This window comes from Paraliobacillus zengyii (assembly GCF_003268595.1).
Classification (GTDB): domain Bacteria; phylum Bacillota; class Bacilli; order Bacillales; family Amphibacillaceae; genus Paraliobacillus_A; species Paraliobacillus_A zengyii.
Window position 1 is genome coordinate 1 of the sequence record NZ_CP029797.1, and the last position, 57,671, is coordinate 57,671.

Annotated in this window: 49 protein-coding genes, 2 tRNA genes, 3 rRNA genes, 1 other RNA gene and 1 other annotated feature (1 of these 56 running past the window's edge); of the genes, 46 read left to right on the plus strand and 9 right to left on the minus strand. The window is 36.4% G+C overall.

What is annotated here, in order from left to right:
* Window positions 1-298: 298 nt before the first annotated feature.
* The 8 genes from dnaA to DM447_RS00040 all read left to right on the plus strand — a co-directional run bounded on the left by dnaA (window position 299) and on the right by DM447_RS00040 (window position 10,682).
* Window positions 299-1,651 carry a chromosomal replication initiator protein DnaA gene (gene dnaA / locus DM447_RS00005; protein ID WP_112179020.1) on the plus strand — a complete coding sequence of 451 codons (1,353 nt, stop codon included), beginning with the start codon at window positions 299-301 and terminating at the stop codon, window positions 1,649-1,651.
* A 195-nt stretch (window positions 1,652-1,846) separates the two neighbouring features.
* Window positions 1,847-2,989 carry a DNA polymerase III subunit beta gene (dnaN, locus tag DM447_RS00010; RefSeq protein ID WP_112179022.1) on the plus strand — a complete coding sequence of 381 codons (1,143 nt, stop codon included), beginning with the start codon at window positions 1,847-1,849 and terminating at the stop codon, window positions 2,987-2,989.
* A 192-nt stretch (window positions 2,990-3,181) separates the two neighbouring features.
* Window positions 3,182-3,412 carry a S4 domain-containing protein YaaA gene (gene yaaA, locus DM447_RS00015; RefSeq protein ID WP_112179023.1) on the plus strand — a complete coding sequence of 77 codons (231 nt, stop codon included), beginning with the start codon at window positions 3,182-3,184 and terminating at the stop codon, window positions 3,410-3,412.
* A 36-nt stretch (window positions 3,413-3,448) separates the two neighbouring features.
* Window positions 3,449-4,561: a DNA replication/repair protein RecF gene (recF, locus tag DM447_RS00020; protein WP_112179025.1), complete on the plus strand. Its 1,113-nt coding sequence runs from the start codon at window positions 3,449-3,451 to the stop codon at window positions 4,559-4,561.
* A gap of 16 nt (window positions 4,562-4,577) precedes the next feature.
* A complete protein-coding gene (gene remB, locus DM447_RS00025; protein WP_112179026.1) occupies window positions 4,578-4,862 on the plus strand; it encodes an extracellular matrix regulator RemB in 285 nt (94 codons plus the stop codon).
* A 100-nt stretch (window positions 4,863-4,962) separates the two neighbouring features.
* Window positions 4,963-6,882, plus strand: coding sequence for a DNA topoisomerase (ATP-hydrolyzing) subunit B (gene gyrB, locus DM447_RS00030; RefSeq protein ID WP_112179028.1), 1,920 nt, complete (start codon window positions 4,963-4,965; stop codon window positions 6,880-6,882).
* 73 nt (window positions 6,883-6,955) lie between these two features.
* A complete protein-coding gene (gyrA, locus tag DM447_RS00035; RefSeq protein WP_112179030.1) occupies window positions 6,956-9,529 on the plus strand; it encodes a DNA gyrase subunit A in 2,574 nt (857 codons plus the stop codon).
* 58 nt (window positions 9,530-9,587) lie between these two features.
* Entirely contained in the window at window positions 9,588-10,682 is a 1,095-nt protein-coding gene (locus DM447_RS00040) for an HD-GYP domain-containing protein (RefSeq protein WP_241964594.1), read from the plus strand.
* 61 nt (window positions 10,683-10,743) lie between these two features.
* Here the strand turns inward: DM447_RS00040 and DM447_RS00045 are convergent, their stop codons facing one another.
* Window positions 10,744-11,730, minus strand: coding sequence for a YaaC family protein (locus DM447_RS00045; protein ID WP_157967322.1), 987 nt, complete (start codon window positions 11,728-11,730; stop codon window positions 10,744-10,746).
* A 217-nt stretch (window positions 11,731-11,947) separates the two neighbouring features.
* Here DM447_RS00045 and guaB point away from each other — a divergent pair, with 217 nt between their 5' ends.
* The 12 genes from guaB (at window position 11,948) to proC (ending at window position 25,292) form a co-directional block, all read left to right on the plus strand.
* A complete protein-coding gene (gene guaB, locus DM447_RS00050; protein WP_112179036.1) occupies window positions 11,948-13,417 on the plus strand; it encodes an IMP dehydrogenase in 1,470 nt (489 codons plus the stop codon).
* A gap of 170 nt (window positions 13,418-13,587) precedes the next feature.
* Window positions 13,588-14,925, plus strand: a complete 1,338-nt coding sequence (locus DM447_RS00055; protein WP_112179037.1) for a D-alanyl-D-alanine carboxypeptidase family protein — start codon at window positions 13,588-13,590, stop codon at window positions 14,923-14,925.
* Window positions 14,926-15,080: 155 nt separating this feature from the next.
* The gene (pdxS, locus tag DM447_RS00060; RefSeq protein ID WP_112179039.1) at window positions 15,081-15,965 is read left to right on the plus strand and encodes a pyridoxal 5'-phosphate synthase lyase subunit PdxS; all 885 of its coding nucleotides are present in this window, start codon (window positions 15,081-15,083) and stop codon (window positions 15,963-15,965) included.
* 24 nt (window positions 15,966-15,989) lie between these two features.
* A complete protein-coding gene (gene pdxT, locus DM447_RS00065; protein ID WP_112182599.1) occupies window positions 15,990-16,580 on the plus strand; it encodes a pyridoxal 5'-phosphate synthase glutaminase subunit PdxT in 591 nt (196 codons plus the stop codon).
* A gap of 40 nt (window positions 16,581-16,620) precedes the next feature.
* Window positions 16,621-16,844 (plus strand) — a binding site (T-box leader).
* Between the two features lie 63 nt (window positions 16,845-16,907).
* On the plus strand, window positions 16,908-18,182 hold the full coding sequence (gene serS / locus DM447_RS00070) for a serine--tRNA ligase (RefSeq protein WP_112179041.1): 1,275 nt from the start codon (window positions 16,908-16,910) through the stop codon (window positions 18,180-18,182).
* 101 nt (window positions 18,183-18,283) lie between these two features.
* Window positions 18,284-18,376, plus strand: a tRNA-Ser gene (locus tag DM447_RS00075).
* 343 nt (window positions 18,377-18,719) lie between these two features.
* The gene (locus tag DM447_RS00080) at window positions 18,720-19,823 is read left to right on the plus strand and encodes an ABC transporter ATP-binding protein (protein WP_112179043.1); all 1,104 of its coding nucleotides are present in this window, start codon (window positions 18,720-18,722) and stop codon (window positions 19,821-19,823) included.
* Window positions 19,789-20,682, plus strand: coding sequence for a carbohydrate ABC transporter permease (locus tag DM447_RS00085; RefSeq protein ID WP_112179045.1), 894 nt, complete (start codon window positions 19,789-19,791; stop codon window positions 20,680-20,682). The genes DM447_RS00080 and DM447_RS00085 overlap by 35 nt, the downstream gene beginning before the upstream one ends.
* A 14-nt stretch (window positions 20,683-20,696) precedes the next feature.
* Window positions 20,697-21,521, plus strand: coding sequence for a carbohydrate ABC transporter permease (locus tag DM447_RS00090; RefSeq protein WP_112179047.1), 825 nt, complete (start codon window positions 20,697-20,699; stop codon window positions 21,519-21,521).
* A 107-nt stretch (window positions 21,522-21,628) separates the two neighbouring features.
* Window positions 21,629-22,945 carry an ABC transporter substrate-binding protein gene (locus tag DM447_RS00095; protein ID WP_112179049.1) on the plus strand — a complete coding sequence of 439 codons (1,317 nt, stop codon included), beginning with the start codon at window positions 21,629-21,631 and terminating at the stop codon, window positions 22,943-22,945.
* A gap of 67 nt (window positions 22,946-23,012) precedes the next feature.
* Window positions 23,013-24,380, plus strand: a complete 1,368-nt coding sequence (locus tag DM447_RS00100; protein ID WP_112179051.1) for an MBL fold metallo-hydrolase — start codon at window positions 23,013-23,015, stop codon at window positions 24,378-24,380.
* Between the two features lie 93 nt (window positions 24,381-24,473).
* Entirely contained in the window at window positions 24,474-25,292 is an 819-nt protein-coding gene (proC, locus tag DM447_RS00105) for a pyrroline-5-carboxylate reductase (RefSeq protein WP_112179053.1), read from the plus strand.
* A 30-nt stretch (window positions 25,293-25,322) separates the two neighbouring features.
* On the opposite strand, the gene DM447_RS00110 is transcribed toward proC, so the two are convergent.
* Complete coding sequence (locus DM447_RS00110) at window positions 25,323-26,003, minus strand: deoxynucleoside kinase (RefSeq protein WP_112179055.1); 681 nt, start codon at window positions 26,001-26,003, stop codon at window positions 25,323-25,325.
* The gene (locus tag DM447_RS00115) at window positions 26,000-26,641 is read right to left on the minus strand and encodes a deoxynucleoside kinase (protein ID WP_112179057.1); all 642 of its coding nucleotides are present in this window, start codon (window positions 26,639-26,641) and stop codon (window positions 26,000-26,002) included. Before DM447_RS00115 ends, DM447_RS00110 begins: the two co-directional genes overlap by 4 nt.
* Before the next feature lie 323 nt (window positions 26,642-26,964).
* On the opposite strand from DM447_RS00115, the gene mnmH reads away from it, so the two are divergent.
* Complete coding sequence (gene mnmH / locus DM447_RS00120; protein WP_112179059.1) at window positions 26,965-28,014, plus strand: tRNA 2-selenouridine(34) synthase MnmH; 1,050 nt, start codon at window positions 26,965-26,967, stop codon at window positions 28,012-28,014.
* Window positions 28,015-28,109: 95 nt separating this feature from the next.
* Window positions 28,110-28,182: transfer RNA gene (locus tag DM447_RS00125), tRNA-Arg, on the plus strand.
* 312 nt (window positions 28,183-28,494) lie between these two features.
* Here DM447_RS00125 and DM447_RS00130 read toward each other — a convergent pair.
* From DM447_RS00130 to DM447_RS00145, 4 genes are all read right to left on the minus strand, one after another.
* Window positions 28,495-29,745, minus strand: a complete 1,251-nt coding sequence (locus DM447_RS00130) for a Ger(x)C family spore germination protein (protein WP_112179061.1) — start codon at window positions 29,743-29,745, stop codon at window positions 28,495-28,497.
* Window positions 29,742-30,830 carry a GerAB/ArcD/ProY family transporter gene (locus tag DM447_RS00135; RefSeq protein ID WP_112179064.1) on the minus strand — a complete coding sequence of 363 codons (1,089 nt, stop codon included), beginning with the start codon at window positions 30,828-30,830 and terminating at the stop codon, window positions 29,742-29,744. The genes DM447_RS00130 and DM447_RS00135 overlap by 4 nt, the downstream gene beginning before the upstream one ends.
* A 19-nt stretch (window positions 30,831-30,849) precedes the next feature.
* Window positions 30,850-32,343 (minus strand): spore germination protein, encoded by a 1,494-nt coding sequence (locus tag DM447_RS00140; RefSeq protein WP_232824090.1) that lies wholly within the window; start codon window positions 32,341-32,343, stop codon window positions 30,850-30,852.
* A 116-nt stretch (window positions 32,344-32,459) separates the two neighbouring features.
* Complete coding sequence (locus DM447_RS00145) at window positions 32,460-32,993, minus strand: YceI family protein (RefSeq protein ID WP_112179066.1); 534 nt, start codon at window positions 32,991-32,993, stop codon at window positions 32,460-32,462.
* Window positions 32,994-33,208: 215 nt separating this feature from the next.
* Between DM447_RS00145 and DM447_RS00150 the strand changes: the two genes are divergently transcribed.
* Window positions 33,209-33,721 carry a type 1 glutamine amidotransferase domain-containing protein gene (locus tag DM447_RS00150; protein WP_112179067.1) on the plus strand — a complete coding sequence of 171 codons (513 nt, stop codon included), beginning with the start codon at window positions 33,209-33,211 and terminating at the stop codon, window positions 33,719-33,721.
* Between the two features lie 72 nt (window positions 33,722-33,793).
* Here DM447_RS00150 and DM447_RS00155 read toward each other — a convergent pair whose 3' ends face one another.
* Window positions 33,794-35,083: a glycoside hydrolase family 18 protein gene (locus tag DM447_RS00155; protein WP_112179069.1), complete on the minus strand. Its 1,290-nt coding sequence runs from the start codon at window positions 35,081-35,083 to the stop codon at window positions 33,794-33,796.
* 130 nt (window positions 35,084-35,213) lie between these two features.
* Here DM447_RS00155 and tadA point away from each other — a divergent pair, with 130 nt between their 5' ends.
* From tadA to rsmI, 21 genes are all read left to right on the plus strand, one after another.
* Entirely contained in the window at window positions 35,214-35,690 is a 477-nt protein-coding gene (gene tadA / locus DM447_RS00160; RefSeq protein WP_112179071.1) for a tRNA adenosine(34) deaminase TadA, read from the plus strand.
* A 99-nt stretch (window positions 35,691-35,789) separates the two neighbouring features.
* Window positions 35,790-36,054: signal recognition particle sRNA large type (ffs, locus tag DM447_RS00165), an RNA gene on the plus strand.
* Window positions 36,055-36,186: 132 nt separating this feature from the next.
* Window positions 36,187-37,893, plus strand: a complete 1,707-nt coding sequence (dnaX, locus tag DM447_RS00170) for a DNA polymerase III subunit gamma/tau (protein ID WP_112179073.1) — start codon at window positions 36,187-36,189, stop codon at window positions 37,891-37,893.
* Window positions 37,894-37,915: 22 nt separating this feature from the next.
* Window positions 37,916-38,239 (plus strand): YbaB/EbfC family nucleoid-associated protein, encoded by a 324-nt coding sequence (locus DM447_RS00175; RefSeq protein WP_112179075.1) that lies wholly within the window; start codon window positions 37,916-37,918, stop codon window positions 38,237-38,239.
* A gap of 14 nt (window positions 38,240-38,253) precedes the next feature.
* Window positions 38,254-38,850 carry a recombination mediator RecR gene (gene recR, locus DM447_RS00180; RefSeq protein ID WP_112179077.1) on the plus strand — a complete coding sequence of 199 codons (597 nt, stop codon included), beginning with the start codon at window positions 38,254-38,256 and terminating at the stop codon, window positions 38,848-38,850.
* A gap of 15 nt (window positions 38,851-38,865) precedes the next feature.
* Window positions 38,866-39,081, plus strand: a complete 216-nt coding sequence (locus DM447_RS00185) for a YaaL family protein (RefSeq protein WP_112179079.1) — start codon at window positions 38,866-38,868, stop codon at window positions 39,079-39,081.
* Window positions 39,082-39,155: 74 nt separating this feature from the next.
* Complete coding sequence (locus DM447_RS00190) at window positions 39,156-39,425, plus strand: pro-sigmaK processing inhibitor BofA family protein (RefSeq protein ID WP_112179081.1); 270 nt, start codon at window positions 39,156-39,158, stop codon at window positions 39,423-39,425.
* A 712-nt stretch (window positions 39,426-40,137) separates the two neighbouring features.
* A 16S ribosomal RNA gene (locus DM447_RS00195) occupies window positions 40,138-41,705 on the plus strand.
* 356 nt (window positions 41,706-42,061) lie between these two features.
* Window positions 42,062-45,008: ribosomal RNA gene (locus DM447_RS00200) — 23S ribosomal RNA — on the plus strand.
* 212 nt (window positions 45,009-45,220) lie between these two features.
* Window positions 45,221-45,336 (plus strand): 5S ribosomal RNA (rrf, locus tag DM447_RS00205).
* The 16S, 23S and 5S rRNA genes sit together here, the layout of an rRNA operon.
* Before the next feature lie 191 nt (window positions 45,337-45,527).
* Window positions 45,528-46,064, plus strand: coding sequence for an ATP-binding protein (locus tag DM447_RS00210; RefSeq protein WP_112179082.1), 537 nt, complete (start codon window positions 45,528-45,530; stop codon window positions 46,062-46,064).
* 193 nt (window positions 46,065-46,257) lie between these two features.
* Window positions 46,258-46,449: a sigma factor G inhibitor Gin gene (locus DM447_RS00215; RefSeq protein WP_112179084.1), complete on the plus strand. Its 192-nt coding sequence runs from the start codon at window positions 46,258-46,260 to the stop codon at window positions 46,447-46,449.
* Window positions 46,450-46,558: 109 nt separating this feature from the next.
* Window positions 46,559-47,998 (plus strand): aminotransferase class I/II-fold pyridoxal phosphate-dependent enzyme, encoded by a 1,440-nt coding sequence (locus DM447_RS00220; protein ID WP_112179086.1) that lies wholly within the window; start codon window positions 46,559-46,561, stop codon window positions 47,996-47,998.
* A 2-nt stretch (window positions 47,999-48,000) separates the two neighbouring features.
* Window positions 48,001-48,639: a dTMP kinase gene (gene tmk, locus DM447_RS00225; protein ID WP_112179088.1), complete on the plus strand. Its 639-nt coding sequence runs from the start codon at window positions 48,001-48,003 to the stop codon at window positions 48,637-48,639.
* 99 nt (window positions 48,640-48,738) lie between these two features.
* Window positions 48,739-49,068, plus strand: a complete 330-nt coding sequence (locus DM447_RS00230; protein WP_112179089.1) for a cyclic-di-AMP receptor — start codon at window positions 48,739-48,741, stop codon at window positions 49,066-49,068.
* A gap of 62 nt (window positions 49,069-49,130) precedes the next feature.
* The gene (locus DM447_RS00235) at window positions 49,131-49,571 is read left to right on the plus strand and encodes a YaaR family protein (RefSeq protein WP_112179091.1); all 441 of its coding nucleotides are present in this window, start codon (window positions 49,131-49,133) and stop codon (window positions 49,569-49,571) included.
* Window positions 49,572-49,693: 122 nt separating this feature from the next.
* Window positions 49,694-50,680 (plus strand): DNA polymerase III subunit delta', encoded by a 987-nt coding sequence (gene holB, locus DM447_RS00240; protein WP_112179093.1) that lies wholly within the window; start codon window positions 49,694-49,696, stop codon window positions 50,678-50,680.
* Between the two features lie 4 nt (window positions 50,681-50,684).
* Complete coding sequence (locus DM447_RS00245; protein ID WP_112179095.1) at window positions 50,685-51,512, plus strand: PSP1 domain-containing protein; 828 nt, start codon at window positions 50,685-50,687, stop codon at window positions 51,510-51,512.
* A gap of 15 nt (window positions 51,513-51,527) precedes the next feature.
* On the plus strand, window positions 51,528-51,872 hold the full coding sequence (gene yabA, locus DM447_RS00250) for a DNA replication initiation control protein YabA (RefSeq protein WP_112179097.1): 345 nt from the start codon (window positions 51,528-51,530) through the stop codon (window positions 51,870-51,872).
* Window positions 51,873-52,005: 133 nt separating this feature from the next.
* Window positions 52,006-52,752 carry a tRNA1(Val) (adenine(37)-N6)-methyltransferase gene (locus DM447_RS00255; RefSeq protein WP_112179099.1) on the plus strand — a complete coding sequence of 249 codons (747 nt, stop codon included), beginning with the start codon at window positions 52,006-52,008 and terminating at the stop codon, window positions 52,750-52,752.
* 80 nt (window positions 52,753-52,832) lie between these two features.
* Window positions 52,833-53,705 (plus strand): 16S rRNA (cytidine(1402)-2'-O)-methyltransferase, encoded by an 873-nt coding sequence (gene rsmI / locus DM447_RS00260; protein ID WP_112179101.1) that lies wholly within the window; start codon window positions 52,833-52,835, stop codon window positions 53,703-53,705.
* A gap of 42 nt (window positions 53,706-53,747) precedes the next feature.
* On the opposite strand, the gene DM447_RS00265 is transcribed toward rsmI, so the two are convergent.
* Window positions 53,748-54,026, minus strand: a complete 279-nt coding sequence (locus tag DM447_RS00265; protein ID WP_112179103.1) for a transition state genes transcriptional regulator AbrB — start codon at window positions 54,024-54,026, stop codon at window positions 53,748-53,750.
* Between the two features lie 406 nt (window positions 54,027-54,432).
* Between DM447_RS00265 and metG the strand changes: the two genes are divergently transcribed.
* Both metG and DM447_RS00275 read left to right on the plus strand, forming a co-directional pair.
* Window positions 54,433-56,382, plus strand: coding sequence for a methionine--tRNA ligase (gene metG, locus DM447_RS00270; RefSeq protein ID WP_112179105.1), 1,950 nt, complete (start codon window positions 54,433-54,435; stop codon window positions 56,380-56,382).
* A gap of 577 nt (window positions 56,383-56,959) precedes the next feature.
* A protein-coding gene (locus DM447_RS00275; protein ID WP_112179107.1) for a TatD family hydrolase crosses the window boundary here: on the plus strand, window positions 56,960-57,671 show its 5' portion. It continues 59 nt past the right edge of the window; only the first 712 of its 771 coding nucleotides appear in the window; its start codon is at window positions 56,960-56,962; the stop codon falls past the right edge of the window.

Genomic DNA, 57,671 nt, shown 5'->3' on the forward strand with positions numbered 1-57,671 from the left:
CATTAGCATAAATTTGTTATTATATTTGTGTTTTAATATGTGAAAAACAATCTAAGAAAATATATGTATCCACAGGTTGTGGATAACGTGTGGACATTTATTAACACACCTGTTTATGAACTTACACACAAGGGTGTGGAAAACTATTAAAAATTGTTATAGACTATATACTTAGCCATATAGGCTATCCACAGGCATACCGTTTATACATTACCTTTCGATCTTTCTTTTACAGAAACATTGCGAGAGGTTTTTTATTTCTTAATTACTATTTTTATTGAGAGGGGTGAATAGTATTATGGAAAATATTGAAGAGTTATGGTTGAGTACACTTGAATCTATTAAAGAAAAAGTAAGTAAACCAAGTTATGATACCTGGCTAAAAAACACAAGTGCTGACAGTATTACAGACGATACATTAATTGTTTCAGCTCCTAATGAATTTGCACGTGATTGGCTTGAAAGCCGCTATACAGAACTCATATCAGATGCGTTATTTGATGTAACTGGTGCAAAATTAAAAACAAAATTTATTATTCCAGAATCTGAAGGATCTATTGATGATACAGTGCAAACAAATAGGAAAATGCCACGTGTTAATCAGCAAGATAATAATGAATTTCCAAAAACGATGTTAAATGATAAATATACATTTGACACTTTTGTAATTGGCACAGGTAATCGTTTTGCGCATGCTGCATCCTTAGCTGTTGCTGAAGCACCTGCAAAAGCGTATAATCCGTTATTTATTTATGGTGGGGTTGGTCTTGGTAAAACACATCTAATGCATGCAATTGGTCATTATGTTTTAGATCATAATCCATCTGCAAAAGTTGTTTATCTATCATCTGAAAAGTTCACAAACGAATTTATAAATTCCATTCGTGATAATAAAGCAGTTAATTTTCGCAATAAATATCGCAATGTAGATGTCTTATTAATTGATGATATTCAGTTTCTAGCTGGAAAAGAACAAACACAGGAAGAATTTTTTCATACATTCAACACGTTGCATGAAGAAAGCAAACAAATTATTATTTCTAGTGACCGACCACCAAAAGAAATTCCAACGTTAGAAGATCGTCTGCGCTCAAGGTTTGAATGGGGATTAATTACAGACATTACACCACCTGATTTGGAAACAAGAATTGCTATCTTGCGTAAAAAAGCGAAAGCAGAAGGACTAGATATTCCAAATGAGGTTATGCTTTATATTGCAAATCAGATTGATACAAACATCCGAGAATTAGAGGGAGCTCTAATACGTGTTGTTGCTTATTCTTCCTTAGTTAATAAAGATGTAGATGCGTCTTTAGCAGCTGAGGCATTAAAAGATATTATCCCGAGCTCACGACCAAAAGTTGTAACAATAGCTGCAATACAAGAGATAATTAGCGAAAGATATAATATTAGATTAGATGAATTTGCTGCTAAAAAGCGAACAAAATCCGTTGCTTTTCCTAGACAAATTGCGATGTATTTATCACGTGAGTTAACAGATTTCTCTTTACCTAAAATTGGTGAAGAATTTGGTGGACGGGATCATACAACAGTTATTCATGCACACGAGAAGATTTCAAAGCTGTTAAGTACCGATGAATTATTACACCGCGATATTGAAGAAATAAAGGAGCGACTTAAAATTTTTTAAGATATCGTCGTCTATGCACATGTGGATAACGTGGATAACAGTTGCAGACTTACTAACATCCTATCCACATACACACAGGCTTGCAAATTATGTCTAAACTTGACTTATCCACATAATCACAGGCCCTACTACTATTACTACGACATTTATTAATAATAATTAATATATATAACTTCCCTTAGGAGGATTAATTTCATGCAATTTATCATTCAACGTGATTTACTAATCGAAAGTATTCAACATGTAATGAAAGCAATATCAGCAAGAGTAACCATACCAATTCTAACTGGTATAAAAATTGAAGCGACAACTGATGGTATTAAATTAACAGGTAGTGATTCAGATATATCAATAGAATCATTTATACCAAAAGAAGAAGAAGGAATAGAGAACGTAGAAATTGGTGAAAATGGAAGTATTGTAGTCCAAGCCAAATACTTTCCTGATATAATTAGAAAGTTACCTTTAAAAACAGTAGAAATTTCTACTGATGATCATTTTCAGGTAACAATTAAATCAGGAGGAGCAGAATTCCATTTAAATGGACAAGACGCTGTAGAATATCCTCAGTTACCAATCTTTAAACCTGAAAATAGTTTTGAATTAAAGAATGACTTACTAAAAAATCTAATTAAGCAAACAGTATTTGCTGTTTCAACTGTTGAAACTAGACCGATATTAACTGGAGTCAATATGAAAGTAGAAGATCACTTCTTAGATTTTGTTGCGACAGATAGTCATCGTCTTGCTTCCAGAAAAATTCCATTAGATCAAGCGAATGAAAAAGTAAACTTTAGTAATGTTATTATTCCAGGAAAAAGTTTAACAGAGCTAAATAAAATTTTAGATGACAATGAAGAAACAATTACTATAAGCGTCACAGAAAATCAAATATTATTTCAAACCAAGAATTTATACTTTTTATCACGTTTATTAGATGGGAATTATCCAGAAACAGCTAGATTAATTCCAGAACAAAGTAAAACAATTGTTTATGCAAAAACAAAAGAATTATTGCAAGCAATCGATCGCGCCTCCTTATTAGCAAAGGAAAATCGTAATAATGTTGTTAAACTTCAAACAAAAGGTAACAATGAAATTGAAATTAGTAGCAATACACCAGAAGTTGGACAAGTCACAGAAGATGTCAAAACCGAGTCAATTGAGGGTGAAGACCTTAAAATATCTTTTAGTGCTAAATATATGATTGACGCGTTAAAAACAATTGAAGAAGATCGTGTTAAAATTGAATTTACAGGTGCAATGCGTCCATTTATTATGAGACCTGTTGATAACGAATTTATATTGCAGTTAATTTTACCTGTTCGGACATATTAATTTCCAAATCATATAAAATGGGATAGATTAAGTTACCTTATTCTATCCTTTTTCCATTTTTGTACAGGTTAATTAGTAAAATTAAAAAGAAATGACTTATCCTTTATAGATTACTTTGCTTATATGAAAATATTTAGTAAAATAGAGTAACAGTATTAAAAATCTCCGATCTAGAAAGTATGGTGGTTCGATATGTCAACAGAAAGTATTTCTATTCACACAACCTATATTCCTTTAGGTCAATTTTTAAAATTAGCAGGTGTTATCGATACTGGAGGTATGGTGAAGCCATTTTTAGCAGACTATGATGTGTTTGTTAATGATGAACAGGATCAACGTCGTGGTCGTAAGTTATATCCAGGTGATCAAATTTCAATTCCTGACATTGGCGTATTTCAAATTGTCAAAGAAGAAAATGCCTAATAAATATAGCTTGAACCAATTAGGAAGGATACTACTATGCACATTAAGGACTTAACACTTTCGCACTATCGAAATTATCAAAACTTACATGTGAAGTTTGATGATAAAGTCAATGTAATTATAGGCGAGAATGCCCAAGGAAAAACCAATCTTATGGAAGCTATCTACGTTTTAGCTTTTTCAAAATCATATCGAACCCCTCGTGATAAAGAACTTATTCAATGGAATGAAAACTATGCTAAAATAGAAGGGAGCATCTTTAAACGAAATCGTACCTTCCCTTTAGAGATTCAACTTTCTTCCAAAGGAAAAAAGGCAAAATTAAATCACATTGAACAAAGACGTCTTAGTGATTATATCGGCGCTCTAAATATCGTTATGTTTGCACCAGAAGATCTAAACTTAGTTAAAGGGAGCCCGCAAATCAGAAGACGGTTTATTGATATGGAAATTGGTCAGATTAAACCTTTATATATTTATCATCTAGGTCAATATCAAAAAATATTAAAACAGCGAAATCATCTATTAAAAAACTTACAGCGTAGACAATCAAATGATCGAACATTGCTCGAGGTTTTAACAGAGCAGCTAATTGAACATGCTAGTGTTATAGTTGAGAAACGTTTTGTATTTTTACAATTGTTAAGAGAATGGGCTGCTCCAATCCATAAGGGAATAAGTAGGGATAAAGAAGAATTAGAAATTATGTATTCAGGCACAATTAATGTATCAGAACAAGAAGATAAGGAAAAAATAAGAAAACAATATGAAATAGAATTTTCAGCTCTTATAGAAAAAGAAATTGATAGAGGCAATACATTGATTGGTCCACATAGAGATGACTTATTATTTTATGTAAATGGAAAAGATGTACAAACATATGGTTCGCAAGGACAACAGCGAACCACTGCACTATCATTAAAGTTAGCTGAGATTGAACTAATTAAAAATGAAGTGGGCGAATATCCTATTCTTCTGTTAGACGATGTTTTAAGTGAATTAGATAATTATCGTCAATCGCATTTATTACATACTATTCAAGGGAAAATTCAAACCTTCGTATCAACAACAAGTGTTAGTGATATTCAGCACGAAACAATAAGTAAAGCGGAATTGTTTCATATCGAAAATGGTATAATTGTGCAATAGAAATGGGGAATTTGAAATGTTTATTCATATCGGTGGCGATAATGTTATCCGTTCTGAGGATGTTATTGCTATTATTGATCAACAATTTGTTGCTTCTTCTTCAATTAATGCTGAAATGATTGATAACCAAAGAAAAGCTAAGAATGTATTAGATCTTCAAGAAGAAACAACAAAAGCGATCGTAATAACAAAAGATTATATATATTATAGTCCCCTTTCGGTCCTAACTTTAAAGAAACGTGCAAGTATGATTTCTACTATTAGTAAATTAGAAGACTATACTAATTCTAATGAAACATAGCAATTTCAAAGGGATGAATATCATATTTTCAAGATACTTTAATTAATTAGTTAAAAAATAGTATTTTCTTAAAATAGAATTGTAGGTGAAAGAATTGACAATGGAAGATAAATTGGGAGTAGAACAAGTATATGACGAAAATCAGATTCAAGTATTAGAAGGTTTGGAAGCAGTACGTAAAAGACCGGGTATGTATATAGGTGCAACTAACGAAAGAGGTTTACATCACTTAGTATGGGAAATTGTCGATAACAGTATTGATGAGGCTTTAGCAGGCTATTGTGACCATATCCAGGTCTTTATTGAAGAAGATAATAGTATTACAGTAATGGATAACGGTCGTGGTATTCCAGTTGGTACACAGAAAAAGACAGGGCGTCCTGCTGTAGAAGTAATTATGACTGTTTTACATGCTGGTGGTAAGTTTGGTGGTGGCGGTTATAAAGTATCAGGTGGTCTTCACGGTGTTGGTGCCTCTGTTGTTAACGCGTTGTCATCGTCTTTAAAAGTATACGTACATCGTGATAAAGAAATTCATTATTTAAGCTTTAAACGTGGTGCCATTGATGATGAACTACAAGTTATTGGTCAAACAGAGGAAAGTGGAACACGTATTCACTTTGTCCCAGATCATGAAATTTTCACAGAAACAACTACGTTCAAATATGAGATTCTTTCTCAACGTTTACGTGAATTAGCCTTTCTAAATAAAGGATTAACTATCTCAATTGAGGACAAACGCGAAGAAAGTAAACGAGAAACATTCTTTTATGAAGGCGGAATTCGTTCTTATGTCGAACATTTAAACCGTGCAAGACAAGTATTACATGAACCATTCTTTGCTGAAAAAGAAGAAGCAGGTATTACCGTCGAAGTATCCTTACAGTACAATGATGGGTTTGCAAGCAATATTTATTCGTTTGCAAATAACATTCATACGTATGAAGGTGGAACGCATGAATCCGGATTTAAAACTGGACTGACACGTGTGATCAATGATTATGCAAGGAAAAACAGTTTATATAAAGAGAGTGATCCCAACCTTACTGGTGATGATGTAAGAGAGGGCTTAACTGCTATTGTTTCAATTAAACATCCAGATCCACAATTTGAAGGACAAACGAAAACAAAGTTTGGTAATAGTGAAGCGCGTGCGATTACAGATGCTGCATTTAGTGAGTTATTTTCTAAATTCCTATTTGAGAATCCGGACACAGCCAAAATTGTTGTTGAAAAAGGCTTAATGGCTTCTCGAGCAAGAATGGCAGCCAAAAAGGCACGTGAATTAACACGTCGAAAAGGTGCATTAGAAATTTCCAATCTTCCTGGAAAACTAGCCGATTGTTCAACACGTGATGCAACTAAAAGTGAATTGTATATCGTAGAGGGTGATTCTGCTGGTGGTTCAGCAAAACAAGGCCGTGACCGCCATTTCCAAGCAATCTTACCTTTAAGAGGTAAAATCTTAAACGTAGAGAAGGCACGCTTAGATAAAATTCTATCGAACAATGAGATTCGAATGATGATTACTGCATTAGGTACTGGGATTGCAGAAGATTTTGATATTTCAAAAGCAAGGTACCATAAAGTTGTAATCATGACAGATGCGGACGTTGATGGTGCACATATTCGAACGTTATTATTAACCTTCTTATATCGATTTATGCGACCGTTAATTGATTATGGTTATATTTACATTGCACAACCACCATTATATAAAGTACAGCAAGGTAAGGCTGCTTATTATGCGTACAATGATAAAGAGATGGAGCGGATTGTTAGTGAATTACCTAAACAACCGAAACCAGGTCTGCAACGTTATAAAGGGCTAGGAGAGATGAATGCAACACAGCTTTGGGAAACTACAATGGATCCAGAAAATCGAACATTACTACAAGTGAATTTAGATGATGCGATTGAAGCTGACCAAATCTTTGATATGCTAATGGGCGATAAAGTAGAACCTCGAAGAAACTTTATTGAAGAGAATGCTGTTTATGTTAAAAATCTAGATGTATAAGTATGTGTCAAGTTCACATAAAACTATAGTTTGATAATAAAGTAAGGTCGTCAGTTGGATAGGAGGCAGTCGTATGGTGGAAAATCAACGTCCACATGTACAAGAAATAAATATAGGAACAGAAATGCGCACATCGTTTTTAGACTATGCCATGAGTGTTATTGTAGCTCGTGCGCTTCCAGATGTGAGAGATGGTTTGAAACCAGTACATCGGAGAATATTATATGCTATGAATGACTTAGGAATACATTCGGATAAAGCATATAAAAAATCTGCCCGTATTGTCGGTGATGTATTAGGTAAGTATCACCCACACGGTGATTCATCAGTATATGAAGCAATGGTAAGAATGGCACAAGATTTCAGCTATCGTAATATGCTAGTTGATGGACACGGTAATTTCGGTTCTGTCGATGGTGATCCTGCAGCTGCGATGCGTTATACAGAAGCACGAATGTCTAAGATTTCAATGGAACTTCTTCGTGATATTAATAAAGACACGATAGATTACCAGGATAACTATGATGGTTCAGAGAGAGAGCCTAAAGTATTACCAGCTAGATTTCCTAACCTCTTAGTTAACGGAGCATCGGGAATCGCAGTTGGAATGGCGACTAACATTCCACCCCATCAATTAGGAGAAACGATTGATGCTGTCCTAGCTATCAGTGAAAATCCTGATATTACTATTGATGAGCTAATGGAAGGATACATCTATGGGCCTGATTTCCCTACAGGTGGTTCGATTCTAGGAAGAAGTGGGATTAGAAAAGCGTTTGAAACGGGACGTGGTTCTATTACCATTCGATCTAAAGTGTTAATTGAAGAGCGTGACAATGGTAAAGCAACAATCATTGTCAATGAATTACCGTATCAAGTGAACAAAGCAAGATTAATTGAGAAAATTGCAGAACTTGCGCGTGATAAGAAGATTGAGGGAATTACTGATTTAAGGGATGAATCAGACCGTAATGGCATGCGTATTGTAATTGAGTTACGTCGTGACGCGAATCCTAATGTGTTACTAAATAACCTATACAAACAAACCTCCTTACAAACATCTTTTGGTATTAACATGTTGGCATTAGTTGACGGACAGCCGAAAGTGCTTAATTTAAAACAGTCATTATCTCACTATCTAGAACATCAAAAAGAAATAATTAAACGTAGAACAGCTTATGAGCTACGTAAAGCGGAAGCACGTGCTCATATTTTAGAAGGATTGCGAATTGCCTTAGATCATATAGATGAGATTATTGCATTGATTCGTGGGTCTAACACAGCAGATATTGCTCGTACTGGTTTAATAGAAAATTATCAGTTGTCTGAGAAACAAGCACAAGCAATTTTAGATATGCGTCTACAACGTTTGACTGGTTTAGAACGTGAAAAGATAGAAGATGAGTATAAACAATTAGTAGAACTAATTAGTGAATTAAAAGCAGTTTTAGCTGATGAAGCAAAAGTATTAGAAATAATTCGTGAAGAGCTAACTGAAATTAAAGAGCGTTTTAACGATAAACGACGAACTGAAATTATAGCTGGTGGTATTAATTTCTTTGAGGATGAGGATCTAATTCCAGAAGAAAATATTGTTATTACGGTAACAAATAAAGGTTATATTAAACGGTTACCAGCTTCAACATATCGTACACAGCGTAGAGGTGGTCGTGGTGTTCAAGGAATGGATACAAATGAAGACGACTTTGTTGAACACTTAGTATCGACATCAACACATGATACTGTTTTATTCTTCTCTAACAAAGGAAAAGTATATCGAGCAAAAGGGTATGAAATTCCAGAGTACGGTAGGACAGCAAAAGGAATTCCAATTATCAATTTATTAGAAATTGATAAAGGTGAATGGATTAATGCTGTAATAACTGTACATGAGTTTGAAGCAGAATGGTATTTATTCTTTACAACGAAATACGGTATTTCTAAACGAACTACCCTTGCACAATTTGCCAACATTCGTAAAGGTGGCTTAATTGCGTTAAATTTACGTGAAGATGATGAATTAATTTCTGTTCGATTAACAGATGGTACAAAAGATATTATGATCGGCACTAGAAATGGTTCACTGATTCGCTTTGAGGAAACGCAAATTCGGACAATGGGACGAACAGCTGCTGGAGTTAAAGGTATTTCTCTTAGAGGAGATGATGAGGTCGTCTCTATGGAAATTATCGAGAATGGTTTATATGTATTAAATGTAACTGAGAATGGTTATGGAAAACAAACACCTGCTGAGGATTATCGAATCATTAATCGTGGTGGTAAAGGTGTATTCACATGTAACATTACAGAGAAAACAGGAAAAGTAGTTGCTGTAAAAGCAGTAACAGGTGACGAAGATATTATGATTATTACTGCATCAGGTGTACTTATTCGTATGCCGGTTGAAGGTATCTCTGTTACAGGTAGAAATACACAAGGTGTTCGCCTGATTCGTCTCCAAGAGGAAGAAAAAGTAGCTACTGTCGCACGCATTGATAATGTTGAAGATGAGGAAGCTATAGAAGAGCAATCTTCAAGTGAAACAGTAGAGACAGAAACACATCAAGACCCAGATGCTGTTATAACCGAAGAAAATAATCAAGATTCAACAACTGATACAGATACAAAAGAGGATACAGAAGAATAATGATTAGTGGTTCACCATGAAAAAGGTGAGCCACTTTATCAGCATATAAGGGGTGGCGATGATATTGTGGATACATCCATCACAATTAATTCCTAAGTGCATACTTACAACGGACGTAATAGGTAAAACAAATCGTCCAATTGCAACAAAGGACACGGTTATAGACGAAACACATATAGAAATATTACAACGTTTTTTAATTGACCAAGTAGAAGTCGCTACCAATTTAGAAAATGGTGTACCCTTTATTCCAAAAAAACAACAAAAGCAAGAAGTAAATGTAAAAAAAGAAACGCAAAGTGAGAAATCCCTATCGTTTATGGAGCATTATCATCAAGTTGTAGAAGCTTATAAGCTCCAGTTTAATGCATGGCAAAGTGGATCACCTATTGAAATTCATGCCGTTCGGAAGTTAATTGTTCCTTTACTAGAGCGCACGGAAGAAGTTGATTTTTATATACTAACATTATATAAAAATACTGCTAAAGATGATTACTTTTTTCACCACAGTGTTTCAACAAGCCTAATTTCTGCTGTATTAGCACAAAAGTTAGGTTTAAAAAAAGAGTGGATGCAAATTGGTATTGCTGGATTATTAGCAGATTGCGGAATGGCAAAACTGAAACGCTCTCTTTTTTATAAAGAAGGAAAATTGAGTAAGCCTGAATTTGATGAAATAATGGAACACCCAACTTATTCTTATCGCTTTGTGGAAAAAATTACTTCTTTAACTAAAGGCGTAAAACTGGCCATTTTACAGCATCATGAACGATTGGATGGCACTGGGTATCCCTTAGGTGTTAAGGAAGATAGGATACATCGCTTTGCTAAAATAGTAGCTATCTGTGATACATATCATGCGATGACCTCAGAACGAATTTATCGTACAAAACAATCTCCTTTTCGCGTTATTGAAGAAATGCAACAGGACCAATACCAAAAGTTTGACCATCAAATATTACAAGCGTTTATCGTCTGTTTGACCAATTTCTCTTCGGGAACAAAGGTTAAACTTTCTAATGAAGAGATAGCCGAAATCATATATATCGAATCAGAATACCCAACGCGCCCCATGGTTCGAATTGAGAATACGCAAAGTATTATTTCTTTAAAAGAACACAAGCAATTATATATAGAAGATATTATTATATAATTTTAAAGGGACTAATCAACAAGCTTGCTTGTTGATTAGTCCCTTTTTATATTTAAGCATTTTAATCTTCGAAATTAAAGCTGACTTTGTTATTTTCATCACGTAATGTATGTAGATAATGTCCAATGTAAAGGGGGATTTTATCACTTGTTATATCTAAAAAATGTTTAATAAAAGGATAATCTTTAGTTGAACTTCCATGTAATACATCTCCCCACCACTCTGTTTCATAGCGCGCGATCATACTTAAATTATAAAGAAGAATATAGTGGTGCATAATTTCATGACTGTAATGAGGCAATCTACTAGTTGAAGGAAAATAAATGCTATCCTCATCCATATGATATGTAAAAGGACCTTTTTCTAAAATAGAAAAGTTTTGTCTAATGCGACAGCGAATGGAACTTGAAGTTATTTCGATTGTATTTGTATCAATAAAGGAGGATAACTTGGCCAAAAATCGACCTTGTGAAAGATGATACGTATCTAATAGATTGCTGGGAAATGTAAAATGATTATCTTGTCTTGATGCTACTTTGACTAGATTTATTTGTTTCGTGTGCATAAAAAACATGGCATTCATTTCTGGAATTGTTTTTAATATAGTATCCATTTGAACTTTATCGCTTGGCCAATGGTGCACTTGAAAAAGATTAGAAGCAAAATATGGAAACAATCCTTTTTGTTGAATTTTCACTTCATCTTGTAAAAACTGATAATCACGTTTCTTTCTTTTTCTAGTTGTAAGTCCATGTGCAAGTAAGGATGTACTAGCTGGATAATCTGGTATTTTAGCTAATAAACAGGCTTTTATAAGATGTGTCATACCATAGAAGTAGAATAATGGTTGCGTTACGATAGGCGATTGTTTTCCTGTTTGATAATAAAGTAATCCATGCTTTATATAATAGAAAAATTGATAGCAATTGTCATAACTCCATTTTTGTGCATTAGTAATAGAATTTTTTTGATAACAGGCATATAAGTATTTTTGAGCTGTTTCAGCTGATTGAATATAGGTTAAAAAGAGTTCACTATTTTTTTTCAATTGGTTTGGTTCCCTTCTGATAAATTATCGCAAGAAACTTTAATTAATTTGGTATGTAAAAAGGTTGAAATTGCTTCTTGTATGTCGTAATGTAAAGAACAATAGAATATTGTTGATTACATTTATATAGCTTATTAGATCTATTTATAGTGTAACCAGTAGAGAAGTTTTCATTATGCACTTATTTTTAGTACTTATTTTATGAGGAGGTTAAGTTATGCGAGAGGACAAGTTTGCAAAAGAAGGATTAACATTTGATGATGTCTTATTAGTACCAGCGAAGTCAGAGGTATTACCGCGTGATGTTTCAATTAAGACTAAACTATCAGATAATATTCAACTCAACATTCCATTAATTAGTGCAGGAATGGATACCGTGACTGAGGCTGCAATGGCAATATCAATGGCACGCCAAGGTGGTATAGGTATTATTCATAAAAATATGTCAATTGAAGAACAAGCGGAACATGTTGATCGTGTTAAACGTTCAGAAAGTGGCGTCATTACAAATCCTTTTTCTTTATTACCAGATAATCAGGTATTTGATGCGGAACACTTAATGGGTAAATTCAGGATTTCAGGTGTACCAATTGTTAATAATGCAGAAGATCAAGTATTGGTTGGAATATTAACAAATCGTGATTTACGCTTTATTGAAGATTACTCCATTAAAATTTCAGATGTAATGACAAGCGATAATCTTGTTACAGCACCAGTAGGGACGACATTGGAAGAAGCAAGTAAAATATTACAAAAACATCGTATTGAAAAACTACCATTGATCGATGATGAAGGTGTATTGAAAGGTTTAATTACCATCAAAGATATCGAAAAGTTAATTGAATTTCCAAACTCAGCAAAGGACCGTAATGGGCGTTTATTAGCGGGTGCTGCGGTTGGTGTTACAGGAGATGCGATGACTCGTATTGATAAACTAGTCGATGCTGGAGTAGATTTGATCGTTATTGATACTGCGCACGGACATTCACAAGGTGTTCTAGATCAAGTGAAAAAAGTACGATCAAAATATCCAGATTTAGATATTATTGCAGGAAACGTTGCAACTGCTGAGGCAACACGTGCTTTAATAGAAGCTGGGGCAAATATAATAAAAGTGGGTATTGGTCCAGGTTCTATTTGTACAACCCGCGTAATTGCAGGCGTTGGTGTACCACAAATTACTGCTGTTTATGATTGTGCAATTGAAGCACGTAAACATAGCATACCTATCATTGCAGATGGTGGTATTAAATATTCTGGAGATATTGTTAAAGCATTAGCAGCTGGAGCGCATGCCGTTATGTTAGGTAGTCTTTTTGCAGGAGTAACAGAGAGTCCAGGACAAACTGAAATATTCCAAGGTCGACGATATAAGGTATACAGAGGAATGGGTTCAGTAGCTGCGATGAAGTCGGGCTCTAAAGATCGTTATTTCCAAGACACAGAAGATGCAAAAAAATTAGTACCAGAAGGCATAGAAGGACGTGTAGCATACAAAGGACCATTATCAGATACAATACATCAATTACTAGGTGGTTTGCGTTCTGGAATGGGTTACTGTGGTACAAAAGATTTAGAAGTATTTCGTAATGAAGCACAGTTTATTCGCATGACAGGTGCAGGGTTACGTGAATCACATCCACATGATGTGCAAATAACGAATGAGTCACCAAACTATTCGTTATAAATAAACGCTATAAATTAGGAATACTACATCCTAATTTATAGCGTTTTTAACTGCTAAACAATACAAGCAGAAAACGTTACTAAAATACCCTATAAAAGTATATTCCACTTTTCGACTTGGTATGCTAAAATAGCGGATATGCATATAAAAAGTGGTGGAGGTAGAAGAGATTGAAACATAGTATAAAAGCATCAGTTTATCTTATATTGGCATTTGTAATATTTATAACATCGTTTGGTATGAACCCAATTGCTGTTCATGCAGCTGAAGTAGAGGTTGAAGCAGAATCTGCTATTTTAGTTGATGCAGAAACAGGACAAATATTGTATGCCAAAAATGCTGATTTAAAGTTGCCACCAGCAAGCATGACAAAAATGATGACAGAGTATTTAGTGTTAGAAGCTATTGGAAATGGTGAAATTAGCTGGGATACAACCACACAAATTAGTGATTATCCGTACAGTATTTCTGCAGATAGTTCTATGTCAGGAATTGGTTTGACACAAGGACAGGACTATACAGTACGTCAATTATATGAAGGAATGTCAATTATTTCTGATAATGCAACAACGATTGCTTTAGCGGAATTAATTGCTGGTTCAGAAGGCGAATTTGTTCAAATGATGAATGATAAAGCAGAAGAAATGGGTCTTCCTGAATATCAATTCGTTAATTCAACAGGTTTATCGAACGTTGATTTGGGTGATAACCATCCAGAAGGTACAGATCCAAATGCTGATAATTTAATGTCTGCACGTTCTGCAGCATTATTAGCCTATTATTTGGTTAACGATTATCCAGAAGCATTGGAGTTTTCTAGTACATTGATGTCTGAATTAGATGATCAACCATTAGAAAATTTAAACTGGATGCTTCCTTGGGATAATGTAAACTTTGATCAATATGCATTTGAAGGAATTGACGGTTTAAAAACAGGATACACGACGGAAGCTGGTTACTGTTTCACTGCAACAGCGGAAGTAGACGGTCGTCGCCTTATTTCAGTTGTAATGAAAACAGATGATAAAGGTGCACGTTTTGAAGAAACGAAAAAATTAATGGAATATGGTTATAACCAGTTTGAAAAGCAAGAACTTTATCCTGCAGGTTATCAAATTGAAGATGAATCTACTTTACCTGTAGCAAAAGGAAAAGAAGATTCAGTAGAAATAGAAGCAAGTGAAACCATGATCGCAACAGTATTAAATGGTGAAGAAGAATCTTTTATGGTCCAATATCATTTGGATGAAAATAAACTCAATGAAGATGGCGAACTTGTAGCACCAATTGAAAAAGGTGAAAAAGTCGGAGAAATGGAACTTGTTTATAATGGTGGTACCGATTACGGCTATATTTTTGGTGGTGCACAAGTACAAGTTGTCGATCTTGTAGCCACGGATGCTGTAGAGAAGGCAAATTGGTTTATGCTTACACTTGGTGCTGTAGGGGATTTCTTTAGTGGAATATTCTCATCAGTTGCCGATACGGTAAAAGGATGGTTTGCTTAATATAGAATCATAAAAACCTCAACATGGCGATAGGTATGTTGAGGTTTTTTATTTTAATGGTGCTTGCACTAGGCTATGGTATTGTTATACAATGTTGAATAATAGTTTAAATTGTTAATTACTTGATTTTTAAGATAAATAGGGGGATATTTTTCATGACAAATTTAGGAACAGATCGTGTTAAAAGAGGAATGGCTGAGATGCAAAAAGGTGGCGTCATTATGGATGTTATCAATGCAGAACAAGCTAAAATAGCCGAAGAGGCAGGAGCTGTTGCGGTTATGGCTCTTGAACGTGTTCCATCGGATATCCGTGCTGCAGGTGGCGTTGCAAGAATGGCTGACTTAACAATAGTTGAAGAAGTAATGAACGCTGTGTCCATTCCAGTTATGGCAAAAGCACGTATCGGCCATATTGTTGAAGCGCGTGTTTTAGAATCAATGGGTGTCGATTACCTAGACGAAAGTGAAGTATTAACACCAGCAGATGAAGTGTATCATTTAAATAAAAAAGAATATACTGTACCATTTGTATGTGGTTGTCGTGATTTAGGTGAAGCTGCACGTCGTATTGGCGAAGGTGCATCCATGTTACGTACAAAGGGTGAGCCGGGAACTGGAAATATTGTTGAAGCAGTTCGTCATATGCGTGAAGTACAAGGACAAGTTCGTAAATTAATCAGTATGTCATATGATGAGATTATGACATTTGCTAAAGAATTAGGTGCACCTTACGAAGTATTAATTAGTATTAAAGAAAATGGACGCTTACCTGTAGTTAATTTTGCAGCGGGCGGTATCGCAACTCCAGCTGATGCGGCATTAATGATGGAGCTTGGAGCTGATGGTGTTTTTGTAGGTTCTGGTATTTTTAAATCTGATAATCCTGCAAAATTTGCAAAAGCTATTGTTGAAGCTACAACACATTATCAAGATTATAAGTTGATTGCAAAAGTTTCACAAGGCTTAGGAACTGCAATGAAAGGTATTGAAATTAGCACAATTGCACCAGAACAACGTATGCAAGAACGTGGCTGGTAAGGTTTAAAGGAGATAGATCACATGATGACTAAAATAGGTGTTTTGGGTTTACAAGGTGCCGTTCGAGAACACGTTCGGTCAATAGAATCAAGTGGTGCTGAAGCTCTTGTTGTAAAGAAAAAAGAACAATTAGAAGAAATAGATGGTCTGATTTTACCTGGTGGCGAGAGTACGACAATGCGTCGGTTAATTGATCAATATGAATTCTTAGAGCCTTTACAGCATTTTGGTAAACAGGGAAAACCAATTTTTGGAACGTGTGCAGGTTTGATTTTGTTAGCAACAGAGATTGTTGGGCAAAGTAATGGGCACCTAGAATTGATGGATATGAAAGTAGAACGTAATGCATTTGGAAGGCAAAAGGAATCGTTTGAGGCAAAATTAGAAATTAATCATGTTGCAACAGATTTTGATGCTGTCTTTATTCGAGCGCCATTTATTGTAGAAGTTGGTAAACAGGTTGAAATATTAGCAACACACAACAATGCAATTGTAGCTGCGAGAGAAGGCCATTATTTATGTAGTGCCTTTCACCCAGAGTTAACCGACGATGATCGTTTAACAGATTACTTTGTTAAAATGGTTGAACAAGCTAAAAAAGACCTTGCATCATAAATTATTTTTCGCTATGCTAAAAATAAATTCACTACTATAACTGAACACAATGAGAGGAATTAGTAACAGACCTTTCTTTCTATTAGAGAGCTGATGGTTGGTGCAAATCAGTGAAAGAGAACTGTGAATCCATCCTTGAGTTGGCATGTGAAATGTAAGTAAAACATGTCCGGCTAACATGCTTAGCCGTTATTGTAAAAGAAGCCGGAAGAGGAATCTCTCTTCAATCAGGGTGGTATCGCGGGAAAGACTCTCGTCCCTAATGTTTTATTAGGGATGGGAGTCTTTTTTGTTTGAGTTAAATTAATAATATTGGAGGATAAAATTATGTTAGATTTGAAATATTTACGTACACATTTTGATGAGGTAAAAGAGAAGTTACAACATCGTGGAGAAGATTTATCCGAATTTGATACATTTGAAGATTTAGATCAACGTAGAAGAGAATTAATTGCTGAAACAGAAGAGCTAAAAGCAAAACGAAATGATGTTTCTAAACAAATTTCTGCTTTGAAAAAAGAAAAAAAGAATGCAGATGATATGATTGTAGAAATGCGTGAGGTTGGAGAGCGTATTAAGCTAATTGATACGGAACTTAATGAAGTAGAGGAAAAGTTAGAAACGCTATTGTTATCTATACCAAATATTCCTCATGAAACAACACCTATTGGGGAAACAGAAGATGATAACGTAGAGGTTCGTAAATGGGGCGAAGTAAAGCGCACTGATTTTGAACAAAGACCACACTGGGAGCTTGGGCCAGAATTAGGCATGTTAGACTTTGAACGCGCTGGTAAAGTGACAGGAAGCCGATTTGTCTTTTACAAAGGATTAGGAGCACGTTTAGAACGTGCATTACTTAATTTTATGATGGACTTACATGCAGACGAGCATGAATATGAAGAAATGTTGCCTCCATATATTGTTAATCGGACAAGTATGACGGGGACTGGTCAATTACCGAAATTTGAAGAAGATGCCTTCAAAGTTCAAGATTGGGACTATTTTTTAGTTCCAACGGCAGAAGTACCTGTAACAAACTATTACCGTGATGATATTTTAAAAGTGGATGACCTGCCACAAAAATTTGTTGCGTTCAGTGCATCTTTCCGTTCTGAAGCAGGTTCTGCTGGTAGAGATACACGTGGTTTGATCCGTCAACACCAATTTAATAAAGTAGAACTAGTTCAATTTGTGAAACCAGAAGATTCTTATCAAGCGTTAGAAGATTTAACAGGACATGCGGAAAAGGTATTACAACTATTAAAATTACCTTATCGTGTCTTAAGTATGTGTACGGCTGACTTAGGCTTCACTGCCGCAAAGAAATATGATATCGAAGTCTGGATGCCAAGTAACGATACGTACCGTGAAATCTCTTCTTGTTCAAATTTTGAAGCATTTCAAGCTCGTCGTGCAGGTATCCGGTTCCGTCGTGAAGAAAAGGCTAAACCAGAATTTGTTCATACACTAAATGGTTCAGGCTTAGCTATTGGTAGAACAGTAGCTGCCATTATTGAAAACTACCAAAAAGCAGATGGCACAATTGAGGTTCCAGAAGTGTTACAAGCTTATATGGGTGGTAAGAAAGTTATTAATTAAAAAGCTGTCTACTAACAACAATTGTTTTTTAAAAAATAAATGTATTAAATATATTGACATGTGCTAAATAAACTGATATTATAAGTTTTGTCGTCAGTTTCGGAGGATTACCCAAGTCTGGCTGAAGGGATTGGTCTTGAAAACCAACAGGGGCTTCGCGGCTCGCGGGGGTTCGAATCCCTCATCCTCCTCCATTTTTTATTTTAATACATAAGAACAAATAGCTAAAAACGGTTTAACTTATTAAATTAAGTTAAACCGTTTTTTTGTATTTTATTATTAAGATAGATTAAATAGGACCTCCTAAAATTGGGGGTCCTATTTTTTGTATTATATCAATTGATAGCTATAAGAGAGTCTTTTAACAAAAGTAAAAAAATGAAAAATGCGTAAAATGGTCAAGATTTTAGCTTACCATGTCATTTACAAAAAGTAAATATTGTAAATGAAAAATTTACAAGTAATTTATTCTATCTTTACGATTGTTTGCTAACATAAGGCTTGTAAGAATAAGTTGGCAGATGGAGGGATAGCGTCATGGATATACATTTAGATCAATTGACAATGCAATTTGATAATATTACTGCTGTTAATCAATTAACAACTACTATAAAAGATGGTGAGCTTGTTTCCCTATTAGGTCCAAGCGGTTGCGGAAAAAGTACAACCTTAATGCTGTTATCAGGCTTATATAAACCTACTAAGGGAGATATCTATTTTGGTGAGAAAAAAGTAACTACCATTGATGCCGAAAAAAGAGAGATCGGAATGGTTTTTCAAAATTATGCATTATATCCTCATTTATCCGTATTTAAGAATATTATGTTTCCATTAAAAATGCAAAAAGTAGAAAAAAAAGAAGCGCAAAAAAGAGTAATTGAAATGGCAAAGCTTGTTCAAATTGATCATTTACTTGATCGTAAACCAGCTCAATTATCAGGCGGTCAGCAGCAGCGGGTTGCAATTGCTCGTGCGTTAGTAAAAAAACCAAAACTATTGTTATTAGATGAACCATTATCCAACTTAGATGCACGTTTACGATTAGAGATGCGTGAAGAGATTCGCCGTATTCAACAAGAAGTTGGCATTACAGCGATTTTTGTTACACATGATCAAGAGGAAGCATTAAGCATATCTGATCGAGTAATGTTAATGAGCAATGGTATTTTACAACAGGACAGTCCACCACAAGAGATGTACAGTAAACCAAGGAATGCATTTATTGCAAGTTTTTTAGGGAACCCACCTATTAATTTTATCCAATTAGAAAAACAAGATAATAATATCTATAAAATAAAAGAAACCAATCAAAGTATTACGATACCTATAGTTACTAATCAAGATAATATTAAAATTGGTTTACGACCTGAAAATTTATACGTTACTTCCTTAGATAACGCAATGATAACAGGAGAAGTTATTCATCTTGAAACAATAGGAAGAGATACACTAATACGCATTCAGGTAGGTAATAGTACTATTAGGGCTCTAGTAGACCCTAAAATTACGTTAACGGTTGGTGATAGTTGTAATCTAGCAATTGATGTTAACCATATTCATTACTTTGATAATAATACTGGAGAAAGAATAAGAGGAGGTTACGCTGATGACACTTCGACCCAACTGGAAAAGCACATGTAAAGCGATCCTTTACTTATTACCTGCATTGCTAATCTTGATTACATTCAATATTTATCCGATTATTAAATCATTTTTAATGAGTTTTTATACAGATTACGATTATTTTAATAATGTTGTACATGCGCGAGGGTTAACAAATTTTATAACACTATTTAATGATCAGAATTTCATTAAGGCTCTATCAAATACACTTATATTTGTTGTGGGTGTTGTTCCTATTTCAATAATATTGTCTTTACTAATTGCATTATTGCTGAATAGTAAAATAAAATTTCTGGGCTTTTTCCGAACGATATATTTCTTGCCATTTGTTACGTCTGTTGTTGCGGTAGCAATTGTTTGGGGATGGATTTTCCACTCTGATTATGGCTTACTTAATTATTTTCTAGGTTGGTTTGGAGTTGATCCAATTAAATGGATTACAGATCCAAATTTTGCAATGCTGGCGCTTATCATTTTAAGTATATGGAAAGGATTGGGTTTTAATATCATTATATTTCTGGCCGGTTTACAAAACATTAATCAGCAATATTATTTAGCAGCAAAGGTTGATGGTGCATCGGCATGGAATCGATTTAAAACAGTTACTTTACCATTGTTATCACCGACGATGTTTTTTATATCAATCATATCCATTATAAATGCATTTAAAGTATTTGATGAGATATTTGCCTTGTTCAATGGACGTCCAGGCCCAGCAAATAGTACGCTAACTGTTGTTTATTATGTTTATCAAAAATTTTATGAGGAGTGGCAATTTGGTCTTGCTTCAGCAGCAGCGTTTGTTTTATTTATTTTTGTATTTATATTTACATTAATACAATTAATCATCGGTAAAAAATTCGTGCATTATCAGTAGAGGAGGAGTGAATTATGACAAAAGCAGCTTTATCTAAAACAACGATATATATTTTACTCTCTATTGGCTCCATTTTAATGTTGCTACCTTTCGTATGGATGATTAGTACATCCTTAAAAGCGCCTAATGAGGTCATGGCAATGCCTCCAGTTTGGATACCATCTGAAATAAATTGGACTAACTTCACAGAAGCATTGAAAGTTGCCCCATTTGATCGGTACTTTTTAAATAGTGTTATCGTAACTATTTTAAGTACAGTTGGAGAATTAATTACGACTATTTTAGCGGCATATGCTTTTTCACGTATTCAGTTTTTTGGTAAGCATGTCATATTTGCGGTGTTACTTGGCACAATGATGGTACCTGGAGAGGTATTGTTAATCCCTAACTTTGTGACCTTATCTAATTTAGGCTGGATAGATACATATAAAGCATTAGTTGTACCCTGGACTGCGAGTGTTTTTGCAATCTTTTTATTACGCCAATTCTTTTTGGGTATCCCCAAAGAATTATCTTACGCAGCACAAGTAGATGGTTGTAGCGAATTTAAGTTCTTATGGTATGTGATGGTACCACTTGCCAAGCCGGCTTTAATTACAGTTGCTTTATTAAAAGTAATCAATAGCTGGAATGCATTTTTGTGGCCATTGATTGTTACCAATACACAAGAGCTAAGAACGTTACCTGTCGGTTTGTCGGCTTTTACAACAGAAGCTGGCGTAAAGTATGAGTTATTAATGGCTGCATCCTCAATGGTAGTCCTACCAATGATTATTTTATTTTTTATTATGCAGAAGTATATTGTTGCTGGTGTAGCAAGGTCGGGTTTAAAAGGTTAGTTAAATTACTTTTTAGGGGGTGATCGTGACACAACTATCCGGATGAATAATTTAGTGATATTGTTGTCTGCTCCACGAAACTAATAAAAAATTTAGGGGGAAATAAAATGAAAAAAGGATTTATTTGGAGTGTACTTAGCATATTATTTTTATTACTGTTAGTTGCGTGTGGAGATAGTGAAGATACGGAAAATAGTGAAGCAGCTTCTGCCACTGCGAGTGATACGGAAACAGAAGAGTCAACGGAACCAATTGAAATTGACTTTTGGCATGCAATGAGTGGTCCTCATGAAGAAGCTATTATGGAGTATGTTGAGCAATTTAATAGTGAACATGAGAATATTACCGTTACACCAGTAAACCAAGGAAGCTATGATGATTTAGAACAAAAGATTATGGCAGCTGCTAAAGCACAGACATTACCAACAATTGCACAAGCGGTAACAAATGTCGTACCTGAATATACTGCGAATAATTTTATTACATCACTTAATGATTTTATTGAAGATCCTGAAATTGGTCTTTCAGATGAAGAATTTAATGATTATGTAGACGTATTTAAAGAATCTAGTTCTTGGGACGGTACTTATTATAGCCTACCATTTAGTAAAAGCACACGCATACTATTTTATAATAAGGAATTGTTAGAGGAGAATGGGTTAGAAGTACCTGAAACATGGGAAGATATCAGAACTATTTCTGAAGTACTAACAGGTGATGGTGTTGTCGGAATGGGATTTGAAAATTCATATGAATCTGAATTTCAAGCTATTTTGAAACAATTAGGTGGTACGTATATTGACGAAGCAACAAGTGAAGCAACTTTTGCATCTGATGAAGGTATTGAAGCAATGACATTAATTAAAGAAATGATTGATGACGGAATTGCTCGTACAGCTGGAGAAGATGACTATATGTCTAATCCATTTAGTCGTGGAGATGTAGCAATGTATATTGGTTCTTCTGCCGGGATTCCACATGTAGCAGAAGCAGCTGATGGAAATATTGAATGGTCAACTACCACAATGCCAACATTAGACGGTGAAGCAGCTACAACATTTGCTGGTAATGATATCGTTATGTTTAGTCAATCAGATGATGCGGAACAAAAAGCAGCGTGGGAATTCATGAAATATTTAACAAGTCCAGAAGTAACTGCTGATTGGTCAATGAAATCTGGATATTTACCAGTTCGTTATTCCGCGCAAGAGTTAGATAATTATCAAGCATTTGTAGCAGAAAATCCAGCATATGAAGCTGGAACAGCTCAATTTGATGCAGGTTTCTTTATTGCACGTATAGAGGGTGGAGATGCGGTAAGAAATATTGTATTAGAAGAATTAGAATATATCTTATTAGACGATAAAACTGTAGAAGAAGGTTTAACTGATGCACAAGAACGTGCAAATCAAGAATTAAATTAATTAGAAGGAAGGCTGGGGTTATGCTCCCGCCTTCTTATTTATAGATTAGAAAAATGGAGGAAATGAAATGAGTAAAACAACAATTACATTTTGGAGTGGTTTGCAAACAATAGGTGGTAATATTGCTGAAATTCGGTATGGAAATGCTCGGGTTATTTTTGATTTTGGTTTAGTTTATAATCCTAGTACTTCTTTTGTTCATAAAGCCACAGGTCGAAGTGATCGTTATGTATTAGATTTACTAAAGATTGGTGCAATTCCTGCAATAGATGGGATTTACGCTAGAGAAGATTTAAAAGATAACGTATTTAATTTTAAAAAACCAATTGCCTATGAAGATTTTAAAATGAATACTGGTATATTTATTTCCCACTTACATTTAGATCATATGGGCGTGATAGATACCGTAGCCTCTACTATTCCCATTTATATGTCTAATGGATCGAAACAATTGTATCAAGTTCTTAATAAGATAAATGAGGGACTGATGAGAGAACGCGATGTAACAGGAATTAATTATCAAGATTCAATTAAAATAGGAGATATTATAGTAACACCTTTTCAAACAGACCATGATATATACGGTTCAATGGCTATGTTGATTAGCACGCCAGACCTTAAAGTGGTATATTCTGGTGATATTCGTATGCATGGACAGCATCCAGAATACAATAAAGCATGGTTAGAAAAGCTGTTGGATATTAATATTGATTTATTATTAATGGAAGGAACAGCCTTTCATCCTAATCTTACTGAAAAAACAAAAATACCTTTAGTAGAGACAGAAACAGAGATAGCTCAAGTAATAAAGAGAGAAATTATCAACCATAATCGATTAGTTTTGTTTAATATTTATCATCGTAATATTGATCGACTCAATAATTTTATCAAAACTGGTAAACAGTGTGAAAGAACGATTGTACTAGAGCTGAAAACGGCCTATATTGCTGATCAATTTGCTGAAGTAACAGATTTTGCGATTTTTGTACCGAATGATAGTAAGGAGTCTGATTGGAACCAAAATATTCTCGAAAAATATCCACGCGTTACAATTGAACAAATCAATGCAACACCTAACAAATACCTCTTACAAAACAGTTTTGATAATATAGCTGATTTACTAGATTTAGATGTGTCAGGTAGTATTTATTTGCATTCCAATGGCATGCCCTTGGGTGAATTTGATCCAAACTATCAAATTCTTCTATCATTTTTAAAACAATTCCAAATAGAATATAAATCGTTTAATGTATCCGGGCATGCAACACAAGAAGATATATTACAATTAATTGAAGATATAAAACCGAAGTTACTGGTTCCTTGGCATAGTCATTATCCAGAACTGATGAAACCACTAGATCCAAATCAAGCTGTTTTCTTACCAAGAAAAAACAAAAAATATTTCTTTGATAATGGTCAGTTAATAGAAGTTTAAAAACAAACATATACTGTTTTATTTGAAATTTAAAAGACAATCTACGTTTTTTTAACTATACTAGAGAGAAAGAATTAACGATGGAGGTATAGTATGTTCAATAAAATAGCGTTTATTGGTGCAGGCTCAATGGCAGAAGCACTTGTTGCAGGGATCATAAAATCCAAGGTGTTAGAGTCAACGCAAATTGTGGTTACAAATAGGTCAAATGAGTTACGGCTAAAAGACTTATCAAATCTGTATAATGTTTTAACAACACAAGATACAAAAGTAGCCGTAGAAAGTGCTGATGCTATTTTTTTAGCAATGAAACCAAAGGATGTTTCAAAGGCATTAGCTGAAATTAAACCATTTTTATCAGATGAGCAAGTTATTATTTCAGTTCTAGCTGGGACATCGACTCAACTTATTACGGAAAAACTCGGCTTAAATCTATCGGTAATTCGTGCAATGCCAAATACTTCAGCAACAATTGGTTATGGCGCAACGGCATTGACTGGTGGCTCATTTGTTAGACAAGAACAACTTGATCTAGCAACAGAACTATTTGAGACGGTAGGAACGGTAACTATTATTGATGATGAGGATAAGATGCATGTAGTTACAGCAATTTCAGGAAGTGGACCTGCTTATTTTTACTATATTGTTGAGGCAATGGAAAAAGCAGCACAAGATGGAGGACTTGATCAACAGCATGCAAAAGAATTAATTCACCAGACTATCTTAGGGGTTGCCCATATGTTAGAACAAACGGATGAAAGTCCTGCAACCTTGCGTCAACGAATTACTAGTCCTGGTGGTACAACAGAAAGCGGACTAAAAGCATTAGATAAGCATGAGGTAAATAAGGCCTTTGAAGCGGCAGTTAAAGAAGCGACACAACGATCAGAAGAATTGGGTAAAAATAAATAAAAGCGGCTATCTTCAGATAGCCGCTTTTATTTATTTGGTTGATCGTGTTTCCCATTTTCGAGATTGTTGAATAAAGTGTCCAACCTTGTTCAATACGGATTCAACAGCACTTTGGTCATTTACCAAATCGTAGTCAGCGATGTTAATCCGAAGAATTGGGCAAGAATTAAAACTATTAATCCACTTTTCATAACGCTCATGCATTTCTTTCCAATAACTAAGTGGCGTTTGTTGTTCCATTGGTCGGCCACGCTTCTTAATGCGACCAACCACGTCATCAAATGAGCCCTCTAGATAAATTAATAAGTCTGGATGTGGAAAATAAGGTGTCATTACCATTGATTCAAATAAACTACTGTAAGTTTCGTAATCTACGGGAGTCATTGTCCCTTTATCATAGTGCATTTTAGCAAAAATGCCAGTGTCTTCATAGATAGAACGATCCTGAATGAATCCACCACCATATTCAAAAATACGCTTTTGTTTCTTAAATCGTTCTGCCAAAAAGTAGATTTGCAGATGGAAACTCCAACGCTCAAAGTCAGCATAAAACTTGTCTAGATATGGATTTGTATCTACCTTCTCTAAAGAGGTACGAAAGTCCAGTGAATTGGCTAATGCATTTGTCATTGTCGACTTACCGACACCAACTGTTCCGGCAATTGTGATAACACTGTCATGTGGGATCTGATATTTTTCGCGTAAATTCATCGGATAATTTCTCCTTTTTGTAATTGCTGTTTAATCTGATCAAGAATAAAGTTCAAATCATCTTGTTGTTTAATAAAGTCAAGCTCGTCACCATTAATACGAATGACAGGAATATCAGGATGTTGTTTTTCGAAGTCATCCATAAATGTTTGATAGTCTTCTTTCAATTGTTGCAAATAAGAAGCTTGAATATTCATTTCAACTTCGCGACCACGCATGGCAATACGAGATAAAAGTGTATCAAGACTTGCATCAAGATAAATCATCATGTTAGGCTTTGGCATGTCAGAAGTTAAAATGTGATAGATTTGTTGATATTTTTCGAACTGTCTATGTTGTAAGGTACGTTTAGCGAAAATCATATTTTTAGAGATATGATAATCAGCAATCACTGCCTTTTTTAATCCAAGATAATGGCTATCGATGTCTTCTAATTGCTTATAACGATTGCATAGAAAGAACATTTCTGTTTGGAAACTCCACTCATCTATATCATCATAGAATTTACCTAAGAACGGATTTTCTTCAACTATTTCTTTTAATAAATGTAGTTGAAAGTGGTTTGCTACTTTTTTTGATAAAGAGGTCTTACCAACTCCAATTGGTCCTTCCACTGCTATAAAGGGTATTTCTGGCATACTAGTTCCTCCTAAACAATAACGTGTTACCTTCGTTAGCGTAACAAAATTGACAAAGACTATTCTATCACATTTAGTAGCGAAGTGGACACTCTAAATCTCTCAGGTGAAAGGATTCTGTTAATATACTTACCTATTTAGCTAGTGTGCCTGCTTTGTTAATATATGTATATTAATGTGTCTACAAATAAAAAAATAACGTAATTTTTAAAAATAGTAATGTTTCTAACCATGCAATTAAGTATGGAGTGTTCTATACTATGTAAGAGACATATAAAAAAGGTTATATTTTAGTTCTCCCGTTTCGGAAAGGTGGTAGCAAGATGTTTAAAGATATTTCAATTGATGAATTACTCTCGTTAAAAAATATAGGTCAGCTTACAGTAATAGATGTACGTTCTCCTTCTGAATTTAAGGATGCTACTATTCCTGGTAGTATCAATATACCTTTATTTGATGATAAAGAAAGAGCTGAGGTAGGAACGCTTTATAAGCAAGTGAGTAAAGAAGCAGCCAAAGAAAGAGGGCTTGAAATTGCTTCAAGTAAATTACCAATCTTTGTGAAGGCGTTTAACAATGTCAAAGGAGATAAAGCGGTTTTCTGTTGGCGGGGTGGAATGCGTAGTAAAACGACAGCAACTGTTCTTGATCTAATGGGAATTAATGTGTTTCGATTGGACGGAGGCTATCGTAACTATCGTAATTTGATAGTAGATACATTAGGTGCATTAGAAGTTAACCCAGAAGCAGTTGTGTTAAATGGCTATACGGGATCAGGAAAAACTACGATACTACATCGTTTACAAGAGCTCGACTACCCCGTTATAGATTTAGAAGGATTAGCAAATCATCGCGGCTCTATTTTTGGTCAAATTGGTTTAAAGCCTCATAACCAAAAAACATTTGATGCATTGTTTATCGAAAGTATCCAGCGCTTGCAGGATTCGCCATATGTTCTATTTGAAGGAGAAAGTAAACGAATTGGAAAAGTAATGCTTCCTGATTTTCTGATGGAGAAAAAAAATCAAGGCACACAATTGTTTATTGAGATACCAATCGAGGAAAGGGTTAATAATATTCTGGAAGATTATCAACCATGGGATCATGAGCAAGAATGTATAGATTCTTTTGCTAGAATAAAAAAGCGAATTCATACACCGATTGCTAATGAAATTGAATCTGATTTAAATACAGGAGAGTACTTTCATGCAGTACGGTTGCTACTCGAGTATTATTATGATCCGTTGTATGATCACTCTGCAGATCAATTTACTGAAGGTGAAAAAACCATTATTAAAGCGGAAACTGTAGATGAAGCGGTTGTGTTGTTAAAAGATTATTTAGCTAAAAGGTATAATGAAAAAGTCATATAAGATTTAAGTCAAATTTATATTGTTCGGTTCTTTGCAATTTTTGTATGATTCTGTATAATGAAAAAGCGTCATGTTTTAGTATGAACATGACTAACGGCTCCATAGCTCAGGGGATAGAGCATTGGTTTCCTAAACCATGTGTCGTAGGTTCGAATCCTACTGGGGCCATACGTTAAAAGTTATATATAGCAAGGGATGTAGCATTTAATCCCTTGCTGTTTTTTTATTTAAGTATCAACTTGCTAACCGATTGCAAAGCCTTAAAATCAAACTAGCTATATAAAATTGTAGATGTAACAACAATGTTTTATTGTTTATCCCATTATATAAAATAATACGGGGCCCACCATAATAAAGGGAACAAGACAAATGATAGCAATTCCACCTAATCTATTTCCATCTTTAAATACCATGAGACTGTAATTGATACAATATATAATAATATATAGTGCAACAATTGTTAGGACTGTTATAATCATACTAATCCCTCACTTCGTTTAATTTCGAGTCTTTTAACATCTTTCCAAACTCAAGACGTTTTAGTTTATAATTTATTGTGATAGAAGCATTAGGATAAATTACTTTGTTCCAATCCGCTTCCTCATAAGCTGGGATATCTTTAAAGTATCTTCGAATGTAAATAGACCAGTAAAAAGGATCTGATCCATACTCTTCTTGACTTTTTTTTACAAGTTTAGTGGTTTTCTCTTCAATGCTTTGTTCAATGGATTCACGTAGTTTTTGATTATATTTATTGTTTTGCGCATAATCTACTAGGCTGGGAATGGCAATGATTTCAATTTCAAATGGAATCGTAACATCAATTTTTGCATGGTTATTTTTTTTATCATAGCTAACATTGACTAGAGGTACTGACTTTTGGGAGTAATTGGCTGAAACTTGATACTCAGGTTTAATAGGATCCGGATAAGTTGCTAGTAATTCCTCCATTTCGATTGTTTTATCCAGTATGTTACATATCCGCGTATCTTGGCCATCTAAGATATCAATCATTTGTCCTTCCTTGAACACGGCAGAACCCATAAACTGCGTTTTGCTTCCTCCTTGTTGTGGAACTTGACCTGCAATGTATTCATCTTCACTTCCTGATTCTTTCGGTTCAGAAATTTCTGTTGTTGCATAAATTGCTAAGAATAAATCAGCATCTCCTTCTGTTATTTGAAAAAAACGATGAAGATTTGCATCAGGTATAATGCCGGTTTGTGATGCGCGATTAAGCATATATTGATAATACTTATGTGGTCGTGTTTCTGTTTTTGGCTCGTTATTATTTAAAAAGTCACTGGCGTTTTCTTTTGAAACAATTAATTGGACACTTCTTCTTATTTGTGGCGTTCGCGCTGCAGTCTGGATCACACGAATGAAATCCTTAGAACGTGCTAATTCTTCTGAAATAATAATTACTTTGGTTTGATCTAATGTAATTTTTTTAGTGATAAAAGAATTTGCGGTATTTGTTGCAGTAATAATATCACTTCCAGTAATAGTAACTGTTTCTTGAGGTTCCTCATCAGAACCTGCAGATAACGTTGCGCCAACTTCAGGGTTTGCAAGTTGAAAAGTAAAAGAAAATGTTCCTGTCTCCTCTCCTTTGTCAATACCAACAGCAATAACATAGGATTGTTGCTCGAGTTCTATTCTGTCGTAACAACCTGTTAATATAAGTAATAGTAGGAAAATAACAGGTATATAACCATAATGTTTTATCATTTTTTTAACGCTCCTCTCGATAATGCTACAATCCATAAAATTACAGGGAATAGGACAAAAAGAGGAGTTACATAATTTAATAGCATATCACGAAATAATAATTCGTTTATAACCGAATTATCAGGTACCATTCCTATGATAAGTGTAATAAAACTGAATGGCAGTATGAGAGGTTCAAATTCAGAAATATTAAACACTGCTCCAAAGATCCAAGTGATTAAATAGATATAGATAATAAATCGAAGAAATCCTGCTAATAACCAAAACACCATAAAAAAGGTTTCTATATTTGCAAAATACTCTCCTAATTGCACATATTGTGTAATATCATGAAAAGGAAAAGAAGCCTTTTCTATTGAATTGTAATCAAACACTGTTGCATAAACAAAGAAAAAAAATGTAATTTCAATTATCACAAATATAACGCCGAATAATGTTCCGATTCTAAATTGTTTTGTATCTTTAAAGGAGGTGTAGGCAATCGTTAATAAAAAAAACTCAGAAAAAATCGATCCTTTTAGCGCACCCTCTTTTAGTATTGTTGATAGACCTGAACCGAAAATAGGAAAGATACGTTGCCAAACGATTTCAACTGAAATTAATAAGGCTAGCAGCAGAGCCGACAACTTAATGAAAAGAAAGCTTGTTTTCACTGTAAATCCAATTACTTCTAATCCTTTTTTTGCTCCGAAAAAAACAACACATAAGAATAAGAAAAAAAGAACGGTTGTTGGAGAAGCTGGAAAGTATAATAGCTTAATTTGTTCAACATAACTACGACTGTCTAAGCACATTAATAAGAAAGAACTCAAAAAAATTAAAAAACCTAGTGTTTTGCCAAGCTTAGAGCCAATAAGACTTTCTATTAACTCCATTAGATTTTTATTTTGTGCTTTTTTTAATAGATAAATCAGGAGAAAGAAGGAAGGTAAAATCACAAGGAATGAAATAATAGGAATAAGCCAAAAGGCATTTTGTGCTTTTTGTGCAAAAAGTGTTGGTGTTGTATCGGTTACTTTCATTCCAATAAACAATCCAATCATGGTAAACATTTCGCTTGCTTTTAATGTTTTTTGATCATGCATCTTCTTTCTGCCTCCTGCCTTATTTCCTTTGCTTCTTGTGTAAATCTTTTGGTTTTATATGAGATGGTCGCCAAATCTCCGCCCGCAGCGCTTTACGAAACATCGTGTCACCTGAGGATTTATAGTATGGAGCTAATGGTGCGAAGAAAGGAACGCCAAACGATTTAAGTGATGCTGCATACATAAACCAGAGAAGAAAAACACCTACTAGGCTTAACATTCCTAAAAAAGCAGCTGACAATATAAAGATGAATCGAGAAATACGAACGGTGTAGTTTAAACTAGTATCCGCTATTACAAATGATGTTAATCCTGATAATGCTGCAACAATTACAATAATAGGGCTAATGATATTTGCTTCTACAGCAGCTTGCCCTAAGATTAAGGCGCCGACAATTCCAATTGTGGGACCTAGAGGGTTAGGAATTCGAATTCCAGCTTCTCGGATCAATTCGAAAGCAAATTCCATGAGTAAGATTTCAACAATCAAAGGAAAAGGTACATATTCTCTAGCAGCGGTAATAGCAAAAAGTAAATCAGGTGGTATCATCTCGCTATGGAAGTTAGCTAGTGATACGTAAGCTGCGGATATCATTGTTGTTATATAGAAACTAAAAAAACGTATGGCTCGGGTGAAGTTACCAAATATAAACCGAGAGTAGCGATCTTCTGGACTGTGGAACAAATCCCAAAAGGTAACAGGTAAAATTAAACAGGCTGCTGAATTATCCATTAGCAAAATAATGTGTCCATCTTCTAAGTAAGCACCTGCGTTATCTGGTCGTTCGGTATATAAAATGCTTGGAAAAATAGAATAAGGTCTTTCTTCAATGTATTGTTCTAATAATTCAACATTTCGAACTGTATCAACCTCGATACTTTCTATTCTTTCTCTTACATTTTTTAAAATTTCATCATTTACAATATCAGAAACATAAACTAAGACGACACTTTGTTTGGAACGAGTCCCCACACTTGACTGTTCCGTAATCAACTGTTTATCACGAATCTGTTTTCGTACAAGTGATATATTAACGAAGAGAGATTCAGTGAAAGCTTCTTTTGGCCCTCTAATCACACTTTCATTTGCAGGTTGACTGATCGCGCGGTGTTTGAAATCAGATACCTCCATGGAGTAGCCAATAGAATCCCCTTCCATAAGGAGAACGATTTTGCCATTATTAATGTCATCTGTTGCCTGTTCGAAATCAGTGATTTCAATTAAATCTCTTGTATTAATAATTTTTGAAAGCTTGTCACCTTCACCCTCATGTATCGGTTTAATAATGAACTCTTCTATTTTGTCACTATTTACAATCGAAGCATAAAAGAATAAATAAATCTTTTTTTTATTATAATCGGCTACCAGTTGTTTATAAGAGAAATCTTTATTAATGCCATATGAGAATAGTTGTTTCAACCTTTCTGCATTATCTTTCGCATCTTCTTGTAGTTTTTCTTTTTTCTCGTACATTTGTTTAATCGCCTTTTTGCCTTTTTGTAAACGTGACATATAGTCACCTCCCCACTATTTATTCGCTTAGTGTTTGTGATGTTGCCCATTTTATGCAAATAAAAAAAGCATGGAGAATGTTCTCCATGCTTTCGTATTATTAATTTCTTTATTTATTATGCTTCTTTCATTGCTTCTAATTCAATTGAGAATTTGATATCTTTTCCAATAAGAACGCCACCTGTTTCTAATGCAGCATTATATGTTAAACCATATGCTTCACGGTTAAGTGTTCCTTCAGCATTGAAACCAAATACTTGGTTGCCCCATGGATCTTGACCCTGTCCTTCAAACACAACTTTAAATGTTTCTTTTCTTGTTACATCTTTAATTGTTACATCGCCAGTAACTTCATATTCTTCATCAGATTTTTTTGTAACATCTGTTGATTTAAATAGAATTTTCGGGTATTTATCAACTTCAAAGAAATCACCTGTTCTTAGATGGCCATCACGATCTGCATTACGCGTATCAATGCTATTTACATCAATATCAAAAACGATTTCAGCTGTTGTTAAATCCTCTGGATCAGCAACGAATTGTACTTGAAAATCATGAAATGTACCTTTTACTTTTGAAACCATCATGTGTTTTACTGAAAAATCAAGGCTAGTGTGCGCTGAATCTACCTTAAATGTTGTTTTTGTCATATTAAATTCCTCCATTTTTGTTATTAATAATTATTAACTTACTTTATGTAACTAAGTATATTATAGTAATTATAGAAGGTCAAGTGTTTATTAGTAAAAGAATTATATATAGCTATTTCCCTTAAAGTAGTTGATTAAACTAATAAAATAGAAGTTTAGTGAATAATAAACCGGGTAAATTAATTGTACAGATAAATTTAAGGAGATGATTATAGATGAGTAAAATAGCATGTGTGCTAACAGATTATTTTGAAGATGTGGAGCATACAGAACCCGCTAAATCATTTAAAGATGCGGGTCACCAACTTGTTACAATTGAAAAAGAAAAAGGAAAGCAAGTAACAGGTAAACAAGGAGATGCAACGGTAACAATAGATCAAAGTATTGATGAGGTTAAACCAAGTGATTTTGATGCTTTATTTATTCCAGGAGGATTCTCACCAGATTCCTTACGTAGCGATGATCGTTTTGTAGATTTTGTTAAACCGTTTATGGATGAGAAGAAACCAGTCTTAGCAATTTGCCATGGCCCACAATTACTTCTCACAGCAAAAAAATTGGAAGGTCGAACGGCAACAGGCTTTAAATCAATTATGGTAGATATGGAATACGCAGGTGCTACAGTGAAGGACCAGGAAGTTGTTGTATCAGAAAATCAACTTGTTACTAGCCGTATGCCAGATGATATTCCGGCATTTAATAAAGAAGCGTTGAAAGTTTTAGCCTAATATATTTTAAAAAGAGGACCTGATTTGTTGTGATTCACATAAATCGGGTCCTTTTTCTTGTTTTTAGGCGTTTTATGCTCGTTTTCTAATGGTGAAATTGTCTTCTAGTAAAAGCCAGTTCTGAGGGAACGCTAAACCTAGCTTCCAATAACTAATTCCTCTTAAATTCAATTCCTTGATTAAATCAAATTTTGCTTGAATCGATCGTGCATCTTCAAACCATACTTCATGTCGATTACCTTCCGCATCTGTATAAAAAAAGAATGGTGCTTGAGATTGTTGATCAAATTCTATTGCAACATTATTATCACGCGCAAGGTTAATTGCTTGTTGTGGACTAAGTGCTCGAGCGTATTCACCACCAGGCTCAAACGGAAGTGTCCAATCATATCCGTATAAATTTTGTCCAAGCATAATTTTATTAGCTGGCATTTCAGTTAGTGCGTATTCTACAACATCACGTACGTTTCCTAAAGGAGAAACGGCTAAAGGAGGTCCGCCACTATATCCCCACTCATATGTCATCAGTACAACGAAATCTGCAATCTCCCCATGAGCAGCATAATCATGCGCTTCATACCACGCACCTTCTTGTGTAGCACTTGTTTTAGGTGCAAGAGCAGTTGACATTAATAGTCCAGCACCTGATAGGCGATCCTTAGCCTTACGTAAGAAGTTATTATAGGCATCTTTATCTGCTGGAGGTAAAAACTCTAAATCAAAATGAACATCTCCAAACCCAATTGTTTGTGCAGTTTGAATTATTTCATCTAACAACTTATTTTGCACACTTTCATCCGTTACAATTAACGAACCAAGTTCAGCACTAAATTCTCCCTCTTCTAGGTTTGTAACGACAAGCATCATGGCGGTGTTATTTTCAGCAGCAATTGCAGCAAAATTATCTAAAGGTGGTGCAATTAAACTACCGTCTCTATTTACGCGATAATTAAAAGGTGCTAGATAAGTTAAGAATGGTGCATTTTTTTCAGCCGCGTTAATTAACGTCTCGGATACATTGTCGCCAATAGGTTCAATATAAGCATTGGACTCAATAGTTGGTCCGGCTTGTTCAGGTATATACAGCCGAGTACCGATGTATAAAGCGGCATTTGGATCAATATTGTTTACTTCAGCTAAGCGTTGATAACCAATGCCAAAGCGTTGGCCAATTGCATATAAACTATCTCCTTGTTGGACAAAATAAAATTGACCGACAATTGGTATGACAACCGCTTGCCCTACGACAAGCTGATTAGGATTATCTAGTTCATTTGCTTGATTTATCGCTTGATACGTTGTTCCATACGTACTGGCTATTGAATAGAGAGAGTCACCTTGTTCAACAACATGAATTTGCAATTTATTTTCCTCCCTTTACTTGTTCTATCATCTCTTAGCCTATGACCTATCTAAGTGAAATGTGCGCTTCTTTTTTAGAAATTAATTTGCTATAATAAATTTGAAGTCACTTCGCTAGGAGACATGTACTATGAATGATCAGGACTATATGGAATTAGCTGTTGCTGAAGCGATAAAAGCTGGTGAGGTAGGAGAGGTTCCTATTGGAGCCATTCTAGTTTATGAGGATGAAGTAATTGCTCATGCATTTAATTTACGAGAAGCATTACAAACGACAGCTTCGCATGCTGAAATGCTTGTCATTGACAAGGCGAATCAGAAAAGAGCGAGTTGGCGTTTAGAGAATTGCACATTATATGTAACACTAGAACCTTGTCCAATGTGCGCAGGTGCCATTTTACAGTCGCGAATTTCGCGAGTTGTCTTCGGTGCCTATGATCCAAAGGCAGGTAGTGCAGGTTCTTTAGTTAATTTATTAGAAGACAGCCGCTTTAACCATCAAGTTAATGTAGAAGGTGGCGTATTAGAAGAAGTCTGTGGTACATTATTAACAAAATTCTTCAGACAATTAAGAGATAATAAAAAGAATACTACTAGTGACCAATAGGGAAAAAATACCACATTTTTACGCTTGCATTTTTACAAAAAACTCGCTATACTTGTAAATGCGCTTTACATGCGCAACTTAAAATTGTTAGCAAATTTGCCGTGCTAGGTGGGGAGGTAGCGGTGCCCTATACTCGCAATCCGCTGTAGCGAGACGGAACTCCCATCCGAGGTGCATGACTTTAAGGTCTGCCTTAAGGAATTGGTGTTGACGTTTGGGTCCTGCGCAACGGGAACCCGTAAATCCTGTCAGATCCGGAAGGAAGCAGCAGTAAGCGGTATTTCTCGTGTGCCGCAGGGAAGCCTGAACTGAGCCATGAACTTAAGTAACGCTTAGGGTTATGTCATCGACGATGGGTGCACGGCGTTAAATATATGATAAATAAACCTCTTGCCATATCGGTAAGAGGTTTTTGCTTTTATTTTGAATGAATTATTCACATTTAGAGGTAAATTCAGTTATAATAGAAGTGAATTCCGAAGAGAGGATCATGAAAATGAGCTATCAAGCATTGTATCGTGTATGGCGTCCTTTAAGTTTTACCGACGTAGTAGGACAACCGCATATTACGCGAACACTCCAAAACGCGATCGTGCAGGAGAAGTTTTCGCATGCTTATTTATTCTCTGGACCGAGAGGTACTGGTAAAACAAGTGCTGCGAAGATCTTTGCGAAAACAATTAACTGTAGACAAGCACCGGTTGCAGAACCGTGTAACGAATGTGATGCCTGTAAGGGAATTCAAGATGGTTCCATTTCAGATGTAATGGAAATTGATGCTGCTTCAAATAATGGAGTAGAACAAATTCGGGATATCCGAGATAAAGTGAAATATGCACCAAGTGCTGTATCATACAAAGTATATATAATCGATGAGGTACATATGCTGTCGATTGGTGCTTTTAACGCATTACTAAAGACGCTAGAAGAACCACCAAAGCACGTCATTTTTATTTTAGCAACAACCGAACCACACAAAATACCATTGACGATTATCTCAAGGTGTCAACGCTTTGACTTTAAACGAATAACACAACAAGTAATTGTAGAAAGAATGCAAACAATTATTAATCATGAGAATGTTGCAGTAACCAAAGAAGCGCTAGATGCTGTAGCATTAGCTGCAGAAGGTGGTATGCGTGATGCGTTAAGTTTATTGGATCAGGCGATCTCCTATAGTGATGAAGAAGTTGTCTTAGATGATGTCTTAGCAGTGACTGGAGCTGTGTCTCAAGAGAAGTTAACAGAGATGGTGCATGCATTATATGATAAAAATGTACAACAAGCTTTGCGATTAGTAGATGGATTTATCCAAGAAGGTAAGGATCCAGGCCGATTTGTTTTTGACACCATCTATTTTTTTCGTGATATTTTATTATATCAAAGTGCACCAGGACTTGAACAAGTATTAGAACGTGCCGTTGTTAATGATTCGTTTGAACAATTAATTAAAAAAATAGACGCCAACTGGATTCAACGTTCTATTTCGGAGTTTAACCATTGCCAGCAAGAAATGCGTTGGACGAATAGTCCGAAAGTCTTTATTGAAATCACGATGTTGAAGATAACCGAGCAAGCGTCAATTGTGCATTCTTCTTCTAGTGATGTAGAATCAATTAAGGTACTCACTCAAAAAATGGATCGTTTAGAAAAAGAACTAGCTGAACTAAAGCGAAATCCACCTACAAGTGAATCAGACGGACAACGACCTACTTCAACACCAAAGCGAAAACCAATGCCATCAAAAAATCGATTCAAAGTACCATATGAGAGAATTCGTCAAGTTCTTGATGATGCATCTAAATCGAATTTAAAAGAGATACAATCGCAATGGGCGGACTTTATGAAAAGATTAAAACAACAAAATGCGCCAGCCCATGCTACTGTATTGGATAGTAAGCCTAGTGCAGCATCTGATCAGGCATTAATTCTAGCTTTTAAATACGAAATTCACTGTTCACTTGCTTTAGACCACCAAGAAACGATAGAATCATTAATAGCGGAAACTATCGGAAAGAATATATCGATAATTCCCGTACCAGATAGTAATTGGCAAGAGATTCGCGAAGAATACGTGCAAAAACAGCGACAACAAGCTATTATAGATCCAGATGGTGAACAAGAAGCAACGGAAGAAGATCCTTTAATAGAAGAAGCACGTAAACTTGTCGGTGATGACTTGCTGGAAATACATGATAATTAGATAATATAAGGAGGTTTTTTCCATGCGTGGTGGAGGAAATATGAATAAAATGATGAAACAAATGCAAAAAATGCAAAAGGATATGGCAAAAGCACAAGAAGAACTGCAAGATATGAGCTTTGAAGCTACTGCAGGTGGTGGAATGGTTAAGGTAACTGCTAATGGTAATAAAGTAATTACAGATGTAGAGATTAAGGAAGAAGTAGTAGATCCTGAAGATGTAGAAATGCTTCAAGACCTAGTCTTAGCTGCAACAAACGACGTACTAAAACAAGTAGAAGATAAGTCTAACGATACGATGGGACAGTTCACGAAAGGTATGAATTTACCTGGCGGAATGTTCTAGGAGGGCTATAACCTGTGTATTATCCAGAACCGATTTCAAAGCTAATTGATAGCTTTACAAAATTGCCGGGGATCGGACCGAAAACAGCGGTTCGTCTGGCTTTTTTTGTATTAAATATGAAAGAAGATGACGTGTTAGATTTTGCAAAGTCTTTAGTTAGTGCGAAACGAGAACTCACGCACTGTACAGTATGTGGACATATTACAGATACGGATCCGTGCCAGATATGCCAAGATGAAACGCGGGACAATACATTGATCTGTGTTGTACAAGATCCAAAAGATGTCATTGCTATGGAAAAAATGAAAGATTTCAGTGGACGTTATCATGTCCTCCATGGAGCAATCTCACCAATGGATGGAATAGGACCAGAAGATATTAATGTGCCAAGTTTATTAAATCGCCTAAAGGATGAAGAAGTGGAAGAATTGATTCTTGCTACTAATCCTAATATTGAAGGGGAAGCTACTGCGATGTATATTTCGCGATTAGTTAAACCTGCTGGAATTAAAATTACTCGAATCGCTCATGGATTACCTATGGGTGGAGATTTAGAGTATGCTGATGAAGTTACGCTTTCCAAAGCACTAGAAGGAAGACGTGAACTATAAGGTGGTGGAGATCACATGGCTTTTGGTTATAAAATTAAACAAAAAGATGTAGATAACCGGTTATTAGAAGAAATTTTTCGTTTAAAAGATGAGTGGATGCAAATAAAAGAGATTATTGAAAAAAGTGTAGAACCGAGTGAAACAGGCTTATATGATTTAAAAGTTGCTGAAACGAAATACTTCTATTTACTAAGGGAAGCGAGGCACCGTAATATAAGTGCCCGTCACTAATAAAGAAGAGTCTAGTTCTAATTCCTTTGTTTTTCTCATATTTTTGTAGAAAGGACAGGGAAGGAGGAAAAGAGGTGGGCTCTTCTGTTGTAATTATAAGTAGTATTGTTGTATTAATTATTGTCTTACTATTTGTAGGTGCGCCTTTAAAACCAATGCGCTGGTTGATGCATGGTAGTGTAAAGTTAGTTATAGGTGTATTGTTCCTATTCTTCTTTAATGTATTTGGTGCATCGCTTGGCTTGCACTTACCGATAAATGGGTATACAGCTGTAATCACTGGATTTCTAGGTATTCCTGGTTTAGTTTCTTTAGCTGCGTTGCACATATTTGTATTTGTTTGAAAGCTTCTAATAAAAAACTCGTCTTGTGGTGGTATCAGTCCCCAGATGAGTTTTTTTATTTTGCTCTTTTCTTAAATGTTTTTACCATTCAAAATTCGGACTTGAGAGAAATGCATGGCTTCAGCTAATTCGGATAAGCAAAGTTCGCTTATCGAGTGGATATTCAGCTTGCGTTATTACTGCAACAGTGTCACCAATGTCATTTGACACGCTCGTATATATCTATAAATGCAGGACTTATGCTATTGTATTTGCCAGCGGAAAGTGAAACAATTTGCTGAGGCATTGATATTAAGTACAATACGTCGGAGTTTATGGAAATTCAGTCATAATCAACAATCTATTTATAAATATCCTTTTATTTGATGTTTACAAATAGAAGGAAGGCGTGTTATATTGAATGTCGTTGCTTTTTTGAAAGGCAATGATCAATATACATCCTAAAATCATTTCAAAAAGTTCTTGCATTTTTTTTGAATATATATTATAATTTTTAAGTTGTCGAAATAAGTTGTTCTTGAAATTTTGGTTTGTAGCTATCGAAACAAACTTAAAAATAAGAATTGACATTAAGCGCTAACAAGTGTTATGATATAGAGGTTGTCGAGTTGATAACAATATTAATTGATCTTTGAAAACTGAACGAAACACACAGTATGTTAAGTAAGTAGAAACAACAAGCTAGTTAAGTATTTGAGCAGCAAGCTCGCATTTTATGGAGAGTTTGATCTTGGCTCAGGACGAACGCTGGCGGCGTGCCTAATACATGCAAGTCGAGCGCATGAAATAAGTGAATCCCTTCGGGGTGAAGCTTATGGATTGAGCGGCGGACGGGTGAGTAACACGTGGGCAACCTGCCTGTAAGACTGGGATAACTCCGGGAAACCGGGGCTAATACCGGATAACACTTTTCTTTACCTAAAGGGAAGTTGAAAGGCGGCTCTTTGAGCTGTCACTTACAGATGGGCCCGCGGCGCATTAGCTAGTTGGTAGGGTAATGGCCTACCAAGGCGACGATGCGTAGCCGACCTGAGAGGGTGATCGGCCACACTGGGACTGAGACACGGCCCAGACTCCTACGGGAGGCAGCAGTAGGGAATCTTCCGCAATGGACGAAAGTCTGACGGAGCAACGCCGCGTGAACGATGAAGGTTTTCGGATCGTAAAGTTCTGTTGTTAGGGAAGAACAAGTACCGTTCTAACAGGACGGTACCTTGACGGTACCTAACGAGGAAGCCCCGGCTAACTACGTGCCAGCAGCCGCGGTAATACGTAGGGGGCAAGCGTTGTCCGGAATTATTGGGCGTAAAGCGCGCGCAGGCGGTTCTTTAAGTCTGATGTGAAATCTTGTGGCTCAACCACAAGCGGTCATTGGAAACTGGGGAACTTGAGTACAGAAGAGGAGAGTGGAATTCCACGTGTAGCGGTGAAATGCGTAGATATGTGGAGGAACACCAGTGGCGAAGGCGACTCTCTGGTCTGTAACTGACGCTGAGGCGCGAAAGCGTGGGGAGCAAACAGGATTAGATACCCTGGTAGTCCACGCCGTAAACGATGAGTGCTAGGTGTTAGGGGGTTTCCGCCCCTTAGTGCTGCAGCTAACGCATTAAGCACTCCGCCTGGGGAGTACGGCCGCAAGGCTGAAACTCAAAAGAATTGACGGGGACCCGCACAAGCGGTGGAGCATGTGGTTTAATTCGAAGCAACGCGAAGAACCTTACCAGGTCTTGACATCCGCTGATAACCCTAGAGATAGGGCGTTCCCTTCGGGGACAGCGTGACAGGTGGTGCATGGTTGTCGTCAGCTCGTGTCGTGAGATGTTGGGTTAAGTCCCGCAACGAGCGCAACCCTTGATTTTAGTTGCCAGCATTTAGTTGGGCACTCTAAAGTGACTGCCGGTGATAAACCGGAGGAAGGTGGGGATGACGTCAAATCATCATGCCCCTTATGACCTGGGCTACACACGTGCTACAATGGATGGTACAAAGGGCAGCGAAGCCGCGAGGTGAAGCAAATCCCATAAAACCATTCTCAGTTCGGATTGTAGGCTGCAACTCGCCTACATGAAGCCGGAATCGCTAGTAATCGCGGATCAGCATGCCGCGGTGAATACGTTCCCGGGTCTTGTACACACCGCCCGTCACACCACGAGAGTTAGCAACACCCGAAGTCGGTGAGGTAACCTTTACAGGAACCAGCCGCCGAAGGTGGGGCCAATGATTGGGGTGAAGTCGTAACAAGGTAGCCGTATCGGAAGGTGCGGCTGGATCACCTCCTTTCTAAGGATAAATGAAAAGCGTAAGCACGCGTTTAACGACGTATGAACTGGACTGAACCGAAGGAGATAAAGAAAACACAACGAACGAAAGTGAGTTGATGTTGCCTTATCGTACGGAGGAGAAGGAAGTTTACTAGTCGTTGCGTGCTAGAAGCTGGACATATAGGAAAACATACTGTGTGGTTTGGTTCAGTTTTGAGAGATCAAGTATCTTTCATTTTATGTACCTTGAAAACTAGATAAGAAGTTAGGAAGCGAGAAGGATTGTACTTTTAGTACAAAACAGAACGTGAGCCTAACATATGACAAGACATCATATCAAAGTAAGAAGAACCAAACGCTTTTATTAACTAATATAGTTAAGTAAGAAAGGGCGCACGGTGGATGCCTTGGCACTAGGAGCCGAAGAAGGACGGGACAAACACCGATATGTCTTGGGGAGCCGTACGTAGGCATTGATCCAGGAATTTCCGAATGGGGGAACCCCCTGCTCGTAATGGAGTAGGACACTTTACTGAATACATAGGTAAAGTGAGGCAGACCCGGGGAACTGAAACATCTTAGTACCCGGAGGAAGAGAAAGCAAATGCGATTTCCTGAGTAGCGGCGAGCGAAACGGAATCAGCCCAAACCAAAAAGCTTGCTTTTTGGGGTTGTAGGACACGCTATACGGAGTTACAAAGAAACGTTTTACATGAATCGATCTGGAACGATCAGCCGAAGAAGGTAAGAGCCCTGTAATGAAAAGGACGTTTCCTCCAGCGTGGATCCTGAGTACGGCGGAACACGAGAAATTCCGTCGGAATCCGGGAGGACCATCTCCCAAGGCTAAATACTCCCTAGTGACCGATAGTGTACCAGTACCGTGAGGGAAAGGTGAAAAGCACCCCGGAAGGGGAGTGAAAGAGATCCTGAAACCGTGTGCCTACAAGTAGTCGAAGCTCGATATTTTCCTTCGGGAAAAAGAATGAGTGACGGCGTACCTTTTGTAGAATGGACCGGCGAGTTACGATTCTTTGCAAGGTTAAGCCGCACAGGTGGAGCCGCAGCGAAAGCGAGTCTGAATAGGGCGTGATAGTAAAGGGTCGTAGACCCGAAACCGTGTGATCTACCCATGTCCAGGGTGAAGGTCAGGTAACACTGACTGGAGGCCCGAACCCACGCATGTTGAAAAATGCGGGGATGAGGTGTGGGTAGGGGTGAAATGCCAATCGAACACGGAGATAGCTGGTTCTCTCCGAAATAGCTTTAGGGCTAGCCTCAAGGAACGTATGTTGGAGGTAGAGCACTGATTGGACTAGGGGCCCTTACCGGGTTACCGAATTCAGTCAAACTCCGAATGCCAATCATATTGCCTTGGGAGTCAGACTATGGGTGATAAGGTTCATAGTCGAAAGGGAAACAGCCCAGACCGTCAGCTAAGGTCCCAAAGTATACGTTAAGTGGAAAAGGATGTGGCGTTGCATAGACAACCAGGATGTTGGCTCAGAAGCAGCCATCATTTAAAGAGTGCGTAATAGCTCACTGGTCGAGTGACGCTGCGCCGAAAATGTACCGGGGCTAAACGTATCACCGAAGCTACGGATTCCAAGAAGTATTGCACTTCTTGGATTGGTAGGAGAGCGTTCTAAGTGCAGCGAAGTCAGACCGTGAGGACTGGTGGAGCGCTTAGAAGTGAGAATGCCGGTATGAGTAGCGAAAAAGAAGTGAGAATCTTCTTCACCGAAAGCCCAAGGTTTCCTGAGGAAGGCTCGTCCGCTCAGGGTTAGTCGGGACCTAAGCCGAGGCCGAAAGGCGTAGGCGATGGACAACAGGTTGATATTCCTGTACCACCTCCTTTCCGTTTGAACAACGGGGGGACGCAGTAGGATATGGAAAGCGCGCTGCTGGTTATGCGCGCCCAAGCAGTGAGGCTGTTGGATAGGTAAATCCGTCCAATGTAAGGTTGAGCTGTGATGGGGAGGGAACTTAAGTACCGAAGTTCCGGATTTCACACTGCCAAGAAAAGCCTCTAGTGAGGAAAGAGGTGCCCGTACCGTAAACCGACACAGGTAGGCGAGAAGAGAATTCTAAGGTGATCGGGAGAACTCTCGTTAAGGAACTCGGCAAAATGACCCCGTAACTTCGGGAGAAGGGGTGCTTCTTTTACGAGAAGCCGCAGTGAAAAGGCCCAAGCGACTGTTTAGCAAAAACACAGGTCTCTGCGAAGCCGTAAGGCGAAGTATAGGGGCTGACACCTGCCCGGTGCTGGAAGGTTAAGGGGATGCGTTAGCTTTCGGGCGAAGCGCTGAACCGAAGCCCCAGTAAACGGCGGCCGTAACTATAACGGTCCTAAGGTAGCGAAATTCCTTGTCGGGTAAGTTCCGACCCGCACGAAAGGTGCAACGACTTGGGCACTGTCTCAACGAGAGACCCGGTGAAATTATACGATGCGTGAAGATGCGCATTACCCGCGACAGGACGGAAAGACCCCGTGGAGCTTTACTGTAGCCTGATATTGAATGTCGGCACAGCTTGTACAGGATAGGTGGGAGCCGTTGAAGCGTGAGCGCTAGCTTACGTCGAGGCGCCCGTGGGATACCACCCTGGCTGTGTTGACCTTCTAACCCAGAACCGTGATCCGGTTCGGAGACAGTGTCAGGTGGGCAGTTTGACTGGGGCGGTCGCCTCCTAAAGAGTAACGGAGGCGCCCAAAGGTTCCCTCAGAATGGTTGGAAATCATTCGAAGAGTGTAAAGGCAGAAGGGAGCTTGACTGCGAGACCTACAAGTCGAGCAGGGACGAAAGTCGGGCTTAGTGATCCGGCGGTACCGTATGGAAGGGCCGTCGCTCAACGGATAAAAGCTACCCCGGGGATAACAGGCTTATCTCCCCCAAGAGTCCACATCGACGGGGAGGTTTGGCACCTCGATGTCGGCTCATCGCATCCTGGGGCTGTAGTCGGTCCCAAGGGTTGGGCTGTTCGCCCATTAAAGCGGTACGCGAGCTGGGTTCAGAACGTCGTGAGACAGTTCGGTCCCTATCCGTCGTGGGCGCAAGAAGTTTGAGAGGAGCTGTCCTTAGTACGAGAGGACCGGGATGGACACACCGCTGGTGTACCAGTTGTTCTGCCAAGAGCATCGCTGGGTAGCTACGTGTGGAAGGGATAAGTGCTGAAAGCATCTAAGCATGAAGCCCCCCTCAAGATGAGACTTCTCATCTTTTTAGAGTAAGATCCCTCAGAGACGATGAGGTTGATAGGTTCGAGGTGGAAGCGTGGTGACACGTGTAGCTGACGAATACTAATAGATCGAGGACTTAACTATAAAAAAGAAGCGTAAGCGTCCGTTTAGCAACGCAGTGGATGGAATGAATTGACTGAGATAAAGGAATCACGATGAACGTAAGTGAATCGATGATGACTTATCGTAGGGAAATTGATGAAGCCACCCAGTTGCTGGACGCTGGAGCTGGATTGATGTATGTTGTCTTGTTGTAATTCTTATCTAGTTTTGAAGGTACACTATCTTCAAAATGGTTTAGTGACAATAGCGAAGAGGTCACACCTGTTCCCATGCCGAACACAGCAGTTAAGCTCTTCAGCGCTCATGGTAGTTGGGGCTTTGCCCCTGCGAGAGTAGGACGTCGCTAAGCAACTATAAAACATCTATTACTTCATTGTAATAGATGTTTTTTGTTTGAAATTTTTTTGAAAGTAAGTTGATGTGATATTATAGATGAAACAAACCACCAACATGCATTAGAGTAATTGATCACGAAGGACTAATTCAAGATTTAAACCTTTTTCTAAAAGTTAGGAAAAGGTGATTAAAGGAGGAGGAACAGTGAAAGATAAAATTCATATAATGGGTGCTTCGGGGACTGGTACTTCAACATTGGGTGATTTGTTATCAATGAAATTACCTCACACATATCTGGATACCGATGATTATTTTTGGACAACTAAATTCACTAAACAAAGAGAAGTATCTCAAAGAAGAAGGATGCTAAAAAAAGATTTAGCACTTAATAAAAACGTGATTCTTTCTGGGGCAGTGTGTGGTTGGGGTGATAACCTTAAAAATTACTTTGACCTAGTTATATTCCTATGGGTTCCGGAAGATATAAGACTTGAAAGGTTAAAAGAAAGAGAATTTCAACGTTATGGTAATAAAATATTAGTTGGTGGGAGTAAATGTGAACAATCGAAAACCTTTCTAGATTGGGCATCTTTATATGATAGTGGAGGAATGGATGTTAGGAGTAAAAAATCACATGAGTATTGGATGGCAGACTTGCCATGTCCAGTATTAAAAATTGAGGGAGATTATTCAGGAAGTGAACGAGTAGTTATTGTCTTAAATTACCTAAACTCTGAATGATTTAAATGTTGTTTAATTAAAGAAGATAATAAGGCGAAATAGAACTTCTAATTATATGTAACTTATATCTTTATAACTATAAAAAACATTAAATTTTAATAAAGTCTTTTAAAAGAAGAAATTAGTATTAAACTTTTAAAACAATGTATAAAAACGTTAGATTAGGAGATGCTAGTTTAACGGAGGTGGAGAGATGGTAGAGTTAACAAATAATCATATATGCATCGTTTGTGATAAAGAAAAAGAAGAGGGAATAAATGTTTACAATTTATTTATATGTTCACATTGCGAACAAAAAATAGTTCAAACAGAGCCTGAAGATCCATCATATTCCTATTTTGTAGAAAAGTTAAAAAGAATGAATCAATCAACCTTATACTCGTGATGGTGACATCAAATCTCGTAATCTGGCTATAGAGATACGAGATTTTTTTATTTTGTTGTGAAACTATTGCTATAATGAAAGTATCAAAGAAAAAGGATGACATATCATAATGAAGAACCAACTAAACACACCATTATTTAATGTGTTAAAAAAATTTGCTGATAAAGAGCCGCTCTCTCTTCATGTGCCAGGTCATAAGAACGGCACTATTTTTCCTGATAAAGCTCTTGATTATTATAGCTCTATTTTATCTATCGACTTAACAGAATTAACAGGGTTAGATGATCTACATGCACCAAATGAAGCAATAGCAGAGGCTGAAAGTATGGCAAGTGAGTGGTTTAATGCAGCTCACACATTTTTTTTGGTTGGTGGGAGTACGGTTGGAAATCTTGCAATGATTTTAGCCACATGTGCTCAAAATGAAAAAGTAATTGTACAACGCAACAGCCATAAATCGATTTTTAATGGAATAGAGTTAAGTGGCGCATGGCCTATTTTTGTTGCACCAACCTATGATGAGAATGTAAGACGCTACACAGCACCTTCAACCAAAGATTTGATAGCGGCTATTGTTAATAATCCAGATGCTAAAGTGCTTGTTTTAACTTACCCCGACTACTTCGGTCATACATATGAGTTAGACGAAATTATAGAAATAGCCCATAAGCATCAAATTACGGTATTAGTTGACGAAGCGCATGGCGTTCATTTCTCGGTTGATAAAGAAATGTTTCCAAAGTCAGCATTAGATATGGGTGCTGATATCGTTGTTCAATCTGCACACAAAATGGCACCAGCTATGACAATGGCAGCTTTCTTACATGTGAACGTATCTTTTTTAAAAAAGGAAAGAATAGCACACTACCTACAAATATTACAATCTAGTAGCCCATCTTATCCCTTAATGGCAAGTTTGGATTTAGCTCGAAGTTTCTTAGCAACAAGAACAAAGGAAGATATCGTATCGATTAAAAGTAGCATTAGAAAAATGCGCTATATTTTTTCAAAAAGTGATGTCTGGGATCTAATACCCATAAAAAATAGTGTTGATGATCCCTTAAAGATTGTTTTACATGTAAAACAAGGTTACACTACAAAATCCATTGCGACTATATTTGAGTCAGAGGGTATTTTTGCAGAGTTGCGAACCGATAGTCAATTGCTATTTATTCATGGTTTTCAAGCTTTTAATCAGTGGGAAAGATTAGAAAGGGCAGTAGAAAAGGTAACAAGTCGATTAATTTTTTCTGCTAAACATGATACAATAGAAACAAAACATAATCTTTTTCCAGAAGTGATCACAACACTTGCTTATTCCTATTTGGAAATGCCTAATAAAGAAACCGAGTTTATAGAGTGGGCTAGTTCTGTTGGAAAAGTGACAGCTGAAGCGGTTATCCCTTATCCACCAGGTATACCAGTATTGGTTAGAGGAGAAAAAATTACCGAAGAACATCTAGAAACAATAGACTATTTACTAGAAAAACAGACGAATTTTCAACACCTGAATATAAGAAAAGGCGTTACTGTATTTAAAGGAGAATGAGTGTGACTGGATATTTTATAACATTTGAGGGTGGAGAAGGAGCTGGCAAAACTTCTGTTCTACATGAAACAGCTAGACGGCTTAGGGAAGATGGTTATGATGTCATAACAACTCGTGAACCAGGTGGAATAGCAATTGCAGAAAAAATTAGAGGTATTATTTTAGACCGTGCTCATACGGAAATGGATGCTCGAACAGAAGCATTGTTATATGCTGCAGCTAGACGTCAACATTTAGTGGAAAAGGTATTTCCTGCATTAGACGAGGGGAAAATAGTTCTTTGTGATCGTTTTATTGATAGTAGCTTGGCTTATCAAGGTCATGCGCGTGGATTAGGAATGGATGAAGTATATCAAATGAATCAATTTGCCATACTTGAAGCGATGCCTGATATCACCTTGTTTTTTGATGTTGAACCGGAAGAAGGATTAAAAAGAATTGCGGCAAATCAAACGCGTGAACAAAACAGACTAGATCTTGAAAAGTTAACTTTTCATCAAGCAGTTTATGAGGCCTATCAATTGTTGATCGAACGGTTTCCTGATCGTATAACAAGAATTGACGCAACACCTTCACTTGAAGTAGTAGTAGGCTCCACTTACGAGACTTTACTAAAATATATTAGAACAAGTCATATGTAAATTTTAATTTGTTTAAGGTCATGTAGTGTTTAAGTCTTTCAAGGTAGGTTTTATAAAACGATAAAAAGTTTGTGTTAAAAAATCAGGAGGCGAATAATAGTGAAATTAATATTAGCTGTATTACAGGATAAAGATAGTAATCGATTAACGGATGCTTTAGGAAAAAGGGACTTTAAGACAACAAAACTATCGACAACAGGTGGTTTCTTAAAAGAAGGTAATACGACCTTAATGATTGGTTGTAATGATGATGCAGTCGATGAGGCGTTAGAAGTCATTAAACAAAATTCTAGCAAGCGAGAACAGATGGTAGCACCGATTTCACCAATGGGCGGTAATGCAGATTCATATATACCTAAACCAATTAATATAGAAGTTGGCGGAGCAACAGTCTTTGTTTTACCAGTAGATTCTTTCTTCCAATTCTAATATAATGAAGATGCAAGTTCTGAGCGCTTTTAGATATCTTGGTAATAAGGGAGAACAACAACGTGAAGATTAATCAAGAAATGCGATCACAAGTCGAAGCAGCGAGGACGAAAAGTCTACCACAAAAAACAAACGGGAAAAGTTTTGATTCGATGGTAGCAACACAAGGTCAGAAATTAATGAATCATCAATTAGAAGAGATGATGAAGGGTATAACACTTCAAGGCGAACGTTTAGCTCGTTATCGTTCTTTTAAAGATTTAGCAAAATATAAACGCTTAGTAAAAGATTTCGTTAAAGAAGCAGTTAACTATGGAATGGATCTTAAGCATTCACATAGCTTTAATTTACAGGGAAACAACCGAAAGCTTACACTTGTAGATGAAGTAGATGAAAAATTGTTAGCATTAACAGAGGTTGTGTTAGAACAAGAAAAGCGTTCAATAGGGTTACTAGATTTAATTGGTGAAATTAAAGGACTTTTAATTAATTTATATTCCTAAAGAGATTAGCAAAAAAGTTATTGTACTCTTATAAAACATGCTAAAATAGATAGTAAGTAAGAGTTGAAATTCAAATAGGATTTCGCTCTTTTTTTCGATTTAATTATAAAGGAAGTAATCAGATGAAAACATGGGAAGAGATTGCTACAGTTCAACCGATTGCAACGAAAATGCTAACAAACATGATTGCACGCGATCGATTAGCACATGCTTATTTGTTTCAAGGTGATAAAGGAACAGGGAAAGAAGCAATGAGTACATTATTAGCAAAAAGTATCTTTTGTCAGCATATAGCAAATGGTGAGCCGTGTCATGTCTGCAAGGACTGTGTTCGTATTACCTCAGGAAATCATCCAGACGTCCATAAAATCATCCCAGACGGTTCTTCTATAAAGAAAGAACAGATTGTACATCTACAAAAAGAATTCACTTATACCGGTTTAGAATCGAATCAAAAAGTATATATTATTGTCGACGCAGAAAAGATGACAACAAATGCTGCAAATCGCTTGTTAAAATTTTTAGAAGAACCTAATAAACAGACAACTGCAATTCTATTAACAGAAAACACGCAAGGACTGTTGGATACAATTCGTTCACGGTGTCAGATTATGGCCCTTAAACCACTAAATGCACAGCAGATCGAGAAAACATTGCAAACAGAAGGTATTGCTGAAGCAAATGCAAGATTGTTCGCAGCGTTTAAGCCACAGATTGAAGATGCAAGATTATTACATCAGGATGAGCGGTTTGCAGAGACAAGAAAGATAGTGGTACAATTAATTGAAATGCTTCAAGCTGGGTCGAATGAATTGTTACTATTTATTCAAAAGCAATGGATGTCACACTTTTCAAATCGCGATCAATTACATGAGGGTCTCGACTTACTTATGCTATGGTATAAAGACGTTATGTATACCCATATTGACAAAGAAGAGAGTATTATTTTTATTGAAAATCAAGAAAAAATAAAAAAAATATCGATGCATTGTTCAAAGCAGGATACAACAGCGATTCTTTATGCTATTATGGAAGCGAAGAAACATATAGAACAAAATGTACATCCGACTTTAGTGATGGAGCAACTAACACTGCAGATGCAGAGGTGAAAAAATGGTAGATGTTATTGGTGTCCGTTTTAAAAAGGCGGGTAAAATATATTATTTTGACCCCGAAATGGTCGCAATTGACAAAGATCAATATGTCATTGTCGAAACTATTAGAGGGATAGAGTTTGGTAAAGTCGTCATTTCAAATAAAGAGGTCGACGAAGAAGATGTTGTACTTCCTTTGAAAAAAGTGATAAGGATAGCTACGGATAAAGATAAATTGATTGTCGCCGAGAATCAAGAGAATGCAAAGCAAGCATATCAAGCCTGTGATGCAAAAATCGGTGAACATGATTTAGATATGAATCTTGTTGATGTAGAGTATACTTTTGATCGAAATAAAGTAATTTTTTACTTTACAGCAGATGGACGTGTCGACTTTCGCGATCTAGTTAAAGATCTCGCATCTGTATTTAAAACCAGAATAGAATTGCGCCAAATTGGTGTTCGTGATGAGGCGAAATTACTAGGTGGAATTGGCCCTTGTGGGAGAATGTTATGCTGTTCAACCTTTTTAGGTGATTTTGAACCAGTATCGATTAAAATGGCCAAAGATCAAAATTTATCTTTGAATCCTGCAAAAATATCTGGTTTATGTGGTCGTTTAATGTGTTGTCTTAAATACGAAAACGATGATTATGAAACAGCTAAAAAACAATTGCCTGATTTGGGGCAATCGATCACAACACCTTATGGAAAAGGTAAGGTGGTAGGTATAAATATCTTAGAGCGTATGATTCAATTAGAGATTTCTGAAAAAGATAGGGTCATTGAGTATACGCTAGATGAGCTAATCGATGAAGGAGTTATTCATACGGAAGCCGCGGAGTAATGGGGTGGAGATAGCGTGAATAAAAAAGACGTTTTTGAACAAGTATCATATATGGAAGAACAACTCGGACAACTCTATCAACAATTAGGTGACCTAAAGCAACATATGAGTGAGTTATTAGAGGAGAATCACCGTTTAGCTATGGAGAACCATCACTTACGTATTCGTTTAGATAAGGATACTGAACAGAGTGAAGCGACGAGTGACGGCACTGATGTGGATGTTTCAATTGGAGAAGGATACGATAACCTAGCTAGATTGTATGAAGAGGGCTTTCATATTTGTAATGTGCATTTCGGCAGTCCAAGAAAAGATGAAGACTGTTTGTTTTGTTTAATGTTTTTAAATAAAACAAAATAAATGGAAACACAACAAGAACACGCTAAATCTTACACGCTGAAATTTTTGAAAAGGGACTGATCTTTGGAGGGTTGTGACAACCCGAAATTTTCAGTCCCTTTTTATTTTTGACGATAGAGCGAGGAGTAGTATGATGGTAGAATTAAAAGATGATGAGCGTTTAGACTTCTTATTAGCAGACGAATCCATGCAAATTATTCAAAGTCCCAATGTGTTTTCTTTTTCATTGGATGCAGTGTTACTAGCAAACTTTACTCAAGTACCTATAAAAAGAGGGAAAATACTGGATCTCTGCACTGGTAATGGTGTTGTGCCGTTGTTATTAAGTAAGCGATCTAACGTAAAGATAACTGGTGTAGAGATTCAAGAACGCCTTTATGATATGGCTATTCGTAGTGTGCAGTTTAATAAAAAAGAAGATCAAATCAACTTAATTCATGGTGATTTAAAAGAAATGCCCTCCTATTTTGGTAACGATAAATTTGATTTAGTAACAGTTAATCCACCTTATTTTAAAACAATAAACGCAGCACATCATAACAAAAATGACTATTTAACAATTGCAAGGCATGAGATATGTTGTACATTGGAAGATGTCATTTCATCCTGTAGCCGTTTAGTCAAATCCGGTGGAAAGCTTAGTATGGTACATCGGCCAAATCGTTTGGTCGATATTCTTACATTATGTAGGGCATATAAACTGGAACCAAAAAGGATGCAACTTGTTTATCCGAAAGAGGGAAAAGAAGCAAATATATTATTAATTGAGGCAATACGTGATGGAAATCCAGATTTAAAGATATTGTCACCATTGTATGCTTTTAATCAACATGGTCACTATACGAAAGAGCTTGAAGAAATTATCTATGGTGACGCATAAGCAACACGTTGTTTATAGAGTAGACTATAAAGATGCTACATTATGTCATTTGATTTCAAATGCACAAGAGGGGGTCGAACATGCATAGTCAGAAAAGCTTTGACCAAGAGGAAGGAAAAGGCACTTTATTTATTGTTCCAACACCAATTGGTAATTTAGAGGATATAACAATACGCGCATTAAATGTATTAAAGTCTGTTGAACAGATTGCTGCAGAAGACACAAGGAATACAAAAAGGCTATTAAATCACTTTGAAATTATGAAACCACTGGTAAGTTATCATGAGCATAACCAAACGCAACGAGAATCAATGCTGTTAGATGTTCTAAAAGAAGGAAAAGATATTGCTTTAGTAAGTGATGCAGGAATGCCTGCAATATCCGATCCAGGTAATCAGTTGGTCCAAGCTGTCATAAGAGAAGATATTGCTGTAGTTGTTTTACCGGGTGCAAATGCAGCACTTTGTGCATTAGTAGGTTCGGGGTTAGATACGACTCATTTTTACTTTTATGGTTTTTTGCCAAGAAAGAAAAAGGATCGCAAACAGGCGTTTGAATTTTTAGAAAGAATAACTGACACAATTTTACTTTATGAATCGCCGTATCGAATTGCTGATACGTTACAAGAAATAGCTGACAATTTAGGAGATAGACAAGTTAGTGTTGCACGTGAATTAACAAAGCGTTTTGAGGAATATATTCGTGGAACTGTACAAGAAGTAATAGAATGGTTGGAAACTGGTACGGTAAAAGGTGAGTTTTGCATTGTGATTGAGGGTAATAGTGACGTCAAAGAGACAGAAGAAGTATGGTGGAATGAGTTGTCTGTCATAGATCATGTCACCTATTATATTGAAAAGGATAATATGAAAGATAAAGAGGCAATCAAACAGGTTGCACTTGATCGCAAATTACCTAAACGAGATATCTATCAAATCTACCATGTTGATTAAGTTTTTAAAAACCCTTCACAAGTGAAGGGTTTAATTTTATTACTATTTGTCTAAACGTGATTGAATTTCATCAATAAGCGTTTTTGCACCTTCAGGACTTAATACTAATTTACCACCAGCTAATGATAAGTTATCATCAGAGATTTCGCCAGTAACTTGACAAGTCATGCTTGGCTTGTATTTTTGTAAAATAATACGTTCATCATCCACATAAATTTCTAATGCATCTTTCTCATTAATTCCTAATGTACGGCGAAGTTCAATTGGAATAACTACGCGACCTAATTCATCAACCTTACGTACAATACCAGTAGATTTCATTTTATTCTCCCCTTTAATAATATTTCGTCAATATTCGACAAGAGCTACTATGAATATACCAGTAATTTCTATATGTGTCAATTACTTTTGTTTAAAAAAGGCTAAATTCAAGAAATAGACTTAATTTTTAAATAATCTAAACAGGATGTGAATAAGTGTTTTCCTTATATTGAAGAAATAAAAGACTTATTTAATAATTAAGTAGAAATCTGGTGGCAGTTTGTTTGGTAATTGATTGCGTTTTTACTATATTATTTTTAATAGATTAGCTGTAGGATTGGAAATATATAAATAAAACAGCTAAAATTAGATGAAGAATACCTATTAAATTAAAACTATTGGTGTAAATATAAGTACCAAAAGGATATAATAATAAGACATAGATAGGTTTGGGAGGCAAAATAGTATGCAAAAAGAAAAAAAGACATTTTATCTAACGACACCAATTTATTATCCTAGTGGTAATTTACATATTGGTCATGCGTATACAACTGTAGCTGGTGATGCTATGGCTCGCTATAAACGATTACGAGGGTATGACGTTATGTATTTAACTGGCACAGATGAACATGGGCAAAAAATTCAAAAAAAAGCAGATGAACAAGGAGTAACACCGCAAGCTTATGTAGATGAGATTGTTACTGGCATAAAGAAACTATGGGATAAGCTAGATATTTCTTATGGCGATTTTATTCGGACAACAGAAGAACGACATAAACAGGTTGTTGAGAAGATCTTTGCCCAATTGTTAGACCAAGGAGATATTTACTTAGATCAATATGAGGGTTGGTACTGTACGTCTTGTGAATCTTTTTTTACGGAAAGACAACTAGACAATAAGCATTGTCCAGACTGTGGTGCATCGGTAGAAAAAGTGAAAGAAGAGTCCTATTTCTTTAAAATGAGTAAGTATGTCGATAGATTATTGGCTTTTTATGAAGAGAATCCGCATTTCATTCAACCAGAAAGTCGGAAAAATGAAATGATTAATAATTTTATTAAACCAGGATTAGAAGATTTGGCAGTATCACGTACAACATTTGATTGGGGAGTACAAGTGCCTGGTAATGCAAAGCATGTAATCTATGTATGGATTGATGCATTATCTAACTATATTACAGCATTAGGATATGGAACAGATGAAGATGGACGCTTTCAAAAATATTGGCCTGCAGATGTACATTTAATGAGTAAAGAAATTGTTCGGTTCCACACAATTTATTGGCCAATCATGTTAATGGCGCTTGATCTACCATTACCGAAACAGGTTTTTGCACATGGTTGGATTTTGATGAAAGATGGAAAAATGTCAAAATCAAAAGGGAATGTAGTCGATCCTATTTCATTAACAGATCGTTATGGATTAGATGCATTACGTTATTACCTATTACGCGAGGTTCCATTTGGCTCAGATGGTGTCTTTACGCCTGAGGGATTTGTAGAACGTGTTAATTATGATTTGGCTAACGATTTAGGCAATCTATTAAATCGTACAGTTGCGATGATTGAGAAATATTTTGATGGAGAGGTTCCAACTTTTCAAGCGGGAATAGATGAATTTGATATTCAACTAGAAACACTTGCAAAAGAAACGGTTGAAAATGTCGAAGAGTCTATGGACAATATGCAATTTAGTGTGGCCTTATCAGCTATTTGGAAGTATGTTAGTCGTACTAATAAGTATATTGATGAAACGCAACCATGGAGCTTAGCAAAAGAAGAAGCCAATAAAGACCGTCTTGGTAATGTTATGGCACATTTAGTTGACGCATTACGCCGTATCGGGATTTTATTACAACCATTCCTAACTCGAACGCCAGCAAGCATATTTGAACAAATCGGTGTAGTAGAAGAGTCAGATAAAGAGTGGAATACATTAAACGATACGGATATTATTGTTGCGGGTACTAAGGTAACGAAGAAAGACGCGATTTTCCCTCGTTTAGATGCAAAAGAAGAAATAGAGATCATAAAAAATATGATGAAAAAACCGGCGCCGAAGAAAGAAGCAGAAAAAGTAGAAACAAAAGAAGAAGTAATATATGACGATTTTATGAAATTGGATTTTCGAGTAGCAGAAATAATACAAGCAGAAAAAGTTAAAAAGGCAGATAAATTATTAAAAATACAGATTGATTTAGGCTCAGAAAAACGACAAATTATTTCTGGTATTGCTGAATTTTATACAACAGAAGAATTGATAGGCAAAAAAGTAATTTGTATAACAAATCTAAAGCCTGTTAAACTTCGTGGTGAAATGTCACAAGGTATGATTTTGTCTGGAGAAGATGAGAATGGCAACCTTTCTCTAGCAACAGTAGAACAAGACTTACCAAATGGATCAGTTGTAAAGTAATAGCAAAAAGAGAACGCTTATCAAAGCTGATAGGCGTTTTCGCTTGTTAAAATAAAACTAATTTCATAAAAACCATTGTCAATTCAGAAATTATTAGATCCGACGCAATGTACGCGCTCCTCAAGTGAAATTGACTCCCTTCAGGCACGGCTTCATCTAACTCGGAAGCACAGAACGCTCCCGAGTGGCTCTTCAGCCCGTGCTGTTCCTGCAGGACAAGGAATGCTTAGACAGCGACACTCGCACGAGAAAGGGTTTTATATTTTCGAGGATGTCGCCAATTTCACTTGATACGCTAGTTTTTTCTACAAAAAATAACTGTAAAAAATAGCGATGGAAATATACGTAGACTCCTGTGGGAACAGCGCGAGCTGAAGATCCACTTAGTAAAGCGATTTTTGGCCCTGCGATTACTCGGCCCACCGAAAACATTTGCTTTACTAAGTTAGCTGAAGCCGTGCCCACGGAAGGCGTAGTATATTTCCAGAGCGGTATGTTACGTCGCAATTTCTATCTACTAGGAAGTTGAAGCGAGAGAGTTTACGAAAAGAGTCTAAATAAAAGGAGTTATAATAAAATGTTATTTGATACGCATGTACATTTAAATGTAAAGCAATTCGATGAAGATCGTGAGGAAGTGATTAAACGTGCGAAAGAAGCGGGTGTCACTCATATGGTGATTGTTGGTTTTGATCATGAAACAATTCCGAGAGCTATTAAGTTAGCTGAAGAGAATGAGAACTTCTATGCAGCAGTAGGTTGGCATCCGGTTGATGCGATCGACTTTACAGAAAAAGAATTGGCATGGTTAGAAGAACTAGCCTCACACCCAAAAGTTGTGGCACTAGGAGAGATGGGGTTAGATTATCATTGGGATAAATCACCTAAGGCTATTCAAAAAGAAGTTTTTCGTAAACAAATTCAATTAGCACGCAAGGTGAATTTACCAATCATTATTCATAATAGAGAAGCAACAGAGGATATAATGACTATTTTGCAAGAAGAAAATGCAGCAGATGTAGGTGGAATCATGCATTGTTATAATGATTCAGCTGAATATGTGCCAGCGTTTATTGGGATGAACTTTTACATTTCATTAGGTGGACCTGTTTCATTCAAAAATGCAACCTTGCCAAAAGAAGTCGCCAAAATGGTACCAGCAGATCGGTTATTAATTGAAACGGATTGCCCGTTTTTAGCACCTCATCCAAAGCGTGGTAAGCGGAATGAACCTGCTTACGTTGCTTTAATTGCTGAAAAGATAGCAGAATTAAGAGAGGTTCCAGTAG

Excerpts from the sequence above, each read along its gene's own strand:
- dnaA (WP_112179020.1), top strand. The coding sequence starts at position 299 with ATGGAAAATATTGAAGAGTTATGGTTGAGTACACTTGAATCTATTAAA.
- dnaN (WP_112179022.1), top strand. The coding sequence starts at position 1,847 with ATGCAATTTATCATTCAACGTGATTTACTAATCGAAAGTATTCAACAT.
- yaaA (WP_112179023.1), top strand. The coding sequence starts at position 3,182 with ATGTCAACAGAAAGTATTTCTATTCACACAACCTATATTCCTTTAGGT.
- recF (WP_112179025.1), top strand. The coding sequence starts at position 3,449 with ATGCACATTAAGGACTTAACACTTTCGCACTATCGAAATTATCAAAAC.
- remB (WP_112179026.1), top strand. The coding sequence starts at position 4,578 with ATGTTTATTCATATCGGTGGCGATAATGTTATCCGTTCTGAGGATGTT.
- gyrB (WP_112179028.1), top strand. The coding sequence starts at position 4,963 with ATGGAAGATAAATTGGGAGTAGAACAAGTATATGACGAAAATCAGATT.
- gyrA (WP_112179030.1), top strand. The coding sequence starts at position 6,956 with ATGGTGGAAAATCAACGTCCACATGTACAAGAAATAAATATAGGAACA.
- DM447_RS00040 (WP_241964594.1), top strand. The coding sequence starts at position 9,588 with ATGATATTGTGGATACATCCATCACAATTAATTCCTAAGTGCATACTT.
- guaB (WP_112179036.1), top strand. The coding sequence starts at position 11,948 with ATGCGAGAGGACAAGTTTGCAAAAGAAGGATTAACATTTGATGATGTC.
- pdxS (WP_112179039.1), top strand. The coding sequence starts at position 15,081 with ATGACAAATTTAGGAACAGATCGTGTTAAAAGAGGAATGGCTGAGATG.
- pdxT (WP_112182599.1), top strand. The coding sequence starts at position 15,990 with ATGACTAAAATAGGTGTTTTGGGTTTACAAGGTGCCGTTCGAGAACAC.
- serS (WP_112179041.1), top strand. The coding sequence starts at position 16,908 with ATGTTAGATTTGAAATATTTACGTACACATTTTGATGAGGTAAAAGAG.
- DM447_RS00080 (WP_112179043.1), top strand. The coding sequence starts at position 18,720 with ATGGATATACATTTAGATCAATTGACAATGCAATTTGATAATATTACT.
- DM447_RS00085 (WP_112179045.1), top strand. The coding sequence starts at position 19,789 with ATGACACTTCGACCCAACTGGAAAAGCACATGTAAAGCGATCCTTTAC.
- DM447_RS00090 (WP_112179047.1), top strand. The coding sequence starts at position 20,697 with ATGACAAAAGCAGCTTTATCTAAAACAACGATATATATTTTACTCTCT.
- DM447_RS00095 (WP_112179049.1), top strand. The coding sequence starts at position 21,629 with ATGAAAAAAGGATTTATTTGGAGTGTACTTAGCATATTATTTTTATTA.
- DM447_RS00100 (WP_112179051.1), top strand. The coding sequence starts at position 23,013 with ATGAGTAAAACAACAATTACATTTTGGAGTGGTTTGCAAACAATAGGT.
- proC (WP_112179053.1), top strand. The coding sequence starts at position 24,474 with ATGTTCAATAAAATAGCGTTTATTGGTGCAGGCTCAATGGCAGAAGCA.
- DM447_RS00110 (WP_112179055.1), bottom strand. The coding sequence starts at position 26,003 with ATGAATTTACGCGAAAAATATCAGATCCCACATGACAGTGTTATCACA.
- DM447_RS00115 (WP_112179057.1), bottom strand. The coding sequence starts at position 26,641 with ATGCCAGAAATACCCTTTATAGCAGTGGAAGGACCAATTGGAGTTGGT.
- mnmH (WP_112179059.1), top strand. The coding sequence starts at position 26,965 with ATGTTTAAAGATATTTCAATTGATGAATTACTCTCGTTAAAAAATATA.
- DM447_RS00130 (WP_112179061.1), bottom strand. The coding sequence starts at position 29,745 with ATGATAAAACATTATGGTTATATACCTGTTATTTTCCTACTATTACTT.
- DM447_RS00135 (WP_112179064.1), bottom strand. The coding sequence starts at position 30,830 with ATGCATGATCAAAAAACATTAAAAGCAAGCGAAATGTTTACCATGATT.
- DM447_RS00140 (WP_232824090.1), bottom strand. The coding sequence starts at position 32,343 with ATGTCACGTTTACAAAAAGGCAAAAAGGCGATTAAACAAATGTACGAG.
- DM447_RS00145 (WP_112179066.1), bottom strand. The coding sequence starts at position 32,993 with ATGACAAAAACAACATTTAAGGTAGATTCAGCGCACACTAGCCTTGAT.
- DM447_RS00150 (WP_112179067.1), top strand. The coding sequence starts at position 33,209 with ATGAGTAAAATAGCATGTGTGCTAACAGATTATTTTGAAGATGTGGAG.
- tadA (WP_112179071.1), top strand. The coding sequence starts at position 35,214 with ATGAATGATCAGGACTATATGGAATTAGCTGTTGCTGAAGCGATAAAA.
- dnaX (WP_112179073.1), top strand. The coding sequence starts at position 36,187 with ATGAGCTATCAAGCATTGTATCGTGTATGGCGTCCTTTAAGTTTTACC.
- DM447_RS00175 (WP_112179075.1), top strand. The coding sequence starts at position 37,916 with ATGCGTGGTGGAGGAAATATGAATAAAATGATGAAACAAATGCAAAAA.
- DM447_RS00185 (WP_112179079.1), top strand. The coding sequence starts at position 38,866 with ATGGCTTTTGGTTATAAAATTAAACAAAAAGATGTAGATAACCGGTTA.
- DM447_RS00215 (WP_112179084.1), top strand. The coding sequence starts at position 46,258 with ATGGTAGAGTTAACAAATAATCATATATGCATCGTTTGTGATAAAGAA.
- DM447_RS00220 (WP_112179086.1), top strand. The coding sequence starts at position 46,559 with ATGAAGAACCAACTAAACACACCATTATTTAATGTGTTAAAAAAATTT.
- holB (WP_112179093.1), top strand. The coding sequence starts at position 49,694 with ATGAAAACATGGGAAGAGATTGCTACAGTTCAACCGATTGCAACGAAA.
- DM447_RS00245 (WP_112179095.1), top strand. The coding sequence starts at position 50,685 with ATGGTAGATGTTATTGGTGTCCGTTTTAAAAAGGCGGGTAAAATATAT.
- DM447_RS00255 (WP_112179099.1), top strand. The coding sequence starts at position 52,006 with ATGGTAGAATTAAAAGATGATGAGCGTTTAGACTTCTTATTAGCAGAC.
- rsmI (WP_112179101.1), top strand. The coding sequence starts at position 52,833 with ATGCATAGTCAGAAAAGCTTTGACCAAGAGGAAGGAAAAGGCACTTTA.
- DM447_RS00265 (WP_112179103.1), bottom strand. The coding sequence starts at position 54,026 with ATGAAATCTACTGGTATTGTACGTAAGGTTGATGAATTAGGTCGCGTA.
- metG (WP_112179105.1), top strand. The coding sequence starts at position 54,433 with ATGCAAAAAGAAAAAAAGACATTTTATCTAACGACACCAATTTATTAT.